This window comes from Nocardia amamiensis, from assembly GCF_015477605.1.
Taxonomy (GTDB): domain Bacteria; phylum Actinomycetota; class Actinomycetes; order Mycobacteriales; family Mycobacteriaceae; genus Nocardia; species Nocardia amamiensis_A.
The window spans coordinates 1-56,680 of record NZ_JADLQX010000005.1 but is presented as its reverse complement, the minus strand read 5'-3'; the positions used below and the strand labels follow the sequence as shown (position 1 = coordinate 56,680).

Here is a 56,680-nt window from a genome sequence, read left to right as displayed (position 1 = left end):
ATGGCGTTGGAGCTGACCGAGGTGATGTCGGTAGCGCCCGCCAAGATCAGCGCGGGCAGGTCGAGCTCGGGAGCGATGTCTTCGGCGGACGGCGCAGTCGGCGCGGGGAACAGGGCCGCAACGGTGGCGACCGTGCGCTGGCCTGCGGCTATGACGGCCGCGCCGGCGCCCATGCCGTGTCCGGCCAGGGCGACACGCTCGGGATGCACACTGATCTCGCCGTCGCCGAGCCGCACGCCGGTGCAGATGTCGAGCGTGGTGAGCAAATCGGCGGCCAGTCCCAGATGTGACGGAATCGGCCCGCGCTCGGTGTCCGGGGCGGCGGTCACGATTCCCCAGGAAGCGAGGTGCTCGAGCAGGCTGCGGTAGTGTCCCGCGCCGGTCAGCCAGCCGTGGCCGAAGGCGACGGCCGGGAGATTGCGCCCCGACTCGGGCGTGAACACCACCCCCGGCTGGCCCGCGATGGCCAGGTTGCCGCGCAGCACACGGTGCGGGCCCCGGCTGGTCAGGGTGCTCAGTAGCGATTTCACAGACGCCGACACGACGTGAACGTTATCCGATAAGTAGTGTGGTGAGCCATGTGCGGAATCGTGGGGTACGTCGGATACCGAGACGCGCTCGGCGTCGTCGTTGACGCGTTGCGCCGCATGGAATATCGCGGCTACGACTCCGCGGGCGTGGCGATCCTGGACGGCGCGGGCACCCTGGCGGTGGAACGCAAGGCCGGTCGGCTGGCCAATTTGGAGGCCGAGCTGTCCGAAAACGGGATCGACCGTTTCGCGGGCACCACCGGCATCGGGCACACCCGCTGGGCCACGCACGGCGCGCCGACCGACCGCAACGCGCACCCGCATCGCGACCACAGCGGCAAGGTGGCCGTGGTGCACAACGGCATCATCGAGAACTTCGCTCCGCTGCGTCGTGAGCTGGAAGACGCCGGGGTCGAGTTGAACAGCGACACCGACACCGAGGTCGCGGTGCATCTGGTGGCCAGGGCGTATGCCGATGGCCCGACCGCCGGTGACTTCGCCGCCAGCGCGCTGGCCGTGCTGCGCCGCCTGGAGGGTGCGTTCACCCTGGTCTTCACGCATGCCGACCATCCGGACATGATTGTGGCCGCGCGGCGCTCGACCCCGCTGGTGGTCGGCGTTGGCAAGGGCGAGATGTTCATCGCCTCGGATGTCACGGCGTTCATCGAGCACACCCGCGAGGCGGTCGAGCTCGGTCAGGACCAAGCCGTGGTGATCACCCTGGACAGCTACCGGGTGACCGACTTCGCGGGCGAGGACGCCGGTTCGCGCACCCGCCCGTTCACGATCGACTGGGATCTGGCCGCGGCCGAGAAGGGCGGCCACGACTACTTCATGCTCAAGGAGATCGAGGAGCAGCCCGCCGCCGTCGCGGACACGCTGATGGGGCATTTCAGCACCGATCAGGATGGCGGCGGCCGGATCGTGCTGGACGAGCAGCGCTTGGCCGACCAAGAGTTGCGCGATTTCGACAAGGTTTTCGTCGTCGCGTGCGGCAGCGCCTACCACTCCGGTCTGCTGGCCAAATACGCCATCGAGCACTGGACCCGGCTGCCCGTCGAGGTCGAGCTGGCCAGCGAGTTCCGCTACCGCGATCCTGTTCTGGACCGCTCCACGCTGGTGGTGGCGATCTCCCAATCCGGTGAGACCGCCGACACGCTGGAGGCGGTGCGCCACGCCAAGGAGCAGAAGGCGCGCGTCCTCGCGATCTGCAACACCAACGGCGCGCAGATCCCCCGGGAGTCCGACGCGGTGCTCTACACCAGGGCCGGGCCGGAGATCGGCGTCGCCTCCACCAAGGCATTCCTGGCTCAGGTGACCGCGAATTACCTGGTCGGGCTTGCTTTGGCGCAGGCACGCGGCACCAAGTACCCGGACGAGGTCGCGCGCGAGTTCGCCGAACTCGAGGCGATGCCGCGGCTGGTGGAGCGGGTGCTGCAGACGGCGCCACAAGTACGGACCATCGCACGCGAACTCGCGCAGGTGCCGACCGTGCTGTTCCTGGGCCGTCACGTCGGGTACCCGGTGGCGCTGGAGGGCGCGCTCAAGCTCAAGGAGCTGGCCTACATGCACGCCGAGGGTTTCGCGGCGGGCGAGCTCAAGCACGGTCCGATCGCGCTGATCGAGGACGGGCTCCCGGTGATCGTGGTGATGCCGTCCCCGAAGGGCCGGGCGGTGCTGCACTCGAAGCTGCTGAGCAATATCCGGGAGATCCAGGCCCGCGGCGCGCGCACCATCGTGATCGCCGAGGAGGGCGACGACACGGTCCGGCCATTCGCCGACGATCTCATCGAGATCCCCAGCGCGCCGACCCTGTTCCAGCCGCTGCTGTCCACGATCCCGCTGCAGATCTTCGCGGCTGAGGTGGCGCAGGCCCGGGGCTACGACGTCGACAAGCCCCGCAACCTGGCGAAATCCGTCACCGTGGAATAGGCCGGCAGCCGCGCACCGTGGGTGCGCGGCTGCCGTTCGTCCTGGCGAAACGCGGCTCGCTGTCCCGATGGCGATGCGGTTCCTATGCGTGGACCGAGACCAGAGGTTCGTCCGCGAAAGATATTTACAGGCGACAACAATAATTGCGTACGCGTTATAATTGCAAGCGCGGGCTATTGTGATGCCTGGCTATCCTGGAGGCAGGATCCCCCGATGCCGAAGGAACGCCATGACCGCGGATGCCGCCTTGACCGGCCTGGCCGATGGTTGGTACGCACTATCGCTGCTGCACGATCGGATCGAGGCGCACATCGAAAGGGCCCTGCAGTCCGGCCACGACCTGAGTGTTCGCGAGTATTCGCTGTTGCTGGTCCTGAGCCGTCAGCACGACGGGCCTGGTGGCCACCTGCGCATGCACCAGGTCGCCGACGCTGTCGTGTTGAGTCAGAGCGCCACCACCCGCCTGGTTTCCCGGCTCGAAGACCGCGGCCTGTTACAGCGCTATCTGTGCCCCGACGATCGCCGCGGCATCTACACCGACGTGACCCCGGCGGGTCTCGACCTTCTCGAACAGGCCCGCCCCACGCACGACGACGCCCTCGCCGGCGCCCTCGGCCAAGCCGCCGCCGACCCGGAACTCGCTCCGCTCGTCGCCGCCGTCGAAGCGCTGAACACCCGCGGCGCTCGCACCCGCGACTACCGCCCGGTGTGAAGCGCTGCGCTTGCCCTCCGCGGCGGCACGACGGGCACAGACCCGCACGTCGGCCTCCTGGTGAACCCGCTCAGCTCGGCACTGCGATGCGAGCACACGGAAGACCGCTTCGGCGGGCCTCGCGCTCCGATCCGCGCTACTCGACGGTGACCGACCCGCGCATCTCGGGATGCAGCGAGCAGAGGTATCGGTACGTCCCCGGGTTGGTGAAGGTGTAGCTCCACTCGCCCTTGTCGAGGATGGGGCTGTTGATGCCCATCGCCTTGTCGCCGATGCCCTGCACGGAGTGCGGGACCTTGTCGTCGAATTTCCAGGTGACCGTGTCGCCGACCTCGACGGTGACCTCGGCGGGAGAGAATTTCATATCGTCGACCGCGACGGTGGCGGCGGCCGGCTTGCGCTCGCCGGTCTGCTGTGCGGTGGTGGTCGCCGGGCGGGCCGGTCGCTTCGTAGTCGTGGCGGCCGAGCCGGATTCGCCGCTGCCGCCGCATCCGGTCAGCAGCAGCGCACCGGTCATGGCGACTCCCGTGACCACCTGGATGGTCCTTGTGCGGCGGCGGGCACTTGGCATGATGGCCAAGCGTAGTAGGCCACACCGACGGAGGGAGCGGCGATGTCCACGCAGCGGGGCTATTTCACCGTCGACGAGGTGCGTGCGGCGGAGGCCGAGCTGTTCACCCGGGTGCCGGAGGGGGTGCCGATGCGTCGCGCGGCGCACGGCCTGGCCACGGTGGTCGCGGGCGAGCTGCGGGAGCGCACCGGCGGTGTCGCGGGCCGAGCGGTGACCTTGCTGGTCGGGTCCGGCGACAACGGCGGGGACGCGCTCTGGGCCGGTGCGCAGTTGCGCCGCCGCGGTGTCGCGGTGACCGCGGTGCTGTTGAATCCGGAACGCGCGCACGCGAAAGGGCTTGCCGCGCTGCGCAAGGCGGGCGGGCGGGTCGCCGGCCAGGTCGGCGACCCGGACCTGGTGATCGACGGCATCGTCGGCATCTCCGGTCATGGCGCGCTGCGTCCACGCGCGGCGGAAATCGTTGCCGCGCTGGATGCGCCGATCGTCGCCGCCGACCTGCCCAGCGGCGTCGATCCCGATACCGGTGCGATCGAAGGGCCCGCCGTCCGCGCGGATGTCACGGTCGCCTTCGGCGCCTACAAACCGGTGCACGCCCTCGCCGCGGCGCAATGCGGCCGAATCGAGTTGGTTCCCATCGGTTTACGCCTCCCTGAACCGAACCTCGCCGCGCTGGAGCCCGTCTCGATCGGCGCCGCGTGGCCGGTTCCCGGCCCGGCCGACGACAAGTACACGCAAGGCGTCACCGGCGTGTGCGCGGGCAGCGCGACCTATCCGGGTGCCGCGGTGCTGTGCGCCGGCGCCGCCGTCGCCGCGACCTCGGGCATGGTGCGGTATGCCGGAACCGGAGCGACCGAGGTGCTGAACCATTTTCCGGAAGTGATCGCCACGCAGACGGTCGCCGCCGCCGGACGTGTCCAGTCCTGGGTCTTCGGTCCCGGCGCGGGCACCGACGCCGACGCCAGGAAGCGCCTCACCGAGATCCTGTCCACGGATCTTCCGGTCGTCGTCGACGCCGACGGACTGACCTTGCTCGCCTCCGAACCGTGGCTGGTGCGCGACCGCGCCGCTGCGACCGTCCTGACCCCGCACGCCGGTGAGTTCGCCCGCCTCACCGGCCGCGAGGTCGGCGCGGACCGGGTGGCCGCCGTCCGCGAGCTCGCCGACTCCTGGCAGGTCACCGTGCTGTTGAAGGGCCGAGCCACGCTGGTCGCCGCACCGGACCGCCCCGCCCTGGTCAACGACGCGGGCGGTTCCTGGGCCGCGACCGCCGGTGCGGGCGACGTGCTCTCGGGCATCATCGGCGCGCTGCTCGCGGCGGGCCGCGACCCCGCCTGGTCCGCCGCCGCGGCCGCGCGCGTGCACGCCCTGGCCGCGAACCTCGCCGCCCTCGACGCCGCCCCGGCCGGAGCCCCCATCTCGGCGAGCCTGCTCTCGGCCCACGTCCGCCCCGCGATCGGCGTCCTGCGCCGTCTCGCCCATCCGTTCTGAGGTGGTAGGGCGCCAGTGCGCTCGGGTCGATGACGCTGCCGAGTCGATGGCCGACGCGAAGCTCTTTCGGCGACGAGTCGTTGGTAGTGGTGCCCATCCTGCTGTCGGTCCGCCATCGAGGTTGTGCTCGTACACCCTCTTGACCTGGCCGCGCTCGGACCGTCGAGGCGGGCGCGAACCGGCGTGCCAGGTGCCGCGTCAGGCGTGCTGCCGTAATCGATGCGTCTTGTCGCGCGGGGTCGGGCGGGTCAACCGGCTGCGACCAGAACCTCGCGCGCCAATAGACTCGACCAAAACCGACCGCAGCTCCCGCGCCACCCAACTGGTACGCCGGAAGGCCCGGAGCGGCGGGGAGCCGGAATACGCGGAGAGGCGGACAGCACTGCCGTGAGTGCGCAAGTGGAAACGGTCATCGATCTGGACGCGATTGCCCACAACGTGCGGATCCTGCGGGAACACGCAGGGGACGCGGGGGTGATGGCGGTGGTGAAGGCCGACGGCTACAACCACGGCGCGGTCGAGGTGGCCAGGACGGCATTGGCGGCGGGAGCGGCCGAGCTGGGTGTCACGACGGTGGCCGAGGCGGTGCAGCTGCGCGCGGCGGGGATCACCGCGCCCGTCCTGTGCTGGCTCAACAACGCGGACGCGGACTTCGCGGCAGCGGTCGAGGCCGATGTCGAGATCGGTGTCTCCTCGCCGGCTCATCTGCGCGCGGTCGAGGCCGCGGCCCGCAAGACCGGACGCACCGCGACGGTCAGCGTGAAGGTGGACACCGGCCTCAACCGCAACGGCGTGTTGCCGATCGAATACCCGCAGGTCCTGACGCCGCTGCGCGCTCTGGTCGACGAGCAGGCAGTGCGGTTCCGCGCGATCTTCTCGCATCTGGCGCACGCCGACGAACCGGAACACCCCAACAACGACGTGCAACGCGCCCGCTTCCTGGAAGCGATCGCCGCGGCCAAGGAGCACGGCCTCGAACCCGAGCTGGTGCACATCGCCAACTCGGCCGCCACGTTGACCCGCCCCGATCTGGCCTTCGACCTGGTCCGGCCCGGGATCGCCGTGTACGGCCTGTCCCCGATACCCGGTGACGACTTCGGCCTGCGTCCGGCGATGACGTTCCAGGCCAGGGTCGCGCTGGTCAAGCGGGTCTCGGCGGGGGAGGGCGTCTCGTATGGACACCAGTGGATCGCACCGCACGACACCACCGTCGCGCTGATTCCCGCGGGCTATGCCGACGGCGTGTTCCGCCCTTTGAGCGGCCGGTTCGACGTCTGGCTCGGCGGTGCTCGGCGCCGGAACGTCGGCCGGGTGTGCATGGACCAATTCGTCGTCGATCTCGGTGACAACGCGGCGGGCGTCCAGGAAGGCGACACCGCGATCCTCTTCGGCACCCAACCGCATGCCCAGGACTGGGCGGACCTACTCGGCACCATTCACTACGAAGTGGTGTGCTCGCCGCGCGGCCGGGTCACCCGGCGTTACGTCGGCGGCGCTCGATGAGCCGGTTCCGGGTCACCCCGTTGCGTGGCGGGCTGGCCACCGTCGGTGTGGTCGGCGCGCTGGCGGGAGCGCACGCGCTGCGTCGTGCCGGCGCGCGTGTGCTGTGGCCGGCACGGGGCGACGACTACCGCGACGAGAACTTCGAGCTGATCGACGCGGACCGCGCGGGCACGGTGCTCGCCGACGACGGAGTGCCCTTGGCCACCCGGACCTGCGGCCCCGACGACGCGCCGGTGACGGTGATCTTCCTGCACGGCTTCTGCAACAGCATGCAGTCCTTCCACTTCCAGCGCCGCGACTTGGAAAAGCTTTGGGGCGCACAGGTCCGCATGGTGTTCTTCGATCTGCGCGGGCACGGCCGCTCCGGAACGCCGAGCACCGCGAGCTGCACCGTCGCCCAGCTCGGCCGCGATCTCGCCGCCGTGCTGACGGCCACAACGCCGACCGGACCGGTGGTTCTGGTCGGGCATTCGCTCGGCGGAATGGCAATCCTCGCGGCGGCGGCGCGCTTTCCGGAGTTGTTCGCGGCCAGGGTGATCGGGATCGCGCTGCTCTCGACGACCGCGGCGGAGGTCACCGCGACCGGCATCGGCCAGCTGCTGCGCAACCCCGCGATCGACGGGTTCCGGCTGGCGGTGCACGCCTCGCCCGCCCTGGTACAGGCGGGCCGCGTCACCGCGCGCCACGTGATCACGCCGATTCTGCACGTCAGCTCGTTCCACGGCCCGGTGAGCCCGACCCTGTCGCGCTTCACCACGCTGATGATCGATCGGACGCCGATGGAAACCATCGTGAAGTTCCTCCATGCCATCGAACTGCACGACGAGTCGGCGGCGTTGCCCGCCTTGGCCGACACACCGGCCTTGGTGCTCGGCGGCGGCCACGATCTGGTGATCCCGTTCCGCAATTCCCGGGCGCTGGCCGCGGCATTGCCCGGCAGCGAGCTGATCCGGCTGGAGGGCGCCGCGCACATGCCGCACCTGCAGTACCCGGACATCGTCAATGCCGCGCTGGACCGGTTGCTGGTGCGCGCGGGCGCCATCGACCCGATGCTGGGCGACGCCTCGGAGGTGGCCGGTGGCTGAACCGGGGCAACGGGTCCTGCCCACCGTCGCCGACACCGAAGCCCTCGGCCGCGAACTGGCCGCGGACCTGCGCGCCGGTGACCTGGTGGTGCTGGACGGCCCGCTCGGCGCGGGCAAGACCGCGATGACCCGCGGCATCGCCGAAGGGCTCGGCGTGCAGGGCCGGGTCAGCTCGCCGACGTTCATCATCGCCCGTCAGCACCCGGCCGGGCACCGCGCGGGCGCGCCCGCGGTGCCCATGGTGCACGTGGACGCCTATCGGCTCGGCGGCGACCTGGACGAGCTCGACGCCCTGGACCTGGACACCGATCTGCATCAGGCGGTGGTCGTGGTGGAGTGGGGCCGCGGGGTGGTGGAGCATCTCACCGAGCGGCATCTGCGGGTGCTGTTGTCGCGCGAGCCGGATTCGGATGTGCGCACCGCGATCTGGGAATGGGTGGGTTAGCTACCAGGTAGCTCGCATCGGTGGCGCCTACCACCCGGTATCGTTAGGCCAATCATGCTTGTACTCGCCGTCGACACCGCGACACCCGCCGTTACAGCGGGACTCGTGGACCTGGATCAGGGCGCCGACGCGACCGGCCCCGTCCAGGCGCGCACCATCGCCTCCCGGGTGCGGGTCGACCCCCGCGCCCATGCCGAGGTACTCACCCCGCAAATTCTCGAATGCCTCACCGAGGCAGGCCGTTCCAGGACCGATATCGCCGCGATCGTGGTCGGCGTCGGTCCGGGCCCGTTCACCGGCCTGCGCGTGGGCATGGCGACGGCGGCCGCGTTCGGTGACGCGCTGGGCATCCCGGTGTATGGCGTGTGCAGCCTCGACGCGATCGCGGCGGACGCCGCGGTGGAGCTTCCGCCGACCGGCGAGCTGCTCGTGGTGACCGACGCGCGTCGGCGGGAGGTGTACTGGGCGCGATATCGAGAAGGCGCGCGCGTCGCCGGGCCTGAGGTATGCAAGCCGGCCGATCTGGACGCGGGACCGGCCACGGCCGTCGCCGGATCCGCTTCGCACGTCGACTTCTTCGATCTTCCCGTGCTGCCGGCCGAGACACCCTCGCCCGCAGGATTGGTGCGCGTCGCCGCGGCCGAGTTGCTCGCCCGGACCGTTCCGGAGCCGCTTGTTCCGCTGTACCTGCGCAGGCCGGACGCCGTCGAGAACGCCTATCGCAAGCTCGACCGGACGGGGGCGTGACAACGGTGGCTGTCCGGATCGAACCGATGGTGCCCGCCGACATCGCGCGCTGCGTCGAGCTCGAGCAATTGCTGTTCCCGGAAGACGACCCGTGGGCCGCGGTGGCGTTCCAGTCCGAGCTGGCGGGGCCGCACAATCGCTACATCACCGCGCGCGACGACGACGGGCGAATGGTGGGCTACGCGGGCATCGCCCTGCTGGGTGATGCCGAACACCCCGAGGCCGAGGTGCACACCATCGGCGTCGACCCGCACTGCCATCGCGCGGGCATCGGCACGCTGCTGCTGGAGGCGTTGCTCGCCGAGGCAGGCAGGCGCGGCGGACCGGTGTTCCTCGAGGTCCGCACCGACAACGCGCCCGCGATCGCGCTCTACGCCAAGCACGGATTTCACATCATCGGACTGCGCAAGAACTACTACCACCCCAGCGGCGCCGACGCGTACACGATGCGCCGCCCCGCGCTGACCAGCGCGGAGCGGGAGTGGCGTACACCGGATGAGGTGCTGTCGTGATCATCATGGGAATCGAAAGCTCCTGCGACGAAACCGGTGTCGGCATCGTCCGCAGGAATGCCGACGGCACCTGCGAACTGCTCGCCGACGAGGTCGCCTCCAGCGTCGACCAGCACGCCCGCTTCGGCGGCGTCGTCCCCGAGATCGCCTCGCGCGCACACCTGGAGGCGATCGTGCCCGCGATGCGCCGCGCACTGTCGGCCGCGGGTATCGCCAAGCCGGACGCGCTGGCCGTGACGATCGGGCCGGGCCTGGCCGGTGCGCTGCTGGTGGGCGTCGCGGCGGCGAAAGCGTATGCGGCGGCGTGGGATGTGCCGTTCTACGCACTCAACCATCTCGGCGGGCACGTCGCGGTGGACACCTTGGAGCACGGGCCGATGCCGCCGTGCGTCGCGCTGCTGGTCTCCGGCGGGCACACCCATCTGCTGCACGTCACGGATCTGGCCGAGCCGATCGTCGAGCTGGGCAGCACGGTCGACGACGCGGCGGGGGAGGCGTTCGACAAGGTGGCGCGCCTGCTCGGGCTGGGCTTTCCCGGTGGTCCCGCGCTGGATGCCGCTGCGGCGAACGGTGATCCGCACGCCATCGCGTTCCCCCGGGGCATGACCGGACCGCGTGACCCGCGTTACGACTTCTCCTTCTCCGGCCTCAAGACCGCGGTGGCCCGCTACGTGGAGGCGGCGCAGCGCGATGGCATCGCCGCCGACGATCTGCCCATCCCCGATATCGCGGCGTCGTTCCAGGAGTCGGTCGCGGACGTGCTCACCATGAAGGCGGTGCGCGCCGCCGAGGACGTCGGCGTCGGCACCCTCGTGCTCGGCGGCGGCGCGACGGCCAACTCGCGGATCCGCTCGATGGCCGAGGAGCGCTGCGCCGCGGCGGGTTTGACCCTGCGCGTGCCCAAGCCCCGGCTGTGCACGGACAACGGCGTGATGATCGCGGCGCTCGGCGCACACGTGATCGCAGGCGGCGCGGCGCCGTCGCCGCTGACGGTCGCCACCGACCCGGGTCTGCCGGTGTCGGTCAGCCTCGTGGGCTGAGCTGAGACGGAACCTTGAAACCTCCAGCAGAGCGTGCATGTGGTCTGCGGCCGAGTCGGTCCGACACCGGCGAGTCGACGCAACTACCGAAAGTCCCGCGTCACCAGACTGGTACGGCCGGAAGACCCGGAGGAACTCAGTTCGGGGTGGTGAGCAGTTCCGGGACGAACTCGGTGTCGGCCGCCGACCCGGAGTTCGCTCGTGGAAGGAGCGGTAGGCGCGAGCGCGCCGGCGCTTGGGCCGGTCCCGAACCCGTGTCGGGCACGGCGGCGCCGACCGGCGTGTCCCCGCTCCCGCTCGGCTCCGCATCGGTCGAAGCGCCCAGGGGCGCATTGCGGTTCCCGAGCATCGGGCCGAGCAGTTCCGGGAACGGGATCGGCGGGAGGTTCGGGTCGGGGCGCAGCGTGGGCTGAGTCGGTGTGATCGACGGGATCCCAGTGCCGCCTGCCCCGGCCGTGGTGGTCGGCGCGATGCTGCCGGTGGGCCGAACGGTGCTGTGCGGGTCGCCGCCATTGCCGGGCGGCGGGGCGGGCACCGGCGTCGGCAGGTGGGAGGCGCTGCTCGTGGTCCCCGCGGGAGAAACCTCGTCGTCCGAGGTCGGCGCGAACGTCTTCACGCCGTAGCCGACGATCAGGCCGACGACCACGATCGCGCCGGCGAGGGTGCCGAACACCTTGGTGAATGTCCCTGCGGGCGCGTCGCCGCCGAGGCCGCCGACCGGGAACACCGACGGCTGCACCGAATCCGCGACCAGCGCAGCGCCTTTCGCGGTCACCGCCTCCGGGTCGGGCACGGTGAACACCGGCACGTCCAGCACGGCGGTCAACCTGTCGAGCACCGCGGGAATGTTCGCGCCGCCGCCGATCACCGCGACCGCCTCTGGTGGCCGCGGCGCGCGAGTGAAGGCGGCGGTGACGAACACGGTCAGGTCGCGCAGCAGGTCGGCGATCAACTCTTCGAAGTCGGCCCTGGTCAGCTTCAGCGGGCGGCCGGCGACATGGTCGATGGTGACCGCGGGCGCGATGGACAGGTGCTCCTTGGCCGCGCGGCCGCGGTTGGTCAGCATGCCGCGGTTCGGGCGGGTGCCGCGCCGGGCGAAGTGCAGGTCGACCAGATGGTGGTAGATCAGGTCGTCGATGACCTTGCCGCTGACGGCTGTGGTGCGATCGGAGCGCAGCAGGGAGCCGTCGGTGAGGTCGGCGACGGTGACGGTGAGCCCGGACGCGCCCAGATCGACGATGGCTACCGTGTCGTACCGGTCGAGCAGACCCGTGTACCGCAGATAGGTCAACGCGGCGGTGCCCTCCGGGATCAACCGCAGATCACGCTGTTTTCCAGTGGCCGAGCGGATGACCTGCGCCTGCTCCTTGGTGCGGTAGGCGACCGCGACGCTGGTGGGCGGGCGCCTGGTCACGGACTCGAAATCGCATGGCGCACCGGCGAAGCGCCCACCGACCGGCGGGACCATGTCGCGCGGCGGCTGAGTGGTCGGCAGCTGGGTGGTCATCAGCTCGATCGAGGACGCCACCAGGTCACCGAGGTCGGAATGGGCCGCGTCGGCGGAGACGACGCGGTAGTCGAAGCGCTGCGCGCCGTTGGGCGCGGTGACGACCAGCGCCGAGCACACGACCTCGGTCCCGGCCGAGATACCGAGGGATGTTCGCATGTTCACCTCCCTTCGAGCGGATGGTCGTGGTGTGGCCGACCATCTCGAATGAACTGCCGGACCGCGGGGTGGATGACGCGCGATCCGGACCGGGAATGGAACCGGCCCTTGTCCGGGTGAGGTCGCGAGGACCGGCCATGGATCACGTGGGTTGCTCTCTGGTGAAGCTGATGATGCGACGATGGTGCTGCGACGCTGCGGTTTTCCGCGCCGCCGTGGTATTCCTGCATGGCCTCGACGTCGCCGATTGGTGACGAACGACAAGGCCCGACAGCGACCGTCGTCCATAGTGTCACATTCCGTTATCCGAACGTTACTGTTTTCCCGAACTGATCGCCAAGCAGCGAGCGCCATCCGGCGCGCCGTGCGACGTTGGCACCGCCCAGCCTTGAGCGCTGGCACTCTCATGTATAGAGTGCTAGTCGGCACTGTGTGTAGTGCTTGTGCCAGCAGCTTGACTACTGAGCAGGGGTCCCGGCACCCGCGACGACGGGGCTATGCCCAGGGTCAGCACCGTGACCGAACCGATGAGTCCGGGACAACAGTTCCGGGCGACCGACATCCCCTGAAAGTGGAGGGCTCAACGTGGCGAGCGTGAACATCAAGCCGCTCGAGGACAAGATCCTCGTCCAGGCCAACGAGGCCGAGACGACGACGGCCTCCGGCCTGGTCATCCCCGACACGGCGAAGGAGAAGCCGCAGGAGGGCACCGTCATCGCCGTCGGCGAGGGACGCGTCACCGACAAGGGCGACCGCATCCCGGTCGACGTCAAGGAGGGTGACACCGTCATCTACAGCAAGTACGGCGGCACCGAGATCAAGTACCAGGGCGAGGAGTACCTCATCCTGTCGGCGCGCGACGTGCTGGCCGTCGTCACCAAGTAGCCGTCAGGCACGCATGCGTTCCGCCCCGGTGTCTCCCGTGACCCGGGGCGGAGTGCGTTGCTAGCGCCTTCGGCGTATTGCCCGGCGTGGTTTCGACAGACCACCCGCAGCGCCGCGAACCCAAGGAGCAAAAACACATGGCAAAGCAGATCGAGTTCGACGAGAAGGCTCGTCGGGCTCTGGAGCGCGGTGTCGACAAGCTCGCCGACGCGGTGAAGGTCACCCTCGGCCCGCGCGGGCGCCACGTGGTACTCGCGAAGGCCTTCGGCGGCCCGACCGTGACCAACGACGGCGTCACCATCGCGCGCGACATCGAGCTGGAGGACCCGTTCGAGAACCTCGGCGCGCAACTGGTCAAGAGCGTCGCCACCAAGACCAACGACGTCGCGGGCGACGGCACCACCACCGCGACCGTGCTGGCCCAGGCGCTGGTCCGCGCCGGCCTGAAGAACGTTGCCGCCGGGGCGAATCCGATCGCGGTCGGCTCCGGCATCGCCAAGGCCGCCGACGCGGTCTCCGAGGCGCTGCTCGCGCTGGCCACCCCGGTCTCCGGCGAGCAGGCGATCGCGCAGGTCGCCACCGTCTCCTCGCGCGACGAGGAGATCGGCGAGATGGTCGGCAAGGCGCTGACCACGGTCGGCAAGGACGGCGTCGTCACCGTCGAGGAGTCCTCCACGCTGCAGACCGAACTCGTCGTCACCGAGGGCGTGCAGTTCGACAAGGGCTACCTCTCGCCGTACTTCGTCACCGATGCCGACAGCCAGCAGGCCGTCCTCGAGGACGTGTTCGTCCTGCTGCACCGCGAGAAGATCAGCTCGCTGCCGGACTTCCTCCCGCTGCTGGAGAAGATCGCCGAGAGCGGCAAGCCCGTGCTGATCATCGCCGAGGACGTCGAGGGCGAGGCGCTGTCCACCCTGGTGGTCAACGCGATCCGCAAGACGATCAAGGCGGTCGCGGTGAAGGCGCCGTTCTTCGGTGACCGCCGCAAGGCGTTCCTCGACGACCTCGCCGTGGTCACCGCCGGCACCGTGGTGAACCCCGACCTGGGCATCTCCCTGCGCGAGGCGGGCATCGACGTGCTCGGCAAGGCGCGTCGCGTGGTCGTCACCAAAGACGACACCACCATCATCGATGGCGCCGGTTCCGCGGCGGACATCGAGGCCCGCGTCGCGCAGCTGCGTCGCGAGATCGAGGCCACCGATTCCGACTGGGATCGCGAGAAGCTCGAGGAGCGGCTGGCCAAGCTGGCCGGTGGCGTCGCGGTGATCAAGGTCGGCGCGGCCACCGAGACCGCGCTCAAGGAGCGCAAGTACCGCGTCGAGGACGCGGTGAGCGCCGCCAAGGCGGCCGTCGAAGAGGGCATCGTGCCCGGTGGCGGCACCGCTCTGGTGCAGGCGAGCGGCAAGCTCGCCGAGCTGCGCGACGCGTTGTCCGGTGACGAGGCCGTCGGCGTCGAGGTGGTGCGCACCGCGCTGCAGGCGCCGCTGTACTGGATCGCCACCAACGCGGGCCTGGACGGCGCCGTGGTGGTCAGCAAGGTGGCCGAGGGCAAGGAGGGCTTCAATGCCGCCACCCTCAGCTACGGCGACCTGCTCACCGACGGCGTCGTCGACCCGGTGAAGGTGACCCGCTCGGCCGTCGTGAACGCGGCGTCGGTCGCGCGCATGGTGCTCACCACCGAGAGTGCCGTGGTCGACAAGCCTGCCGAGGAGCAGAACAACCACGGCCACCACGGCCACGCGCACTGAGCGGCAACCGCTCTGGCAAAACCAGCAGACAAGGCCCCCTGGACCGTGCGGTTCGGGGGGCCTTGTCCGTGCACACGACGACCTGACGTCCGCGACTATCGGGGTATTCCGAAGCTCGACACGCTGTCTGGCGCGGAACCGGACGTCGATCCTGGGCGGTTCGACTGCTACGGGCGGCGCGCGCGGAGCGGAAGTCTTGGCGGGGGCCGGGTTCAGCTGGCGACCGGTGGCTGCTGCGCGGCGATGGCCGCGAGTAAGCGAGCACGCAGCGACGGCGGCGGGGTGACCGCCGCGGCTGTGGCGAAAGTGGAAAGAGCTCTTTTGGTATCCTTCGCCTGCTCGGCGAACTCCGCGCGTAGCACGGGATCCTCGCTGTCGAGCAGTTCCTGGACTTCCTGATGGTCTTCGTCGTCGATCGATCCGAGCGCGACGGCGTGCGCGAGATCGATCTGGCGTTCGTTCATCTCACGTCACCCCCAAACTTCTTTTCAGTCGTGTCAATCCGTCCCGAATCCGGGACTTCACAGTAGGTAACCCTACGTCGAGGTAGGTGGCCACCTCCGCATAGGTTCGCCCGCCGTAGTAGGCGAGCGAGATGGCTTCCCGCTGGGTCTCGGTCAGGGTGGCGAGACCGGCCAGGACGGCCTGTTGCTCGAACCTGCGCTCGACCTCTTCGGTGACCTCGTCGAATTCGTTGCCGAGAACCCGGATCCCATAGGCGACTTCGCGTTGGGTGTGGGCCTGTTCGGCGCGGACCCGGTCGACGGCGCGCCGGTGCGCGAGCGTCATCAACCACGTGACCGCCGAGCCCTTCGCCGGGTCGAAACTCGCGGCCATCCGCCAGATCTGCAGATAGACCTCCTGCGTGGTCTCCTCCGCGTATCCCGGATCATGCAGCACCCGCAACACCAGACCGAAGACGCGCGCACACGTCCGGTCGTACAACTCGGCGAATGCTTCCTGGTCGGCGTGGCCGCATCGATGCAAAAGGGCGGCGAGCTCGATACTTTCGGCTGCGCGTGCCGTAACCGCAGAATCCACCGAAGGTGGGAAGGCTTCTCTTCGGAACGAGTCGCCCTCTGCGGCTGGCGGCCGCGTTGTCACAACGCTCCATTCTGTGTCATCGGTCACTACCGTAGCGCGTCGCTATGGCCTCCCTTCCGGTGGGGTCCCCGCCACTGACCGTAGGCCGAAGAGTTGGCGAAAAACTGCGACACGCCGGACATCTCGGAAGGAAAACACGCCATGACCCGCTGTGCCCGACCGGCGGCACTTCCGGGGCCACCTTTGTGGTCGTGCAAGTTATCGCTCTACTGGCCCGGCGCTCGCACCGCCGAGCGTGCCCGCGATATGCCGGACCCACAGCCGCACGGTCCTGGACCGTACGCCACGGCGGCCGGCTGATCGATGGTGACCGATCGGAACCCACGCGCCGATCCCCGCGCTGAACCGATCACCGTGTTGCGTGCGCGGCTCGGCCGGGAGTTGTTGCAGTGGCCCGCTGTTTGCTAGGCATTCGACGCCCGGCGGCGTGCGGATGGGAGACGATTCGGCTCAGACGGCCATGCGGCGGCGGCTGCGCCGCGCGTGCATCTCGCGCTCGGTCTCCGACATGCCGCCCCAGATGCCGTAGGGCTCGCTGACTTTCAGCGCGTGCGTGCGGCACTGCATGAGCACCGGGCAGGTACGGCAGATTTCCTTGGCGCGCATCTCGCGCGCGGTGCGGGCTCGGCCACGCTCGCCATCGGGATGGAAGAACACCGCGGAATCCTGTCCGCGGCATGCCCCTCTCATCTGCCAATCCCAGACATCGGCGTTAGGTCCCGGAAGGTGGGTCGGCATGGGCATGGTGAACTCCTCGTGGTGCGAGCTCGTCAGCATTGTCGAGCAGTTGTTCTGCAACAGTTGTGGGCCACTGGCGCCGTGTCGGCTGGGGTGCCCCGGGGGCTCGCCCTTCGCGGTCGCTGCAATTTCGCGCGGCGCCGTCCGTGGCGATGAGCTACGTTAGGTCCAGCCGCGAAATTCCGTCAATAGTTCGGCGCAGCAGTTTTCCGAATCTCGCGCTGCCACATTTAACCTCCGGACTGTTTACTTTTCGCGTTGGTTCCGGCGATACTGTTCGGTTGGCCGGTGGCCCGTGGCTTCCCTATGCGCCGGGCAAAGCCGCGTTTGCCCAGGTAGAGCCCATTTCGCTGACCGAGCGGCGCCGCGAGGGCCGGCGCCGGCCGTATGGCGGCGAGCACCCCTGCCCGCTGCGGCGTCCGCGCCGTGCGGATCGGAGATGGCGGAAACGGGGCGGACAGGTTAATTACACGAAACACGCATGAATTCCCGGGGTGGGCGCTCGGCGATTGCCGGACCGAGATTTACCTAATGGCAACATGACTTCGGCGACGAAATGCCGAGAGGTTGCCAGCGGGCTGCTGTCGATCTTTCCCCGGGCCGGGCCCGGTTCGGGCAGGAGATAGAGTGCGCGCGTGTTCGCGCCCGTTCCGCTCGAAGATCCTCATCTCACCGTCCTCGCCGAGGCCGCCTTCGGAGCCGATCCCGGCCGTTCCGCCACGGAGTTGCCGCCCGCTTCGGATGCGCTCGGCTGCTGGTATCGCGCGGTGGTTCTCGGTGGCCAGGGACGCTACGCCGCGGCCAGGGCCGAGTTGCGCAGAGTATGCAACCACAGCGCCGACCCGGTGCTCCTCTCACTGGCGGGAAGCACGGAAGGTTCATTTCTGCGTCAACTCGGCCGGCACGATCGCGCCTCGGCTTCGGACGGGCGGGCCGCCGCGCTGGTCCTCGCGACCGATGCCGCGGCCGAAGCCGCCGCGACCGGGAGCGCCATCGGCGCCTACTACCGTCCCAACCGCGCCGATGCGATCTGTGACGCCCTCACCGGACTCGCCGCCGACGCGCTCGGCACCGGACGGCCTGCGCTCGCCGACCGGCTGCTGCGGCGCAGTGCGGCGGCGGCGCGCCTGCACCGGACCAGTTGGCGTCCGGCGATCCGGCTGCACTGGGTGTCCGCGGAAACGGCTTTGGCGGCAGGCGATTCCGGGTCCGCGACCGAGCACGCGGCGGCCGCGCTGGAATTGGCCGAGCGCGCGCCCTCGGTGCGGCATCAGGTCAAGTCACGCCTGCTGGTCGCCGCCGCCGCGGCGGGCGACACGCGCGAGCGATCGGTCGCGTTGAGCGAGGAAGTGGCCGAACAGTGTCGCGTGCACGACCTGCTCCCGCTGCGGTGGGCCTGCGCCATGCTGCGTGCCGGACTGGGGGTCGAAGGCGCGGCGGCGGAGGCGGACGAGTGCGCCGCGATCGTCGGTCGCCGCGGCGGGGTGCTGCGTCCGCTCGGCGGCTGGTAGCCGATCACGGAGAACACCGTGTTGCCAAGTTCCCGCCAACGGGTCGCTATTGTTAGATCCGTTCCGCCCCTTCGGTGGAAGCACAGGTCGTCACCGGACCGTGCCACTTGTAACGCCAGGAATATCTCTGACGATGACGCACACGGGCGAAGAGTTGGACCTCGCCGTCGCTGCCGCTGCGCAGGGCGACAGATCCGCTTTAGCTCAAGTACTCGGGATGATCCGTCCGCTGGTGGTGCGCTACTGCCGTGCGCGGATCGGAGCCGCGGAGCGTGGGCAGCTCTCCGCGGACGACGTTGCGCAGGAGGTTTGCCTGGCTGTGATGACCGCCTTGCCCAGGTATCAAGACCAGGGCAGGCCCTTCATGGCCTTCGTGTACGGGATCGCCTCGCACAAGGTCGCCGACGCGCATCGCAATGCCGCCCGTAACAAGGCGGAGGCGATGGCCGAAGTACCAGATGTCATATCCACCGACCAGGGACCGGAACAACGAGCTCTCGAATCCGAGACGAGCAGGCAGATGAACCGTCTGCTCGCGACGCTTCCTGAGAAGCATCGGGAGATCTTGATCCTGCGCTTGGTCATGGGTTTGTCAGCGGAAGAAACCGCAGTCGCCGTGGGCAGTACGGCGGGTGCGATACGGGTCGCCCAACACAGGGCACTCGCGAAACTCAAGTCACAAGTGGCGAGGGCAGGTGAAATGTATGGCTAGGGATGGCGAGCGCGGTCGGGGTGACTGGAAGGCGCGGCTTGGATCGCGGAACAGCGGTCCCTACGCCGAGGCGTCCGGTGACACCGGCCCGGTCGACATTGCCGCGGTACGCCGCGACGATGCTCTGATCGACGCCATCGCCAGCGATGGTCCGGTGCACACCGACAGCGCCGAGGAGTATCAGCTCGCGACGCTGCTCGCGGATTGGCGCGCGGAACTCACCGCCGCGCCGATGCCAGCGGAGCCGGATCTGGATGCGATCGTCGCCGCGGTCAACCAGGAGATCGGCGCGCGGCAGGCTCGCATCGGGGCACACGCGGGTGGCCGGTTACGGCTGCTTCGTCCGATCATGGGCACCGCGGCGGCACTGGCCCTGGTCATCGGGGGCATGACGGCATTCTCGTACAACGCTGAACCGGGCGATCCGCTGTGGCGGGTCAAGGAGGTCGTGTTCAGTGAACAGGCCCAGACCACCGTGGTGCAGCGGGCCGACAACGACCTGAGTCAGGCATCGGCGCTGGTCGCGCAGAACCCGACGCAGGCAAAGGAGCGTCTGGAGCGGGCCAGGGAGACTGCCGAGCAGGTCAGCGATCCGCAGAAGCGCAGTGAGTTGATGACCGAGTGGCAGCGCCTGCTGGAGGAGTTGCGCAAGGTGAACGGCGATCTGGCCGATCAGCTCGAGTCGACGGCACCGAAGACCACCGACCCGCGCGCCACTCAGGGCAACACGGCCACCACGCGGCCCAATCCGGCGACCGGCGACCCCGGCACCACGATCCTGCAGCAGCCGGCCGAGCAGTCCGGCAGGCCGACGCAATCGGCGGACGCGACCGCGCCGAACGGCGGTGGCGCACCTACCACCGTCCCGCCGGTCACTACCCCGCCGCCTGCGGCGACCACGCCGCCGCAGGCCACCGTGGAACCCACCACGCCGGCCCAGCAGCCGCCGACCGCGCCGACCACGGACGTGCGGCCGCCTACCGCGGAACCCACGGGGGACACCGGGGGGCCTCCCACGGCGCCGCAGCAGCCTCCCACGCGGATACAGACACAGACGCCGGGCAACTACACGCCACCGACTGTCGTCGTGCCTGGCGTCCCCATCAGCCCGGGTTCGTTCACCCCCGGTCGCTGAACAGAAGCATCCTGGAAAAAGACATGAACCGATCGCCATCCGGCGGTCGGCTTTCTGTCTATTGGGCTGTCGGCGCGTGGGTTTACCGACGACGCGCCATAGGCCTGACACCGTGACCGTGTGCGTCGAAAATCACAGTGGCAAGCGTCGAATACGCGAGCCTGCAATGGGCCGCGTTCCTCTGCGGGAGGGCGGTCTCAGCTGTCGAATCCGTCGAACCCGTCGCCGTGGAAGGCCTCGTTCATCGAGGCGTCCGCGTAGCCACGGCAGTAGTCCCACGTGACATACGCCTCCGGCGTCGGGTCGTAGGCGGGCTCGTGCGGGCGGACCGTGCCGTCGACCAGCAGCTGCAGCAGGTTGGCGCGCAACATGTCCCAGTCGTGGTAGTGGTCCTGCCTGCAGTCTTCGCAGCTGACCACGAGTCCGCGGATACCGCGGTGGGCCAGCAGTGCCTCGTACACCGCGAGGTCGGCGAGATCCTCCTCGACCGCAAGGCGCTCGTGGGGATCCAGCGGTTCGCCGGGCTCGATGGCATCGAGCGCGGCGGACGGGTCGGAGGGGTCTCCGGCGAATGGATCCGGCGGCAAGCCAGGTGGTAGATGGTCGCGCACATCCCCACGGTACGCAGAACAGGGCCGTCTGCGCCAGCGATGCGGCCTGCCAGTTTCGGTGGTGGCCTCACTTCGTCGGCGAGTTCACCGGACCGATACCATGGAGCAAGGCTATGGCGGGTCCCGACAGCACCGCCGCCGAACGCCACCGTCCATCCCATCAGCCGTCCCGACGCCGGTTCGTCCGGTGCCGGTCGCTATCGACGTCCAGGAGGGGTCGATCCGAATGAGTAATCCCGTATCGGGCGAACGAATCGCAGTCCGCCCTCCTACGGGTGGCGACGATCCGAACAAGATCGCCATGCTCGGCCTCACGTTCGACGATGTGCTGCTGCTGCCCGCCGCGTCCGATCTCATCCCCAGCTCCGTGGCGACTTCCAGCCTGTTGACCAGGGAGATCCGGCTGCGCACCCCGCTGGTCAGCTCGGCCATGGACACCGTGACCGAGGCGCGGATGGCCATCGCCATGGCCCGCGCGGGCGGCATGGGCGTGTTGCACCGCAACCTTTCGACAGCCGACCAGGCATCCCAGGTGGAGACGGTCAAGCGGTCCGAGGCAGGCATGGTCACCGACCCGGTCACCTGCCGCCCGACCGACACCCTGGCCGAGGTCGACGCGATGTGCGCCAGGTTCCGCATCTCCGGGCTTCCGGTGGTGGACGAGACCGGCGCGCTTGTGGGCATCATCACCAATCGCGACATGCGTTTCGAGGTGGACCAGGACCGCCGCGTCGCCGACGTGATGACCAAGGCCCCGCTGATCACCGCGCAGGAGGGTGTGACCGCCGAGGCCGCGCTCGGCCTGCTGCGCAGGCACAAGGTGGAGAAGCTTCCGATCGTCGACGGCAACGGACGGCTGCGCGGCCTCATCACCGTCAAGGACTTCGTCAAGACCGATCAGTACCCGAACGCCACCAAGGACCGCGACGGTCGCCTGCTGGTCGGCGCCGCGGTCGGCGTCGGCGAGGATGCCTGGTCGCGTGCCATGACGCTCGCCGACGCGGGTGTCGACGTGCTCGTGGTGGACACCGCGCACGGCCATCAGGCGCAGGTGCTGCAGATGGTGACCAAGGTCAAGGCCGAGGTCGGCGACCGGATCCAGGTGGTCGGCGGCAACGTGGCCACCCGGGCGGGTGCGGCGGCGCTGGTCGAGGCGGGCGCGGACGCGGTCAAGGTCGGTGTCGGCCCCGGCTCCATCTGCACCACCCGCGTCGTCGCCGGTGTCGGCGCGCCGCAGATCACCGCGATCCTGGAAGCTGTTGCGGCGTGCAAGCCCGCGGGTGTCCCGGTGATCGCCGATGGCGGCATCCAGTTCTCCGGCGACATCGCCAAGGCCATCGCCGCGGGCGCGTCCACCGTGATGCTGGGCTCGCTGCTGGCAGGCACCGCCGAATCGCCGGGTGAACTGATCCTGGTCGGCGGCAAGCAGTTCAAGAGCTACCGCGGTATGGGCTCGCTGGGCGCCATGCAGGGTCGTGGGCAGGCCAAGTCGTTCTCCAAGGACCGCTACTTCCAGGACGACGTGCTCGCCGAGGACAAGCTGGTGCCGGAGGGCATCGAGGGCCGGGTGCCGTTCCGCGGGCCGGTCAACCAGGTCATCCACCAGTTGGTCGGTGGGCTGCGCGCCGCCATGGGCTACACCGGTTCGCAGTCGATCGCGGATCTGCAGGAGGCGCAGTTCGTGCAGATCACCGCGGCGGGACTCAAGGAGAGCCACCCGCACGACATCACCATGACCGTCGAGGCCCCTAACTACACCGGCCGTGGCTAGACCGGCCACGTTCATGTACAAGACCAACCGGTCCGTGCATGATTGAGCTTGTTCACCGAGCTATGGGCGGTGAACAAGCCGTGCGGTAGGTCGGCGCGGCGCGACCTGCGCTGTCCACCTGCCGCTGGTCAAGGACTGGAGGCGCGAGTCTTACGAACGCCGCAGGTGCTGGCAGACGAACACAGGCCGATGCAGGCCTCCCAGCCCTGTCGGGTGCGAGTCTTACGAGCACCGTTCGCGGCCCCGTCTCGGGTCCGGTCGACCGAAGCGCATGCGACGTAGTCGCGAGTCTCGGTCGCTCGGACCCGAGACTTCCCGGGGCCGCGAACACGCAGTGCCGCAGGCACTGCAAATCAGACAGAGCGCTGCAAAACGAACACTGTAAGGAGATTTCGCGTGCGCGACATGGTGGAGATCGGCATGGGCCGGACCGCCCGGCGTACCTATGAGCTGGACGACGTCGACATCGTCCCCTCGCGCCGGACCCGCTCGTCGAAGCAGGTGTCGCTGTCCTGGCAGCTGGACGCCTACCGCTTCGAGATCCCGTGCCTCGCGCATCCGACCGACGCGCTGGTGTCGCCGGAGTTCGCCATCGAGCTCGGCCGCCTCGGCGGGCTCGGCGTGATCAACGGCGAGGGCCTGTGGGCGCGGCACGCGGACGTCTCCGCGAAGATCGACCAGTTGCTCGAACTCGTCGGCAAGGGCGGCTACGAGCGCGCCGTGGCGTTGCTCCAGGAATTGCACGCCGCGCCGATGCAGCCGGATCTGCTCGCCGCCGCGGTCGCGCAGGTCCGCGCGGCCGGTGTCACGGTCGCGGTGCGGGTGAGCCCGCAGAACGCGCGCACCCTCACTCCGGCGCTGCTGCAGGCGGGCATCGACCTGCTGGTGGTGCACGGCACGATCATCTCCGCCGAGCATGTCGGCGACGGTGAACCGCTGAACCTCAAGACGTTCATCGCCGAGCTGGACGTCCCGGTGGTCGCGGGCGGCGTGAGCGACCACCGCACCGCGCTGCACCTGATGCGCACCGGCGCGGCAGGCGTGATCGTCGGCTACGGCTCCTACCCCGGTGCGACCACCACCGGCGAGGTGCTCGGCATCGGTGTGCCGATGGCGACCGCGATCGCGGATGCCGCCGCCGCCCGCCGCGACTACCTGGACGAGACCGGCGGCCGCTACGTGCACGTCATCGCCGACGGCGACATCGCGACCTCCGGCCAGCTGGCCAAGGCGATCGCCTGCGGGGCGGATGCCGCGATGCTCGGCGTGCCGCTCGCCGCGGCCGCGGAGGCGCCGGGCCGTGGCTGGTACTGGCCGTCGGCAGCCGCGCATCCTTCGGTGCCGCGCGGTTCGCTGCTGCACGTGGACGATCCGTGGGACCTCGGCGGCGAGCCGGAGGGAGGCAGCGTGCGCCCGAGCCTGGAGCGCGTGCTCTACGGTCCGTCGGACGATCCGTTCGGGTCGCTGAATCTCGTTGGCGGTCTGCGGCGTTCGATGGCCAAGGCCGGTTACTCGGATCTGAAGGAGTTCCAGAAAGTCGGTCTCAGCGTTCGCGCCTGACGAATCGGCTCAGCGGACCCGCGTTGGTTTGGTCCTGCGCGGCTTCGTCCTGGTGCGCAGGAATTGCTGGATCGCGTGGTTGACCGGCTCCGGATGGGTCATCGTCACCGCCAGTCGCGCGTTCGCGATCTCGACGAAGATCGCGCCGGACAGGCCGCGCGCCAATTGCCGGGCGCGCTCGCGGTCCAAGCCGCTGTCGGTGGGGTGAATCACCAAGGCGGGACAGGCGATTTCGCGGAGCCGGTCCAGTACCGAATCCCGGCTGAGCAGGCAGCCCGCGGCGGCCTCGATGCGGCGCCGGTCGCGCACCAGCCAGCGCTGGGTCCAGATCGTGCGGTACCACTCGTCGTCGCCGATCAGCCAGGAGGCCAGCTGACGCGCGGCCCGTTCGCGGGAGCCGTCGTCATACCACTGTTCGAGGAATTGCTGGGTGGCGGTGGACTGCTCGGGCGTTGGACCGTGCGCTTCGGTGCTGATCAGGATCAGCGCGGAGACCCGTTCCGGCGCGATCAGCGCGGTGCGCAGTGCGGTGAAGCCGCCCTGCGCGGTGCCGCCGACCACGGCCTGTTCGGCGCCGAGATGATCCAGCACGGTCAGCGCGTCCCGCGCGGCGGTCCAGTAGGTGAACGGTAGGCCCTCGTCCCTGGTGCGGCCGTGACCGCGTGCGTCCCAGGACACGATCCGGAATTCCGGTGCGAGCGCGGCCATTTGGGCGGCGAACATGGTGCGGTCCATGAAGAACTCGTGCGCCAGCAGTACCACCGGGCCGTCCCCGCCGCTGTCCTCGTAGTGGATGTCGGCATCGATCGCGCGGGCGAAGGGCACGAGCAGAAGGATAACCAGCGGGACGGGGGCGCGCGGGAGGATTCGGTCGGCCGACTCGGTCGTGTGCGCGGACGCTGTGCCGATGATTCGCCCGTTTCGCCGCTCACTAAACTGTGTGGGTGGCACAAACCCAGAGACCGGTCCTCGTCGTCGACTTCGGAGCCCAGTACGCGCAGTTGATCGCACGGCGGGTCCGCGAGTCGAGCGTGTTCTCCGAGGTGGTTCCGCACACCACGACGGTGGAGGAGATCGCCGAGAAGCAACCCCTCGCGGTGATCCTCTCCGGCGGCCCGGCCAGCGTGTACACCGACGGCGCGCCGCAGCTGGACCCACGGCTGTTCGAGCTGGGACTGCCGGTCTTCGGTATCTGCTACGGCTTCCAGGCGATGGCGCAGGCGCTGGGCGGCACGGTCGCGCACACCGGCACCCGCGAATACGGCCGCACCGAACTCAACATCGACGGCGGTTTGCTGCACGGCGGCCTGCCCACCATCCAGCCGGTATGGATGAGTCATGGCGACGCGGTCACCGACGCGCCGGAGGGCTTCGAGGTCACCGGCACCACCGCGGGCGCCCCGGTCGCCGCGTTCGAGGACCGCGCGCGCCGGCTGGCCGGTGTCCAGTACCACCCGGAGGTACTGCACTCGCCGCACGGCCAGCAGGTGCTGAGCCGGTTCCTGCACGAGCTCGCGGGCATTCCGTCGACGTGGACCCCGGCGAACATCGCCGAATCGCTGATCGCCTCGGTGCGTGAGCAGGTCGGCGACGGCCACGCGATCTGCGGGCTCTCCGGCGGGGTGGACAGCGCGGTCGCCGCCGCATTGGTGCAGCGTGCCATCGGTGACCGGCTGACCTGCGTCTTCGTCGACCACGGCCTGCTGAGGGCGGGGGAGCGCGAGCAGGTGCAGCAGGATTTCGTCGCCGCGACCGGCGCCAAGCTGGTGACCGTCGACGCGGTGGACAAGTTCCTCGGCGAGTTGAAGGGCGTCACCGATCCCGAGGAGAAGCGCAAGATCATCGGACGGGAGTTCATCCGGTCCTTCGAGGACGCGGTGGGCGAGGTGGTGCTCGAACACGGCGACGCGGACGGCGCGACGCCGAAGGTCGAGTTCCTGGTGCAGGGCACGCTGTACCCGGACGTCGTGGAGTCCGGCGGCGGCAGCGGCACGGCAAACATCAAGAGTCATCACAATGTCGGCGGGCTGCCCGACGACCTGGAGTTCGAACTGGTCGAGCCGCTGCGGCTGCTGTTCAAGGACGAGGTTCGCGCGGTGGGCCGTGAGCTCGGCCTGCCGGAGCAAATCGTCGCCCGGCAGCCGTTCCCCGGTCCGGGTCTCGCCATCCGGATCGTCGGTGAGGTCACCGCGGACCGCCTGGATACGCTGCGCCGAGCCGACGCCATCGCGCGTGAGGAGCTCACCGCGGCGGGTCTGGACAATCAGATCTGGCAGTGCCCCGTCGTGTTGCTGGCGGATGTCCGCAGCGTCGGCGTGCAGGGCGACGGCCGCACCTACGGCCACCCCATCGTGCTGCGCCCGGTTTCCAGCGAGGACGCGATGACCGCCGACTGGACCCGTTTGCCCTACGAGGTGCTCGAACGAATCTCTACCCGAATCACCAACGAGGTGCCCGAAGTCAACCGCGTGGTCCTCGACGTCACCAGCAAGCCGCCGGGCACCATCGAGTGGGAGTGACTCCGAGTCCTCGGTTTCTCGATCGGCCCTGCACACCCACTGTCGCGCGGGCGGTGTGAGCGGGTCAGCGCGGCCGGTGCCACGTGGCGCTGTGCAGGACCAAGTGGCCCAAGAGTGTTCCGTTCGTAGTGGAGAGGTGCGGCCTGCCGCGTGGGTCCGGTGGCGTGGGTCTGGCGGTGGGCTCGGCCTGAGCGGCGTTCTCGTCGGGCTTCATGGGTGCTCCTGCGTCCTTGTCGACGGGCCATTCGTAGCGGCTGGCTGATCACGATCGTTTACGCGGGGAGATCACCAGCACGATGCCGATGACGATCGCGGCGAGCACCACGATCCAACCGATCGGGAGCATGCTGGCCGCGGGCCAGGACGCGGGACCGATGAAGCCACACACGCTCACCGCGAGAGCCAACAGTCCGGCGACGAGCAGCGAGGCGGCCGGGCCGCGGCGGGACTCGGTGGTGTTGTTCTTGTCGGTCTCAGCCACGGCGCACCTCCACGCTTCCGAACCGGATATCGACGTTCAGATCGAGCACCGGCGCGCCGGACGGGTTCGGGCCGCTGATGCCTTCGTCGCAGATTGCTTCGGCCATGGACGCCGTGCAGTGGGTGCGGACGGTCAGGTCGGCGGGCAGCAGCACGCGGACTTCGGCCATGTGGGCGTCGATGTCCACGGCGCGGTTCTCGGTGAGTTTCAGCGAACGCAAGTCCAGGGTGCCGGAGCCCATGTTCACCTTGTACTGCGGCGCGAGATCGGCGACGGAGGCCGGCGCCCACGTGTGGTCGCCCATCGCGCCGCGGTCGAACTCGATCGGGCCGACGGCGGAGGCGAGCAGCACGAATCCGGCGAGCGGCGCGGTGAGCACCAGCAGGCCGTAGCCGCGCCGCAGGAACGCGCCGAGCACCAGGCCGAGACCGATCACCGCCAGCGCCGCCGCGCCGATCCGGCCCGGCGTCATCCACTCCACACCCGAGGCCGCCGCCGCGCCCGCCCCGGCCGCCGCCAAGATGGCCAAACCGATCACCACCGGGGTCAGCCGCGAGCGTGGACGCTTGACCGGTGCCGCCACCGCGGTACGGACGGGTGGGGGTTCCGGAAGATCCCAGGCCAGCGGCGCGACGCCGAGCGGATCCCAGGACGGAGGCATCGCGCCACCGGCGATCGCGGGGTGCGCCGCCGCCGGAAGGCTTGTCCGAGCAGCGGCAGCCGGTTCGGTTCGATGGCTGATGGATGATTCGGTGTGCTCGGCGGACTCGCTCGGTGCGGAACTGTCGCCCGTGGACGCGACCAGGTCGGCTCCGCTGGCCTCCGCGCTGCCGGATGAGTCCGGGCCGGTCTGCGCGGTCCCGGGTTTCGTGGGTCCGCCCTGGTCCGAAGGTCGGGTCGCGGCGGACTTGTCGAGCACTACGGTTTCCGCGTCGCCCTGCCGGTCGGCCACTCCTTTGTCCGGCAGAACCGTCTCGGCATCGCCATCCGAGGCTCGGACCGGCGTTTCCGGGACATACGAATCCGGGAGTTTGGTGTATGGCGTGTACATGGTGGTCGGCGGCACGTACATGTCGCCGACAGTCCTCGGCGCTCCCTGCGGGAAGACCGCGCCGGGATAGCCGGTGGCGGTGATCCCGCCGTCCGGGGCGAACCCGCCGAACGCTTCGGTGGTGCCCGGCGGCGGCGCCGGCGTGCGCAGGTGCAGCATCCACCAGCCCGCGAGCATCAGCCCGAGGCTGATCAGGCCGGAGCCGCCGAGGCCGACGCCGACCGGGCCCATCGTGCTGACCGCGATGGCCAGCGCCACGATCAACACGATGCTCTTGGTCTGCGACTGCGAGCTGTGTCCTTTGCCGACCAGCGACTCGGCCGCCGACGCCTGGTCGCCCGCCGCGCTCAGCAGCAGCCAGGCCAGCAGATAGAGCACGAGGCCGGCGCCGCCGAAGATCGTCGAGACCACGAGCGCGATGCGAACCAGCACCGGGTCGACGTCGTAGCGCCGGGCGAATCCCGCCGCGACGCCTGCGATCGGGCCCTGCCGCGGCAATCGCACAGGCCGCGTCTGCCACATCTGCTGGAGCTGATCGCCGAAGCTGGTTTTCGTCATGTTTCCCATGGTGAGCCCGACCCGTGCGTCGGCACATCGGGGGGAACCCTGAAAAAATATCGGGAACACTTTGGACCGATCAAACTGATTGAGCAAGCAGGCCTCAGCCCTGAACGACGCGATACCGCGGGTGGGATCAGGGTGATTCCCGATGGCTGGCCGTCCGGTGGTCGTGCCAGTATCGAAGACATGTACCCGTCTGTTCCCGCGTTCGACACTCGGGGGTTCGACGCTGCCCGCGGTCCCGCGCCCGCGTTGGTTCCCGGGCCGCCACAGGCGCGGATGGTGCGCCGCTCGGGCGGCCGGATCGTCGGCGGCGTGGCGGGTGGCCTGGCCGATCACCTCGGTGTCGACGTGTTCAAGGTGCGGATGGCGTTCGTGTTGCTGTCCGCGCTGGCGGGGGCGGGCATCGTCGCGTACGGGTTGCTGTGGATCTTCACGCCGGGTGGCTCGGACCAGGCGAAGCCCTCCGGCGCGGAACGGCGGCAGGCCATCGGGCTCGCGCTGCTCGGGCTCGGGCTCGCGGTGGCCGTGTCGTGGTTGTTCAGTGGCACGGCGGCCAAGGTGATCGCGCCGATCGTCGTGGTCGCGGTCGGTGCGGCGCTGGTGTGGCGGGAGTACGACGTCGACGGTCCGCGCTCGTTGCTCGGGCTGCCCGCGCGGCCGTCGGTGGTGACCTGGTCGCGCATCGTCGCCGGAGCGACGCTGATCGTGGTCGGCCTCGGTGTGGTGGTGCTGGCCAGGATCGATCTGAGTTCGCTCGGGTCGGCGCTGCTCGCCGTGGCGGTCACGCTGATCGGCGCGGGGGTGCTGACGGTTCCGCTGTGGCTGCGCATGATGCGCGCGCTGAACGCCGAGCGCTCCGCTCGCATCCGCAACGAGGAACGCGAGGAGATCGCCTCGCACTTGCACGATTCCGTGCTCCAGACGCTCGCCCTCATCCAGCGGCAGGCCGACGATCCGCAAGAGGTGGTGCGCCTGGCCCGCAGCCAGGAGCGGGAACTGCGCAAATGGCTGTTCGAGGATCCCGGTCCGGCCCAGTCGAGTCTGGCCGCGGCCCTGCGCACCATCGCGGGCGAGGTGGAGGACCAGCACGGAGTGAAGGTCGCGCCGGTGACCGTGGGAGACGTGTCGATGGACGTCGACGGCTCCGGGGCCGGTTTGCCCAAGGAACATTTCACCGCGCTGCTCGGCGCGAGCCGGGAAGCGCTGGTCAACGCCGCGAAGCATGCCGGTGTCCCGGAGATCGACCTGTTCGCCGAGACCGAGCCGCACCAGGTGAGCGTCTTCGTCCGCGACCGCGGCGACGGATTCGACCTGGCGTCCGTGCCCGAGGATCGCCGGGGGCTGGCCAAATCCATCCGCGGCCGGATCGAGCGCCGCGGCGGACAGGTGGAGATCCTGTCCGCCCCCGGCCGTGGCACGGAGGTGCGGATAACCATGCCCCGCAGCGATTCCGGCGGTCCGGGTTGCGATGCGAATACCACCGCCGCAACCGAGGATTCTCCGGTCGCGGCCATGGCCGAACCGGTGCCGATGCCAGAACAGCCGGTGCGCCCCGGAATGTGAGGAGGACGCACGAATGGCTAGGGTGGCAGGGCAAATCGGACAACTACCCGGAGAGGCGCGGGGAGCGGAGCACATGGGTAACTCATCGGGTGCGCCCAGCACCGAAGTGGTACCCACGCGGGTCTTCCTCGTCGATGATCACGCCGTTTTCCGGTCGGGGGTGCGCGCGGAGTTGAGCCGGGAGGCCGACATCGAGGTGGTCGGTGAGGCCGGTGGCGTGGCCGACGCGGTCACTGGGATCAATGCGGCGCGCCCGGACGTCGTCCTGCTCGACGTGCACATGCCCGACGGTGGCGGGGTCGCGGTGCTGTCCGGCATCGAGCCGGGGCCGGTGTGTCTGGCGCTGAGCGTGTCCGATGCGGCCGAGGACGTGATCGCGGTGATCCGGGCCGGAGCAAGAGGGTATGTGACCAAGACGATTTCGGGATCCGAACTGGCCGACGGCATTCGCCGGGTGGCGGGCGGCGACGCGGTGTTCAGTCCGCGGCTGGCCGGGTTCGTGCTGGACTCGTTCACCGGAAGATCCCCGGCGCCCGAGCCGCCACTGGACCCCGAACTGGACTCGCTGACCCCACGCGAACTGGAGGTGCTGCGCCTGCTCGCGCGCGGCTACACCTACCGGGAGATCGCCGAATCCCTGTTCATCTCGGTCAAGACGGTGGAGACCCACGCCTCCAACGTGCTGCGGAAAACCCAGCAATCCAACCGCAATGCCTTGACTCGCTGGGCACACCGCCGCCGTATCGACTGACCGCTCTTCGCCTCGCCCGTGCCGTCGTCGCGGGTGTAGATGGGCTACGCGGCTGCCTCGCCCCGGCGCGGGTCTATAGGCCGACTCCGTCCGGCTGTGTCTTTATGCGGCTGTCTCTACCCGAGCTCTGCCCGGCGTGGGGTGAGTAGACCGATTCCGTCGGCAGCACCTTACTTGCTGCCTGTGTCGCTCGGTCCTGCGTGCGGCCGAGCACCAGCCGATTGCGCCCGTTCGGTGTGCGAGGGACGTCAGAGGACGGCGACGATGATCGCGATGATGATGATCAGACCGATGAGCAGACCGACGGCGATGGCCAGGGGGGCGTTGCTCGGCTGAGGAGTTTTGGGCCGCTGAACCGGCGCGGCGGCGGTCGCCCCGGCGTGATTGCGGTGCGGGCGAGGCAGCGGCGTGGAGTGCGGGCTGCGGATGCCCGATGCCGAGTTGCGCGCGGCCCAAGCCGGGATGGTTCCGTCCTCGGTGCGGACGGGCGCGCCGATGATGTACGGCCCGGTGCCGGGACCGAAAGCGGCCGTGAGGATTTCGTCCCGCGCCTCGGCCATGGTCGGGCGACGCTGCGGAGCGGGCTCCATCATGTGCAGCAGGGCCTGGGTGAGCACGCCGCTGCGGCTCGGCGGGATGATCTGCGCCATGGCGGCGCGCTGCACGATGACGTCGCTGTCCTCGTGGAAACCGAACGGCGGCTGGCCCTCGATCGCGGTGTAGAGCGTGGCGCCGAGCGAGAACACGTCGCTGGCCTTGGTCGGCTCCGCGCCGCGGGCCACTTCCGGAGGCAAGTAGGAGGGGGTGCCGGTGATCACGCCGTCGGGTTCGTCGGACACCTCGCCCGCGCCACGGGAGATGCCGAAGTCGCTGAGTTTGGCCATGCCGACACCGGGACCGCGATCGGCGACAAGGATGTTGCCCGGCTTGATGTCCCGGTGCACGATGCCCACCGCGTGCGCGGCGGCGAGCGCGTCGGCGACCTGGGCGCCGATCTGCGCGACCTCGACCGGCGGCAGCGTGTCGACCAGCACGAGCGCCTTGGCGACGCTGCGCGAGGGTAGGTGCTCCATCACCAGCCAGGGTTCACCGGCCTCGAGCACCACGTCGTACACGGCGATCGCGTGATCGTGCGAGAGTTTCGCCGCGACCCGGCCCTCGTGCATGATCTGGTTGCGGACCGCGTTGGCCTCCGCATCGTCGAGTCCGGCTGTGGTGAGCACCTGCTTGATCGCGACGTCCCGGTCGAGCAGTCGGTCGTGTGCCAGCCAGACCGCGCCCATGCCGCCGCCACCCAGCTTCGACTGGAGACGGTAGCGGCCTGCGACGAGATATTGAGGGCCGACAGTGGGACGAGCGCGTTCGGTCACGGGTGCAGGGTAGCGGAAAATACGGCTAGCTGGCCTGATTCATGCCTGCGTGCGGGGAGGCATGGGGCACGATCGGGCGCGCTACCCGCACACTCGGAACTACGGGTGCTCCTTGTCGAAGCCTCCCCGCCTCTCCGGGGCCTCAGGCCGTACTAGTCGGCGAAATCGGTCGGTGCGCTCGCAGCGCGTGCCGACCGCAGGACCGGTTCTCCTCGAGCACGTCCGGCAACGGTTCGCGGCCACACCGGGCGCGGTTCTTGACGAAACCCGGGGGTCGGTTTCTACTAGGTCCGTATCGAACGTATATTCGAGACAGATCGATAGCTGAATCGGTGCTGCTGCTCGAACCGTGTGGGCTGTCCCCGCACGCTTCGCCTCGGGTCCATCGTGGAAGTAGGTGGTTGAGATGGGTTCGGATGCGATATCGCAGGAGGGGGGTGCGCTGCCGCGCGGCGGTGGGCGGGAGAGCCCTCCTTCGCTGGCTGAGCTGTGCAGACGCATAGCCGCGGTACCTGGGCGCGGTGACTCGGTCACGGCGCGGCACGGCCAGTGGGACGCCGGGCGGCGCACCGGGGCATTGCCGGTGCCCGCAGCGCTGGCGCCATTGTTGCCCGAGGGTGGCTTGGTCAAGGGATCTGTGGTGGCGTACTCGGGGGCGAGTTCGCTGCTGGCCGGGTTGCTCGCCGCGGTGACCGAGGACGGCGGGCATGCCGCGGTGGTCGGAATGCCCCGGCTCGGGTTGCTCGCCGCGGTGGAGATGGGGGCGCAGCTGCGGCGGCTGGCCGTGATCGCCGACCCCGGCCCCGACCCGGTGGAGGTGGCCGCGGTCCTGCTCGACGGGCTCGACCTGGTCGTGCTCGGGCTCGGCGGCGCCGCCGTTCCGCCTGCCCGCGGCAGGGTGATCGCGGCCCGCGCCCGGGCCAAAGGCGCCACCCTGGTGGTCGCCGACGGCCGCTGGCCGGGAGCGTCCCTCCACCTCGACGCCCGCATCGCGGGTTACGCCGGTCTCGGCCGCGGGCGCGGGCGACTACGGTCGCTCGGCTTGACGGTCGAGGTGCGCGGCAAGGCCGGACCGCCCCGGAACGGACGGCTGGATCTGTGCCCGAACGCGGGACGTGTCGAATGGGTACTGCGCGAAAAGGCCACCCGGCCGGTCGAAGTCATCGACACGCAGGAAGCGGTGTCGTGAGCGAGCGTCAGCGTCGCCTCGGCATTGGGCGAACGCGATCGGCCACGCCGATGGCCGGCGTCCGTGCCGATCTCCTGCTGCGGGATGGTCGTCCGGGCCGCTTCGTTCGTCGGCGCTGTGTGTCAGGCGGCTTCGCAAACTCGGTTGTCGTCGCAAGCCGTGGGGGCGATGCCGCCGCGGTGACCTCCCCCGGCGTTCCATGCGAAGAAGGTGCCGCACCGTGACTCGGCGGGGGTCGAAGCGGGTGCTGGCCCTGTGGTGTCCGGATTGGCCCGCGGTCGCCGCGGCGGCGATGGCGGGACTTCCCGCGACGCGGCCGGTGGCGGTGCTGTTCGCCAATCGGGTGGTGGCGTGTTCGGCGATCGCGCGAACCGAGGGGGTGCGCCGCGGGTCGCGGCGCAGGGAGGCGCAGGCGCGATGTCCGGAACTCTTTCTCGCGCAGGACGATCCGGATCGAGATGCGCGATTGTTCGAGCCGGTGGTCGCCGCGGTGGCCGCGACGATGCCCGGCGTGGAGGTGCTGCGACCCGGACTGCTCGTGCTCGGGGCGCGCGGCGCGGCACGGTTCTTCGGTTCCGAGGAGGCCGCGGCCGAGCGTCTGGTCGACGCCGTGGCCGTGGCCGGGGCGGAGGCACAGGTCGGGATCGCCGATGAGCTGTCCACGGCGGTGATCGCCGCCCGCCGTGCCACGATCGTGCCCGCGGGCGGGGGAGCGCGGTTCCTCGCGCCGCTGCCGGTGGGGGAACTCGCGATCGAGCCGAGCCTGGCCGCGCCCGAGCGCGCCGACCTGGTCGACCTGTTGCACCGCTTGGGTTTACGACGAATCGGTGATTTCGCCGCGCTCTCCTCCGCGGAGGTCGCCTCCCGGTTCGGCGCCGACGCGGTGCTCGCGCATCGCTGTGCCAGGGCCGAACCGGAGCGTCCACCGTCCGCCCGGCGGCCACCACCGGATCTGGTGGTGGAGTACCGCTGCGACCCGCCGATCGAACGGATCGATGCCGCCGCTTTCGCCGGCCGTCTGCTCGCCACCCGGCTGCACACCGCGCTCGCGGATGCCGGGCTGGCCTGTACAAGGCTGTCGGTGTACGCGGAAACCGCTGCGGAAGAGCGGCTTTCGCGAATCTGGCGGTGCGCCGAGCCGCTGACGGCGGAGGGCACGGCGGACCGGGTGCGCTGGCAGCTCGACGGTTGGCTCACCCGGCGGGACGGCGCGCGGCCCACCGCGCCGATCATCGTGCTGCGGCTGGAGCCCGTCGAGGTGGTCGCGGCGGGCGCGTTGCAACTCGGCTTGTGGGGCGGAGTCGGCGAGGAGGACGAGCGCGCCCGCCGCGCGCTGGTGCGGGTGCAGGGCCTGCTCGGCGGGGAAGCGGTGCGGGTGGGCGTGCTCAGCGGCGGCCGCGGACCCGCCGAGCGCATCACCCTGGTCCCGCTGGGCGACGAACTCGCCCCCGCGACCGACCCGGCACAACCCTGGCCGGGCCGGCTGCCCGAGCCCGCCCCCGCCGTGATCCTGCTGAATCGTCCGCTGGTGCGGTTGGAGACCGCCGACGGCGCTCTCGTCGAGGTCACCGATCGCGCCATGTTCGACGCCGACCCCGCATTGCTGCGCTGGGGAAGCAAGCAGTGGCGGCTGACCGGCTGGGCGGGGCCGTGGCCGGTGGACGAACGGTGGTGGGCGCCGGATTCGGACGACGCCGAATGCACCGCCCGCGCCCAGGTTCAGCTCGACGTCGCCCCAGCGGACAGCCGGGTGCTCCTGCTGGTCTACCACGACCGAACCTGGCGCGTCGAAGGGCTTTACGACTAGCTTCCTAGCCGAGCTCGGCTAGCTGGGGGACGGCCGGCGCCATGCCGTCGATCCAAGCAGCCGGCGAGCCGGTGGTCGGGATGACGATGACGGTGTGCACGCCGAGCTTGGCGTAATCCGCCATCTGCCGGACGAACTCGTCGCGGGTGTCCGGGTTCGGCCGCGGGTTGTTCGCGATGATCGTCTTGCGGATCTGGTCGTAGTCCCGGCCCACGTCGTCGCAATGCCGTCGCAAGACGTCGAGCTTGTGCTCGACATCCGCGGGTGCGGTACCGAACAGGTTGCAGGCGTCGCCGTATTGCGCGACCAGCCGCAGCGTTTTGCGCTCCCCGCCCCCGCCGATGAGCACCTTGGGCCGATTGATCGGCTGCGGCGAGCAGAGCGTCTCGGCCAGCTGGTAGTAACTGCCGTCGAACGCTCCGTTGTCGTGCGGGTCCCACATCTGCCTGCAGATGCGCAGCACCTCCTCCAGCCGCTCGAACCGCTCGGCCACCGGTGGGAACGGCACGCCGAGTCCGCGGTGCTCCCGTTCGAACCACGCGGCGCCGATGCCGAGCACCGCCCGGCCGCCCGACAGGACGTCGAGTGTGGTGACGATCTTGGCGAGCAGGCCCGGGTGCCGGTAGGTCACCCCGGTGACGAGCAGGCCGAGATCGATGCGGGAAGTGTGCGCGGCCAAGTAGCCGAGCGTGGTGTAGCCCTCGAGCATGTTCGCCTCGGCTGGCAGGCCTGTCTGTTCGATCTGGAAGTAGTGGTCCATGAACGACAACCAGGTGGCGCCGGACTCCTCCGCCGCCGCGCCTACTCTGGCCAGCTCACCGGCGATGGCGGTGGTCCCGCCGTCGATGTCGAACACGGGTAGGTGAAAACCGAGTTCCATGAAGCCATTCCCTTGCACTGGACAACCCGTACCAGCGCACACTAAGTGCTGGAGTGCACTCCAGGTCAAGCTCCCGCCGGGCGCGACCAGACCGTCGCCATGGTGAACGGATGTCCGCGCAGAGCAGCCCATTTCGGCTTGTGGGCCAGCCACGCGTCATCGATCAGCGCTTCGGCGATCTCGCTCAGGACCCAGCCCGCGGCCAGCCCCGCCGACAGATGGTCGCTGATCAGGTGCAGGTGCGTGTCGATCGCCACCGGCTCACCGGAGACGCCGGTGTAGTGCGTCGGCATTCCGGACACCATGATGAATTGCGGGTGGTAGCTCACCGATACGAATCGCGCGCCAGGTGCCGCGAGGCGCCACGCTTCGGCGTAGAACGGCGCCAATTCCGGCAGGTGCTCATCGATCAACGAGGCGATCACCAGGTCGTAGGCGCCGTCCGGCAGTCCGGTGGCCCGCACGTCCGCGTGGGTCAGCGTGGTGTGCGCTCCGCGTTCGGCGGCCAATGCCAGCATTCCCTGGCTCACATCGACCCCGTCGATATGCGCGATCCCACGTTCCCGCAGCCAGTTTCCGGTTCGACCGGAGCCGCAGCCCAGATCGGCCGCGCGGCGCACGGCGCCGAAGTCCAGCCGCAGTCGGCCCAGCAGCGCGAGATCCATTTCGTCGAGCACCGTCTGCTCGTAGGTCGGCGCCCATCCGTCGTACCCGGTGGCCACGTCGACGGTGCGATAGTTACGACGGTCGAAATCGGCGAAGGAGGGCATGCGGCGAGTATTCTCCCGAGTTCGCCCGCCGCGCCAGGCATTTACGTGGCGCTTCGAACAGATGGCGTACGACTTCGCGATATCCGAAACGCGCGCCTCGGCCAGCACTGCACCGCAGTCACTTCGAGTGATCCACGCAACACCGGAGGGGTCGCTGCATGACGACCAGTATTCTCGTTGGTCGTGGATCTGACGGTAGGCCAAGTGGCATTCGGAGACGTGCGGATCGCCTATCGGGATTCGGGCATCGGCGCGGTGAGCGACATTCCCGTGATGCTGGTGCACGGCATGGGCGGCGACGGACACACCTGGGACCGGTTCGCCCGTGTTCTGGTGCAATCCGGGCGCCGCGTGATCATGCCCGATCTCCGTGGTCACGGCCGTAGCTCGCATACCGATTCCTACCGGTTCGACGACTTCGGCGCCGACGTGCTGCGACTCTGCGACGAATTGGAACTGCCCGCGGTGGATCTGGTCGGGCATTCGCTCGGCGGCTACGCGGTGTCGTACGTCGCGCAGGAGCGGCCGGAGCTGGCGCGCAGGCTGGTCATCGAGGAATGCCCGCTTCCGTTGCAGTCCGGCGCCGAGGAACTGCGCCTGACCCGGCGCTTTCCCACCGTGCCCGAGCTGTGGCACGCCACCTCCAGTCTGGTCCGGCACCCGCGCGCGGTGCTCGCGTTCGACCGCTCCATGACGAAGACCGCGCTGGAACAGTTCCGCAAGCCGAACCCGGAGTGGTGGGACCGGCTCCCCGATATCACCGCGCCCACGCTGGTGCTGTGCGGAGGTCCCGGCGGCATGGTCGATCCGGCGAAGCTGGAGGTCATGCGGGGGAGCATCGCTGACTGCACGGTGGCCACGTTCACCTGCGGCCACAGCATCCACCGTGATCGTTACCGGGAGTTCGCGGCGGCCGTTCGGCCGTTCCTGGCGGGCTGAGCGTCCACCCGACCCCGGGATGCGCGGCGTCCGGATCCTAGAGTGAGGGAATGTCCGCGTACGACCGTCCGCTGTTTCCCGGCGAACATCCCTTCCGTGCCCGGCTGAGGGTCGACTCCCTCCTCAGCCGCGGATTCGTGTGGAAAAGTGCGGACGTAACCATCCCGGGCGCGCCGCGTCGGAAATCCGCACGTCATGCCGGATGCCGATGAGTGGCTTCGAGGGCATGCTCTGTTCGGCCGCAGCGGCGGTCGATGTTCCGCTGCCGGGTACCGCGACCCACGTCACCGGATGGCTGTGTGTCGAGCATCCTGGCGCCTGGGGCCGGGACGTGCTCGGGGACGAAGTGCTCGGCCCGGAGATCACCGCCGAGCTGGCGGCTCGCACCGCGGCGGCGCACGTGCGGCCGACGTTGATCCGCCGCCCGGGTCGCAGCGAATTCACCGGTGCCCGAACGGTTCTGCTGGCCGGCTCGGGCTGGGTGGAGCCATGGTGTGAGCGTCTCGAGATCACCGACCTGACCCAGCTGCTCGACCTCGACCTACAGCTGCTGAACGGTCCGCCGCCGGGAATCGGTGTGCCTGTGCACGATCCGATCGTCCTGGTGTGCGCACACGGCAAGCGCGACCAGTGCTGCGCACTCCTGGGCCGTCCCATCGCCGCGGACCTGGGTACGAGATATCCGGGCCAGGTCTGGGAGTGTTCGCACACCGGCGGACATCGGTTCGCGCCCGCGTTGGTGCTCTTGCCCCACGGTCTTACCTACGGTCGTCTCGACGCCGAGTCGGCCGCGGAGGTGGTCGAGACGGCCCGCCGTGGTGCGGTCGCGATGACCGGCTTGCGCGGCCGCAGCTGCTACCGGCCGGTCGAGCAGGTCGCTGAAATCGCCGTGCGCGAACGGATTTCCGCTCGCGCGGACGATCTGACCGTCGATTCCGAGCCCGCCTCCGCCGGAGCGGCCATCGCGGGCGCCGCGATCGTCACCCATCGCGACGGCCGTCGCTGGCGCGTCACCGTCCGCATCCAGCCTCTTGCTCCCCGGCAGGCCAGCTGCAATGCCGCACCCAAGGCGGTGACCGCCCTGATCGCGGACGACATCCGACCGCTCACTCCCTGACCATGCGGCGCCACGTCACCAGTGCGTGCCCGGTACCCAGCGGGCAGCACGCCGCAAGGCGGTGCCGGTGACGCGGCGAGCTGCCGACTGGGCCCGCGGTGCGGGGAGCGGGGCGGGCTCGTCCTGCTGCTCCTCGGGCCCCTCCTGCTGGCCCTTGGCGGCGGGGGAATCGGGCAGGGCGCGGTAGTAGCGGTGCAGGATGCGGTCGCGGAGCTTCGGGGTGAGCAGGGCGCCGTATTCGGCGATGGTGCCCAGCGGCACGTCGATGCGCTTGGGGCGTTCGGTCAGCGCGCGCACGATGGTGGCGGCCGCCCACTCGGGAGACTCGGCCGGCCCCTGGTCGCCGCTCGGAGCGATCATCGGCGTGCGTACCAGCGGCATGTGGATGGTGGTGAACGTGACACCGTCGGCCATCGTTTCGACCGCGGCCACCTCGGTGAACTTGTCCAGCGCCGCCTTGCTGGCCAGATACGCCGAGAACCGCGGCGTGGCCACCTGCACGCCCGCGCTGCTGATGTTGACGATGTGCCCGAACTTGCGTTCCCGCATCTGCGGCAGCAGGGCCAGCGTCAACCGCAGCGCGCCGAAGTAGTTGACCGCCATGGTGCGTTCGAAGTCGTGCAGCCGGTCGGTGGAGCGATGGATGGCGCGGCGGATGGAGCGTCCGGCGTTGTTCACCAGCATGTCGACGTGGCCGTGCTCGTCCAGCACGGTTTCGACCACCTGGTCGACGGAGTCGGAATCGGTCACGTCACAGGCGTATCCGTAGGCCGAGCCGCCCGCGGCCTTGATCTCGTCGACCACGGCGGCGAGTTCGTCGCCGCGGCGAGCGAGCAGGAACACCGTCGCACCCTTGCCCGCGACGGCCATGGCCGCCGCACGTCCGATGCCGGACGACGCGCCAGTGATGAGGACATGCCGTCCGGTGAGATCGCGGTCGCGGCGCCGGTGCCGGACCTGCGCGCGCAGGTCGGCGGTCTCTGCGTCGGTCATCACTGCTCCTTTGCAGGTCGGGACCGACATCAACTTACTCCGAAGTAAGTTAACTGCCAAGTGATCCCGGTCACGTTCGAGATCGACTGCTCGGTCCGCGCGTGCGGTCCGATCGCCCTGCTCGGGAATCCAACGCGCACGAGGGATTCGAGTGCGCGAAACGGTTCGAACAACGCTCGAAACGTTCGAACATATGTGCGATACTCGGCGGCATGTCGGACGATCGGATGGCGGAGGTGTTCGCCGCGGTGCGGCTCGGTGGCGTAGACCCGGAGGCGGGGCGGCGGGCGTTGGAAAAGCTCTGGAACGAACTAGGTGAACACGCGGAGGCGTTGCACCGCTGCGTGATCGCCCATCATCTCGCCGATCTCCAGGAGGAGGCCGCCGAGGCGCTGTACTGGGATCAGCGCGCGCTGGCCGCGGTGTTCGCGCCCGGCGTGCCGCTCGACGAAGGTCTGCGCGGCTTCCTTCCGTCGCTGTATCTGAATCTGGCCGACAGTCATCGCCGGGTCGGCGAGTTCGACGTGGCCAGGATGCAGCTGGCCATCGCTCGCGGGCATCTCGACGTCCTCGCCTCCGACGCCTACGGCGCGCTCATCCGGGAGCGTCTGCGCCGGATCGAAGAAGCTCTGTCCGCGGGTTCCATCGAACGTCTGCCAAGTCTCTGACCTGCCTGTACATCCCCATTGCTCGAATGTATGTTCGAGGAAAGGAGGTGAGGTCGTGGGCTGGGGCAACGGTCCGCCGAGCTGGGCGGAGATGGAACGGGTGCTGTCCGGACGGTCGAAGCCGGGCGCGGTGTACCCGGGCGACGGCGGCGACAGCCCCGCGTGGTCGCGCAAGCGCGCGGAGTACCGGCCCGAGCCGGTGCGGCGCGCCGACGAACCGTCGGTGCCGTACGCGGAGCTGCACGCGCATTCGGCCTACAGCTTCCTGGACGGGGCGAGCCATCCGGAGGAGCTGGTGGAGGAGGCGGTGCGGCTCGGCCTGGAGGCGATCGCGCTCACCGACCACGACGGCTTCTACGGCACCGTCCGCTTCGCCGAGGCCGCCAAGGAATGGGGGATGCCCACGGTCTTCGGTGCCGAATTGTCGCTCGGTGTGCCTGCCGAACCGCGCGTTCCCGGCACGGAACGCGGGCACGCCGCCGCCCCCGATTCGGCGCCGCGCACCGGTGCGCCGGACCCCGCCGGGCCGCACTTGCTGGTACTGGCCCGTGGTCAGGAGGGCTACCGCAGGCTCTCCCGGGAGATCGCCGCAGCGCACCTCGCCGCGGGGGAGAAGGGCATCCTGCGCTACGACTTGGACGCGCTCACCGACGCGTCGGATGGGCACTGGCACATCCTGACCGGCTGCCGAAAAGGACACCTCCGCCGAGCGCTCGAACTCGACTTGCGCATGGGCAGCACCCGTCTGGAGCACGCGGAGGCCGCGCTGCGCGAGTTGACCGACCGCTTCGGCGCCGACCGGGTGAGCGTGGAACTCACCCACCACGGCATCCCCGAGGACGACGAGCGCAACGCCCACCTCATCGCCCTCGCCGAGCGTCTGGGCCTACCGGTGCTCGCCACCACGGGCGCGCATTTCGCCGCGCCGAGCCAGCGCCGCCGCGCCATGGCGCTCGCGGCGATCCGGGCCAGGCAGAGCCTGGACGAGATCGCCGGCTGGCTGGCCCCCGCCGGCGGTGCGCACCTGCGGTCCGGGGCGGAGATGGCGCGATTGTTCGCCGACTGTCCGCAGGCGGTGGCGAACGCGGCGGCGCTGGCTCGGGAATGCGCCTTCGACCTGAAGCTGATCGCCCCGAAACTGCCGCCGTTCGACGTGCCCGCCGGCCACGACGAGCAGTCCTGGCTGCGCGAACTCACCATGACCGGCGCGGCGGAACGTTATGGAAATCCGCAGCAGAGCCCACAGGCGTATGAGCAGATCGAGCATGAACTCGCGGTGATCAATGCCTTGCGGTTCCCCGGCTACTTCCTGGTGGTGCACGACATCGTCAGCTTCTGCAAGGACAACGGCATCCTCTGCCAGGGGCGCGGTTCGGCGGCCAACTCCGCGGTCTGCTACGCGATCGGCATCACCAATGTCGACCCGGTGCGCAACCAGTTGCTGTTCGAGCGTTTTCTCTCCCCGGAGCGCGACGGCCCGCCGGATATCGACGTCGACATCGAATCCGACCGCCGCGAAGAGGCGATCCAGCACGTCTACCGCAAGTACGGCCGCGAGTACGCCGCGCAGGTGGCCAACGTGATCACCTATCGCGGCAAGTCCGCGGTGCGCGATGCCGCACGGGCGCTCGGGTTTTCACCGGGTCAGCAGGACGCGTGGAGCAAGCAGGTGAGCCGCTGGACCGGCGTCGGCGCCGAGACGAACACCGACATCCCCGCCGAAGTGCTCGAGCTGGCCGCCGATATCGAGGGGTTGCCGCGGCATCTCGGCATCCATTCCGGCGGCATGGTGATCTGCGACCGGCCGATCGCCGACGTCTGCCCGGTGGAGTGGGCGCGGATGCCCGGCCGCAGCGTCTTGCAGTGGGACAAGGATGATTGCGCCGCCATCGACCTGGTGAAGTTCGACCTGCTCGGCCTGGGCATGCTCTCCGCGCTGCACTACATGATCGACCTGGTGCGCGAGTACAAAGGCGAGACCGTCCAGTTGCACGAACTCGATCTGGCCGAGCCCGAGGTCTACCAGATGCTGTCGCGCGCGGATTCGGTGGGCGTTTTCCAGGTCGAGTCACGGGCGCAGATGGCCACGCTGCCCCGGCTGAGACCGCGCAGCTTCTATGACCTCGTGGTCGAGGTGGCGCTGATCCGTCCAGGTCCCATCCAGGGCGGCTCGGTGCATCCCTACATCCGCAGGCGCAACGGGGCCGAGGACGTCGTCTACGACCATCCAGCACTGAAGAACGCGCTGGAACGCACGCTCGGTGTGCCGCTGTTCCAGGAGCAGCTCATGCAGGTGGCCGTCGACGTCGCCGGATTCACCGCCGTCGAGGCCGATCAGCTGCGCCGCGCGATGGGTTCCAAACGATCCCCGGAACGCATGGAGCGGCTCAGGGAACGGCTCTACCGGGGCATGCGCGAGCGGCACGGCATCACCGGCGAGGTCGCCGACCGGATCTACGAGAAGCTCTACGCGTTCGCGAATTTCGGTTTCCCGGAAAGTCATTCGCAGAGTTTCGCTTCGATCGTGTTCTACTCGGCCTGGTTCAAGCTGCACCATCCCGCCGCGTTCTCGGCGGGCTTGCTGCGCGCCCAGCCGATGGGCTTCTACTCCCCGCAGTCGCTGGTCGCCGACGCGCGCAGGCACGGCGTCGCGGTGCACGGTCCCGATGTCAACGCCAGCCGGGCCGAGCCCACCCTGGAGGCGAAGGGCACCGAGGTGCGCCTCGGTCTGGCCGCGGTCCGCCAGATCGGCGACGACCTCGCCGAACGCATCGTCGCCGCCAGGGGCGAGCGACCCTACACCTCTTTCCTCGATCTGACCGGGCGGGTGGAACTCACTGTCGCCCAAGCGGAATCACTCGCCACCGCGGGTGCGCTCGGCAGTCTGGGCGTCACCCGCCGCGAAGCATTGTGGGCAGCGGGCGCCGCCGCGGGCGAGCGTCCGGACCGTCTGCCCGGGACCGGCGCGGCCACCACCGCGCCCGCCCTGCCCGGGATGAGCGACCTGGAAATGGCCGCCGCCGACGTGTGGGCAACGGGTGTCTCGCCAGGCAGCTATCCGACCCAGTTCCTGCGCCCGCGGCTGGACGCCCTCGGCGTCATCCCGGCTTCCGGTCTGCTCGACGTGCCCGACGGCTCGCGCGTTCTGGTGGGCGGCGCGGTGACGCACCGGCAGCGTCCCGCCACCGCGGAGGGCGTCACGTTCCTGAACCTGGAGGACGAAACCGGCATGGTGAACATCGTCTGCTCGGTAGGGCTGTGGAGTCGTTACCGCCGCCTCGCCCAAGGCGCGACGGCCCTGCTCATCCGGGGCCGGGTGCAGAATGCCGAGGGCGCGGTGAGCGTCGTCGCCGAACACTTGCAACGCCTGGATCTGCGGATGGGCTCCAAGTCGCGCGACTTCCGTTGAGCCGCGGCCTAACCGGCTACTGTGCCAGGCATGAGGAAGCTTGCTGTGCTGTGTGTCGGCGTGCTGGGGTTGACTTTGCTCGCCGGCTGCGGTGACGACGACGAAGCGGCGCCCGGCCTGGACCGATCGTCCTCGATAGCCACCGGGCCCGCCCCTGCGGTGGTGCCTCCCGGGTTCCGCGAGCAGGCGCCGCCGAAGCGGGACAACTCGGGCGGCGAACCGATGACCCTGCGCAAAGAAGTCGTCACCGGCAGTGTCGAGATCACCGCCGACGCACCGATCGCCGCGGCGGGCTCGATCGTCGATCGGGTGCGCGAGGCGGGCGGACGGGTCGACAGCCGCACCGAACAGCCCGGCACCGACGACTCCGAGCCGAGCGCGACGCTCGTCGTCCGGCTGCCCGCCGACAAGACCGACGCGTTCATCGCGGGACTCGGCGGCGTCGGCCGGGTCACCCGGGTCAGCACCAACCGCGACGACGTCACCATGCAGTGGGAGGACCTGGACGCCAGGATCAAGGCATTGCAGGCTTCGGTCGACCGGCTGCGCGCGCTCATCGCGGGCGCCACCACCACCTCCGACCTGCTCGCCGCCGAGCAGGCGCTCGCCGGCCGCCAAGGCGAGCTGGACAGTCTCACCGCGCAGAAGCGGCGGCTGGACGACCAGGTGGCCTTGTCCACGCTGACCATCGACATCACCACCGACGAGAAGAAGTCCGACGACGACGCCGACAGCTTCTGGGACGGCATCGTCGCCGGCTGGAACTCGCTGGTGGACTGGTTGCGGGACGCGGTCGTGTTCAGCGGCAAGGCGATTCCGTGGCTCGGCTTCCTCGCGGTGCTGGCCGCCCTGCTGTGGGCCGTCGTGCGGCTGGTGCGGCGCGGGAAGAAAGCGCCGAGTGGGGAAGAATCGGCACCGGACTCGACCAGCGCCGCCCCTTCGGAAGGTGCGGAAACCAGCCCAGGAGAGCAGGGTGCCGACAGTAGTAAGGGCGACGATCAAGCCGAACAGTCGTAAAGGTCCCCTGGTGGAAACCCTCGACGACGGCAGCCTGCAACTGTACGTGCGGGCCCCCGCCGTCGAGGGCAAAGCCAACAAGGCGGCCATCGAACTCCTCGCCGAGCACTATCGCGTGCCCAAGTCCGCCGTCCGCCTCGCGGCCGGGGCCACCTCGCGCTTCAAACGCTTCGAAATCGACATCTGAAGCGGCGAACTCGGGGAATCAGTACTCCAGTTCGGCCCAGGGAATGTAGATGGGGAAGGGGAAGTCGATCTCGACGCCGTTCGGGTTGTCGTGGGTCCATTCGCCGACCACGAGGTAGTTGGCCGCGCGGAGCGGATGAACTCCATCCGGCAGTTGTGCGTGCCCGGTCTCGAGCGCGTACGCGCGAACGATGGCGATGGTGCTCTCCTCGTGGTCGAGCCTGACCTCCCAGTACCAGGGAATTCCGGCGCTCGCGTAGCGGCTCTTCTTCGTCTCGATATCGCTCTGAGTGTTGGACGGGGACAGGACCTCGCCGACCAGCAGGACATCGGCGGCGCGGACATCCTGATAGGGGGACTCGAGGCAGCGGAATACCAGGAAGTCCGGTGTCAGGAAGTCCGACTTGCCGGTGCGACCCAGGAATACGCTGGTTTCGAAGTCGACCCGCCAGCAGTGTTCCGGCTCGTCCGACATTGACTTTCGTGCACAGCGTTCTATCGAATTCGTCAGGCGGCGTGTGAAGGTCTGGTGTTCGCTAGGGCCGCGCCGTACCCAGACCACACGCCCGTTCCACAACTCGATCTGCTCCGCGATCTCCTCGGGGAGTCGCTCCAACTCCTCCCTGGTCATGTACTCCGGGAGATCCGGCCGCTCAGCGCGTGGAATGGGCATGCCGCTATGGTAAGTTGCGCGATCCACGGCTCACCCCGCCTCCGGGGATCCGAGTTCGAAGCCAGCTTTCTGGACCACGACGGCCGCGGCAGAAAGGTTGCGCAGCATTTCGGAACTTCGCACAGCCCTGTGAGCGTCCGAGGCCTACTCGACGAAGGGACGGTTCGCGGTCTAGACCCCGCCGGGGAATCCGAGTTGGCGCCAGGCCTCGTACACCGTGACCGCCGCCGCGTTGGAGAGGTTCATCGAGCGGCGACCGGGGAGCATCGGGATGCGCAGCCGGTCGGTGATGTGCGGGTCCGACAGTACGTCCTCCGGCAGGCCGGTGGGTTCGGTTCCGAACAGCAACACGTCGTTCTCGCGGTACGCCACGTCGGTGAACCGGGTGGTGGCCTGCGTGGTGAACGCGTAGACCCGCTCCGGGCATAACGCCTCCCACGCCGCCGCCAGATTCGCGTGCACCGTCACCGACGCCAGATCGTGGTAGTCCAACCCGGCCCTGCGCAACTTCGGCTCGGACAGATCGAACCCCAGCGGCTCGATCAGATGCAGATGACACCCCGTCCCCGCGGCCAACCGGATCGCATTACCGGTATTCGGCGGAATGCACGGCTCGTGGAACATCAGATGGAACACGGGTGTCAGTCAATCAGGTGCTGCTACCGCTAAGCCGCCGGGTCCACCAGCGAATCCTCAGCCGAAGCTGCCCGTGCTCGGCTTGCCGATCACGTCGACGACGATGACGTCCGTCATCATCGTGTAGCCGTCACGGGGATCGCCGCTGGGGCGATCCCAGGCGCATGCGCCGCGCACGCGCATCTGTCCGGCGGGGAGGCTTCCATTGCCGAGCGAGGTTTGGACCATCTTGCCGTCCGCGACGGCGAAGGACGTGGGGTTGTTGCCACCGAATATCTGCCCGGTATCGTCGTTGTACACCCAGCACACACCCTCGCTGTTCGGATTGTGGAACTTCGCCGACACGGTTCCAGGAACCGAGAAGACCTCCTCGATCACCGGTGGCGAGAGTGGAGGTGTCGCGGCAGCGGTTGCGCCGGAGCCGAGCGCGATCGCCACAGCCGGAAGGGTGGTGGCGGCGAGAAGCGAAAGCTGTCGATTGATCATGGTCGAGATGATGTCAGTACCTCCGGCGCGACCATATTTCCAGCGGAGGCAATAGACCTGAACCACAACAGCTTTCGAACCGGAAACAAAATCGGACCGCCCGGTGGGTCGCGAGAAGATCAAGGCAGCGCGGGGCTCCGCCGCCTGCGGGCGACGAGCGTGCGAGCGGCCTGATCTCCTGGTGCCGCGCGGGTCTGCAAGAATCGGGGCGTGACCGATGCCGACACGCCTTCCGTGGAGCAGCGAGGTGGGCGCCGCAGTTCGGGGGCGGAGTTCTTGCGCTGCCATCTGCCGATGGTGGTCGTCGCGCTGGTGATCGTGGTGGCGGTGGTGTTCGTCGCGTCGGATCGGTGGCGGCGCGGGGCTTTCTTCTTCGGTGGGGCCACGTTGCTGGCCGCGGCGTTCCGGCTGTGCCTGCCGACCGCGCGGGTCGGTCTGCTCGCGGTGCGCAGCAAGCCTTTCGACGTGGGCGCGCTGACACTGTTCGGCTCGAGCATCGTCTTCCTCGCGGCCACCATCAATCTCGGCTAGGCGTACCTCCGCCTTCGCTCCGGCCGTGCGCGTTCTGCGTACCTCCGTACCTTCGCTCCGGCCGTGCGCGTTCTGCGTACCTCGGTGCCTTCGCTCCGGCCGTGCGCGGGCCGAGGGCCTGCGACTTCGCTCTGGCCGTGCGCGGGGTGAGGACGGACTGCTTCCGGCAGCGCCCATCAGAAGCAGTGACTACGGTCAGCGCGAAACGCTCTGCCGCAGCGGCCTGTTCACCGTTCGCGTCGCACGCCCGCCCGGGCGAGGCGCATGGTCTCGGTCAGCAGCTTCGACACCGCCGCCGCCTCGGTGAGGAAGCCGTCGTGCCCGTCGCGGGAATTCACGACCTCCAGGCGGTCGCAGCCGGGCAGCAGATCGGCGAGCTCCTGCTGGGTCCGCAGCGGGTACAGGCGGTCGGAGTCGACGCCGCCGACCACGCACGGCACCGGCGTCGCCGCGAGCGCCGCCTCGATGCCGCCGCGGCCGCGGCCGACGTCGTGGCGGTTCATCGCCTCGGTCAGCAGCACGTAGGTGGCCGGATCGAAGCGTTTGCACAGCTTGTCGGCCTGGTGGTCCAGGTAGCTCTGCACCGCGTAGCGGCCGCCGTTCCACGGGTCCTCGTCGCCCTGCGGCTTGTTCTCGAACCGGTGGTCGAGCTCGAACTCGGTGCGGTAGGTCAGGTGCGCGATGCGCCGGGCGATGGCCATGCCCGCCATCGGGGCGCGGCCGGTGCCGTGGTAGTCGCCGCCCTGCCAGTCGGGGTCGGCCTTGATCGCCGCGATCTGCGTGGTCTGAGTGCCGATCTGGTCGGCGGTGGCGCGCGCGCCGACCGCGAGCACCAGTGCGGCGGCGACCCGCTCCGGCGCGCCCACCATCCACTCCAGCACGCGCATGCCGCCCATCGACCCGCCGACAACGGCGGCGAGCCGGTCGATGCGGAGCAGGTCGAGCAGCGCGGCTTCCGCGGTCACTTGATCGCGGATCGAGATCTCCGGAAACCGTGCGCCCCAAGGTTTTCCGTCCGGCGCCGAGCTGGAGGGCCCGGTGCTGCCCTTGCAGCCGCCGAGCACGTTCGTCGCGATCACGCACCATTCGTCGGTGTCCAGTGGCGCGCCCGGCCCCACCATGCCGTCCCACCAGCCGGGCAGCGTATGGAGGGCATCCGGCTTGCCGACGACATGCGAGTCGCCGGTGAGGGCATGTTCGACCAACACGACGTTGTCCAGGTCCGGGGAGAGTTCACCCCAGCGCTGCACCGCGAGGCGCACGTCCGGAATGACCGCGCCATTCTCCAGCCGGAGGTCCCCGATGGGGATGATGCCGAGGTCCCCGTCCGGGGGCGGCAGGGTGACAGTGGACGGGCGGACGCTCGATTCGGTATCCACGGTCACGTCGCAGCCGCCGCGAAACCGGCGCACAGATCGGCGCGAATGTCCTCGAGCCCCGCCGCGAGGCGGGTCGGTTGGGAAGTAATTTCGTAGGCCGGCTGCACCGGCATGAGCTGAGGATGCGTCGCCGACGCGGGGTGAATCACGAGAGAACGCACATCGCCGATGGTAGCCACGCGGGCGTACCGGGCCGATCCGGCGGCGAACGTCGTGCTCACCGGTTTCGTCCCGCCCATGGGCCAGGGCGCGGACGGCAGGCCCGCGATCGGTGCGCCGGTGCCGCCCTGGAAGCCCTCGTGGACCTGCGGGGTCGCGAAGGACCACTGCGCCGGTGCGTTCTCGGCCACGCACGCGGTCGATTCACTCATGGTTTGCTCCAAACGAGGTGTTCGCCGGTACAGCAGGGGTTAACGGTGTGACCAACAGCACATACCGGCGACCTCCTGATGCGCGCTTGCTCCCGGATCTCGGGAGCCAGGTCATCACCCGGAGCACCCCACCGCTGCTGGAGGGTTGCCGACCAGCGAGCCGGGGCTTGGCGCTGGTGCTCATGACCTGCCGGGCATCATAACCGGCGCGCGGTCAGCGGTCGAAATCCCTCGTCGAATTCACTGGTCAGCACCGTTCGGTGGCACACAGCAGGTGCGCATGAACTCGTCGAAGGTCTCGGTGAACGCTTCGCGTCCGGCCCGGGACGCGGTCGCGACGTCCGCATCGTCGAACAGTTCGCCGGTGCACTCCATGCCGACGGTGCCGATCAGTTGCCAGGTTCCGAGGATGAGTCGCACGGCGCGGGCGTCCGGCGCGGTGCCGAGGCGCTCGGCGAGCACGGCCGCGATGGCGGTGTTCTTCTCGTCCGCGTGCTCGAGGCTGCGTGCGCTGACCGAAGGGCTGCTGCGCAGGATTCGCCGCATCTGCTGGTATCGCCGGAACGAGATCGGGCTGGTGTCGCCCACTTCGGCGGCCTGATCGACCACCTGCAGGAAGGCCTCGCGCAACGCTGCCAGTTCGTTGCCGGTGCGGGGTAGATCGCGCAGCGTCTCGGCGACTGCGATCCCGAAGTCCTGCACGGGACCCAGGATGATGGCTTCTTTGCTGTCGAAATAGCGATTGATAGTGCGCGGCGAGACGTCCGCGACGTTGGCGATCTGCTCGATCGTGGTCGCGTCGAAGCCCTGCGTGTCGCACAGATCGAGCGCGACCTCGATGATGCGCAGCCTGGTCTGCTGCTTCTTGCGTTCGCGCAGTCCTGGGGTTGCTGGGGGGCTGCCCGCCGCTGCGCTCGCGCCCATCGGCGCCGATGACTCGAGCATTTCATCATGCTAACGCAACTCGTGGACTTCTTGTCCGGAACCGTCAAATGTCTGAGTGCGACATTTTTCTCTTGACGACAAATGTCGCTCGATGACACGATGGTCCGGCACATCGACGACCGAGGAGATGACAGTGACGGAAACTGCGACGGCGGTGGACGCGTCAGCGAGAAAGGCCGGTTCAGCGCGCTGGCTTGCGCTGGCGGTGATCGCGGCGGCCCAGCTCATGGTGGTACTGGACGCCACCATCGTGACCATTTCGCTGCCGTTCGCGCAGCGCGATCTCGACATCAGCGACGGCAACCGGCAATGGATGCTCACGGCCTACACGCTGATCTTCGGCGGCCTCCTGCTGCTGGGCGGCCGGCTGGCCGACTATCTCGGGCGACGCCGGATCTTCATCATCGGCCTGATCGGCTTCGCCGGAGCCTCGGCCCTGGCCGGTCTCGCCCAGAACGGCGCGGAACTGTTCGCCGGGCGCGCGTTGCAGGGCGCGTTCGCCGCGCTGCTCGCGCCCGCCGCGCTCTCCCTGCTGTCGGTGACCTTCACCGAGCCGGGTGAGCGGGCCACCGCCTTCGGCGTGTTCGCGGGCATTTCCGCGGGCGGCGCCGCGCTGGGCCTGATCGCGGGCGGCGCGCTCACCGAGTACGCGTCGTGGCGCTGGTGCCTGCTGGTCAACACGCCCATCGCGTTGCTCGCGCTGGTCGGCGCACTGGCCTGGGTGGTGAAGGACGTGCCGGCGCCGCGCACCGGAGGTTATGACGTGCCCGGTGCCGTCACGGTGACGCTCGGCCTGATCGCCATCGTGTACGGATTCAGCCGCGCCGCAGACGACGGCTGGCTCGCCGCCAGCACCCTGGCGCTGCTGATCGCGGGCCTGGTCCTGCTCGTCGCCTTCGTAGCGATCGAACGGCGTTCGTCGAACCCGCTGCTACCGCTGCACATTCCCGGTGAGATCAACCGCGGTGGCGCGTTCCTGGCCGCGCTGCTCATCCCGATCGCCATGTTCGCGATGTTCCTGTTCCTGAGCTACTACTTCCAGATCACGCTGGGCTACTCCGCCCTGAAGGCGGGCTTCGCGTTCCTGCCCTTCCCGGCGGGTATCGCGATCTCCGCGGGCGTCACCAGCGCTCTGCTGCCGAAGGTCGGCCCGCGTCCGCTGATGGTGGCCGGTGCGGTGCTCGGCGTCATCGGCCTGCTTCTGCTGGCGCAGCTGAGCTTGGGCGACAGCTTCGTCGCCGGCGTGCTGCCCGCTGAGGTGCTCATCGCGCTCGGCATGGGCCCGCTGTTCGTCGGCATGCAGACCGTCGCGCTGCACCAGGTCGAGGAAGAGGACTCGGGCGTGGCCTCGGCGCTGCTGAACGCGGCGCAGCAGGTCGGCGGCGCGGTCGGCACGGCGCTGCTGACCACCATCTCGGTGCAGGTCGCCAAGACCTTCGCGCAGGACAATCCGACCATCGACAACCTGGCCGCCCGCGCCGCGATCCACAGCTACGACGTGGCCTTCTATGTCGGCGCCGGGTTCTTCCTCGCGGCCATTCCGATCATCGCGCTGATGATCCGGGACCGGCCGGAGAATCTGATCGAAGGCTCCGAGGACGGCGCCCGGATTCCGGTCGCGGTCTGATCCTGGCAAGAGGGGTCCGTGCACGGCTTCGGCTGTGCGCGGACCTCGTCGTTTCCGGGGGCGGCCGGTTGCCGCGCCGGAACGGAAGGCGGATCATTGGCCACGGCGGTTCCGTGGGCGCTCGCCGCTCAGCGGAGGCGCCGCCGATCTACCGATCGGTAACTGACGTGGTGCGCCTCACTCCGGGGGCTGCCCATGCGGTGAGGACTTCGGCAGCAGTACGCTTGTCTTGTTTGCACCACAAGTCTCGCGGACAACGCGGGACCGTATACGTTGTCTGTTGGAACAGCTGGGGTCCGCTCACAAGCGTGTTCGCCTGGCCGTGCAATGAGGGCACCATCCTAGGAGGACACGAAGATCCATGTCCAAGATCAAGGTTGAAGGCACCGTCGTAGAACTCGACGGCGACGAGATGACCCGGATCATCTGGCAGTTCATCAAGGACAAGCTGATCCACCCCTATCTCGATGTGAACCTGGAGTACTACGACCTCGGCATCGAGTACCGGGACAAGACAGACGACCAGGTCACCATCGACGCCGCGAACGCCATCAAGCAGCACGGCGTCGGCGTGAAGTGCGCCACCATCACGCCGGACGAGGCGCGGGTCAAGGAATTCGGCCTGAAGAAGATGTGGCGCTCGCCCAACGGCACCATCCGTAACATCCTGGGTGGCACCATCTTCCGTGCGCCGATCATCATCTCGAACGTCCCGCGCCTGGTGCCCGGCTGGACCAAGCCGATCATCATCGGCCGTCACGCCTTCGGCGACCAGTACCGCGCCACCGACTTCAAGGTGTTCCAGGGCGGCACCGTCACCCTCACCTTCACCCCGGACGACGGCAGCGAGCCGATCGTGCACGAGGTCGTGAAGATGCCCGAGGACGGCGGCGTGGTCATGGGCATGTACAACTTCCGCAAGTCCATCGAGGATTTCGCGCGGGCGTCGTTCAACTACGGCCTGCAGCAGAACTACCCGGTGTACATGTCGACGAAGAACACCATCCTGAAGGCCTACGACGGCATGTTCAAGGACACCTTCCAGGACATCTTCGACGCCGAGTTCAAGAGCCAGTTCGACGCCGCGGGCCTGACCTACGAGCACCGCCTCATCGACGACATGGTCGCCTCCTCCATGAAGTGGGAGGGCGGCTACGTCTGGGCCTGCAAGAACTACGACGGCGACGTACAGTCCGACACCGTGGCCCAGGGCTTCGGTTCGCTCGGCCTGATGACCTCGGTGCTGCTCACCCCGGACGGCCAGACCTGTGAGGCGGAGGCCGCGCACGGCACGGTCACCCGGCACTACCGCCAGCACCAGCAGGGCAAGCCGACCTCGACCAACCCGATCGCGTCGATCTTCGCCTGGACCCGTGGCCTCGAGCACCGCGGCAAGCTGGACAACACCCCTGAGGTCATCGGCTTCGCGCAGACCTTGGAGGACGTAGTCATCAAGACCGTCGAGGGCGGCCAGATGACCAAGGACCTCGCCCTGCTCGTCGGCGGGGACCAGGGCTACCTGACCACCGAGGAGTTCCTCGGCGCGCTGGACGCCAACCTGGCTCGCGCGTTGCGCTGAGCCGACCCGGCGCCGATCCGTCGCGGCGCCGAGCTGCCGGGCCGAGCTAGCTGTTCGGCCGACTCCGGCGCTGGGGTGTCTCCCAGCGCCGGGCTGACACAATCGGGCACCCGCCCCACCTTCTGGTGGAACGGGTGCCCGGACTGTTTCCGCGATCAGTTCGCACCGGCTTCGGCTCGCTGAGCAGACCACGTGGCGCAGGTGTGCTTGCCGCTCTGTTTCGCGCCGACTTCGGCGCGGTCGCCCAGGCCGCGGACAGCCCGCTGCAGCTCGCCCTGCCCGCCCGGCTCCAGCGCGGCCTTGAGGCGCGCCGCAGGCCGAAGGATGCCGGCCGCCTGGTCCTCGCCGATCAGCTCGCGGGGACTGCCGCCTGGTCGAGCAGCCCTGCGACGGCACGAGTGAAGCTGGCCGTTCCGTTGCCGCGTTCGACCTCGGCCTCGAGCAGCCGCAGCAGGGGATCGAGCAGATCGGTCGCGACGCCCTGCTTGCGGCTTGCGGTCAGGATGTTGGCCAAGCCCGCACGGTTCACCGCCAGGTCGGAGAAGTTGACCGGGAACTCGCGTGAGTCGATCTCCGCGGCGAGCACCGGCAGCATGTCCAGCAGCGAGCGGAACCATGGCACGAGGAAGCCGTCGGTGAACTCGCCCGCGGTGAAATTCTCGCTGCCCACCATCGCGACGGCCTGGAAGAACCCGGCGAACATGCCGTACATGCCCGCGAGCACCGCCATGTCGTGCAATCCCGCCAGGCCCGCGTCCACGCCGAGATACTTCGCGTTCCCGAGTTCGGCGATGGTGGCGGCGTGCTCGGCCTGCGCGGTAGGGGAGCCGCTGTACATCAGTAGCGTGTCGGGTGTGCCGAGAGTCTGCGGGACGCCCAGGATCGCGCCGTCCAGGAAATGGCCGTCCCGTGCCTCGATCGCGGCGACCAGCTCGCGCGCCTCGTCCGGACGGCCGGTCGCGACATTCAAGACAGTGCGGCCGTCCAGTCCACCGGGTACCGGCTCGAGCAGGGCGGCTGCCGCTTCGGTGTCGGCCAACGCCACCACGACGAGCCTTCCCGCCGCGATCGCCTCCGCGGGCGACGCCGCTCGCGTCGCGCCGAGTTCTTCGAGTCCGATGCCTTTGTCCGCGGACCGGTTCCACGCGGTGGTCGGGTGGCCGTTGCGCAGGAAGATCTCGGCGATCGCCGCGCCGATGCGCCCCAAGCCGAGCACGGTCACCGGTGTCCGGTTGTCGTTCATGAATTCCTCCGTCGATGCGTGAAGTTCAGGGGGGCGCCCGCAGATCAGTTTCGGTGGCGGAACCGGGTAACGGTGAGTGGCAGGACTGACCACAATCGAACGTTTCCTGCCATACTCGGACTATGGCCGGTCGAACCGTCGCAATGGCAATCGCTCCTGGCGCCCTGCATCCTTGGGATCTCTACGAGCTGGGCGTGGTGGTTTCGATCTTCGGCACACCGCAGCCTGATCTGGCCGATCCCTGGTACGACCTGCGGGTGTGCTCGGTGACCTCCGAGCCGCAGACGCAACCGATGGGCTTCGGAGCGTCCCTCCGCCCGCAATACGGGCTGGCCGAACTGCTGGAGGCCGACACGGTGATCGTCCCGTCCGTCGCGCAGGACTGCGTCACCGCCGAACGCGAATTGCCCGGCGAACTCTTGGACGCCCTGCTCGAAGCCCATCGTCGCGGAGCCCGCATGGTCGCCCTGTGCGATGGAACCTTCGCCCTTGCCGCAGCCGGAATACTGAACGGCCGCCGGGTCACCGCGCATTGGGAGCACGCGCCGCTGCTGGCTAAGCGCTATCCGGGCATCGAGGTGGACGACTCGGTGCTGTACGTCGACGACGAGGACATCCTCACCAGCGCGGGCATGACCGCCGCCCTCGACCTTTGCCTGCACCTGGTCCGCCGCGATCTCGGCGCCGCCGTCGCGAACCGGTTGGCGCGCCGCATGGTGATCCCGCCGCACCGCTCCGGCGGGCAAGCGCAATTCGTCGACCTGACCGTGCCCGCCCGCGCCGAAGACGACCTCGGCCCCGTGCTGCAATGGGCCATCGCCCACCTCGACGAACCCCTGACCGTCGAAACCCTCGCCGCGAAGGCGAACATGAGCCAGCGCACCTTCCACCGCCGCCTGCAACGCTCCACCGGCGCGACCCCGATGCAATGGCTCCTCGGCCAACGCCTCGCCCACGCCCAATCCCTGCTGGAATCCACCGATTACGGCATCGAGCGGATCAGCCGAATGTCCGGCCTCGGCACCGCCACCACCCTCCGCCGCCACTTCGCGGACGTAATCGGCGTTACTCCAGCGGAATACCGCCGCACTTTCCAACAGCGAGTCGTATGACGGGGGTGACTGCTGTAACTCAGCGGGGCAGTAGAGTTCGTCTCGTTCGGTTCAAGCGCTGCGCCGGTTCGAGCACGTTGGTCCCGCCCAGTGGGGTCGAGGGCTCTAGGAGATCTCGCCCGAGCGCCAGCATGGTGGCCGGTGTGAAACCTCGTCTCCTGCGGGCGCTTTTAGCCTATGCCTTGGATTTCCGTATCGCAGAGATCCTCTTGACCAAGAAGCCCGCCCTTTACCATCCGTGACGTCACCAGCGAGTCGGGAGTGGCATACTGCGCCCTGTATATCGTTGGGTCGAAATCCATCAAGTTCAAGTGTGCGTAGATCACCTTGCCGCCGCGTGTGAATACTTCCAGTCGTATATGTGGGTCAGAGGTCAACCCATACCAGTCTGCACCGCGTGTACCCAGCGCGGAATTGAGTTCCTCTTGTGAGGTTTCGGGTGGAAAGCTGTACCAGCGGTCCCAGTTTTCTACTGGAATTCCTGACTCCGCGATGGGATCGGCCACACGCGGGGTTCCCGGTCCACTGCAGAGGCGTTGGAATGCGGCAGCTACAGACGGGGGTTCCGGTTGGACATCGATGCGGTCACCAAAAAATGGAAGGTTGCACGCCGACGACAATGTAAGCACGATGGCCACGCCTGCAGCGCGGAGCCACCGCCCGTTGGGTGTTGTTGTGATGTGCACGAGTCTGGCCTGTCCCCGGTGAATGAGACCACCTCGAACTAGAGTCCCGTTGGCCCCGGTGAGGGGCCGGAAGGGGACACTGAGAACCATGGCTGGACGGAAACGGCATTCCGCGGAAGAGATCGTGCGGAA

53 protein-coding genes and 1 riboswitch (1 of these 54 cut by a window edge) are annotated in these 56,680 nt (G+C 69.1%); of the genes, 31 read left to right on the top strand and 22 right to left on the bottom strand.

Going from position 1 to position 56,680, the window contains the following annotated elements:
* On the bottom strand, positions 1-542 hold the 5' portion of the coding sequence (locus IU459_RS08450) for an alpha/beta hydrolase (protein WP_195128930.1). Its footprint begins 316 nt before the window's first position; only the first 542 of its 858 coding nucleotides appear in the window; its start codon is at positions 540-542; the stop codon falls past the left edge of the window.
* A gap of 36 nt (positions 543-578) precedes the next feature.
* Between IU459_RS08450 and glmS the strand changes: the two genes are divergently transcribed.
* Together glmS and IU459_RS08440 are read left to right on the top strand one after the other, a co-directional pair.
* Positions 579-2,462: a glutamine--fructose-6-phosphate transaminase (isomerizing) gene (glmS, locus tag IU459_RS08445; RefSeq protein ID WP_195128929.1), complete on the top strand. Its 1,884-nt coding sequence runs from the start codon at positions 579-581 to the stop codon at positions 2,460-2,462.
* A 229-nt stretch (positions 2,463-2,691) separates the two neighbouring features.
* Positions 2,692-3,174, top strand: coding sequence for a MarR family winged helix-turn-helix transcriptional regulator (locus tag IU459_RS08440; protein WP_195128928.1), 483 nt, complete (start codon positions 2,692-2,694; stop codon positions 3,172-3,174).
* 136 nt (positions 3,175-3,310) lie between these two features.
* On the opposite strand, the gene IU459_RS08435 is transcribed toward IU459_RS08440, so the two are convergent.
* Positions 3,311-3,745 carry a cupredoxin domain-containing protein gene (locus IU459_RS08435; protein WP_195128927.1) on the bottom strand — a complete coding sequence of 145 codons (435 nt, stop codon included), beginning with the start codon at positions 3,743-3,745 and terminating at the stop codon, positions 3,311-3,313.
* A gap of 42 nt (positions 3,746-3,787) precedes the next feature.
* Between IU459_RS08435 and IU459_RS08430 the strand changes: the two genes are divergently transcribed.
* From IU459_RS08430 to tsaD, 7 genes are all read left to right on the top strand, one after another.
* Positions 3,788-5,233, top strand: a complete 1,446-nt coding sequence (locus IU459_RS08430) for an NAD(P)H-hydrate dehydratase (protein WP_195128926.1) — start codon at positions 3,788-3,790, stop codon at positions 5,231-5,233.
* A 360-nt stretch (positions 5,234-5,593) separates the two neighbouring features.
* Entirely contained in the window at positions 5,594-6,736 is a 1,143-nt protein-coding gene (gene alr, locus IU459_RS08425) for an alanine racemase (protein WP_195129090.1), read from the top strand.
* Positions 6,733-7,821: an alpha/beta fold hydrolase gene (locus IU459_RS08420; RefSeq protein WP_195128925.1), complete on the top strand. Its 1,089-nt coding sequence runs from the start codon at positions 6,733-6,735 to the stop codon at positions 7,819-7,821. Before alr ends, IU459_RS08420 begins: the two co-directional genes overlap by 4 nt.
* A complete protein-coding gene (gene tsaE, locus IU459_RS08415; protein ID WP_324198797.1) occupies positions 7,814-8,266 on the top strand; it encodes a tRNA (adenosine(37)-N6)-threonylcarbamoyltransferase complex ATPase subunit type 1 TsaE in 453 nt (150 codons plus the stop codon). Before IU459_RS08420 ends, tsaE begins: the two co-directional genes overlap by 8 nt.
* Before the next feature lie 54 nt (positions 8,267-8,320).
* Positions 8,321-9,013: a tRNA (adenosine(37)-N6)-threonylcarbamoyltransferase complex dimerization subunit type 1 TsaB gene (tsaB, locus tag IU459_RS08410; RefSeq protein WP_195128923.1), complete on the top strand. Its 693-nt coding sequence runs from the start codon at positions 8,321-8,323 to the stop codon at positions 9,011-9,013.
* A 5-nt stretch (positions 9,014-9,018) separates the two neighbouring features.
* Positions 9,019-9,525 carry a ribosomal protein S18-alanine N-acetyltransferase gene (gene rimI / locus IU459_RS08405; RefSeq protein WP_195129089.1) on the top strand — a complete coding sequence of 169 codons (507 nt, stop codon included), beginning with the start codon at positions 9,019-9,021 and terminating at the stop codon, positions 9,523-9,525.
* The gene (gene tsaD, locus IU459_RS08400; RefSeq protein WP_195128922.1) at positions 9,522-10,565 is read left to right on the top strand and encodes a tRNA (adenosine(37)-N6)-threonylcarbamoyltransferase complex transferase subunit TsaD; all 1,044 of its coding nucleotides are present in this window, start codon (positions 9,522-9,524) and stop codon (positions 10,563-10,565) included. The genes rimI and tsaD overlap by 4 nt, the downstream gene beginning before the upstream one ends.
* A gap of 136 nt (positions 10,566-10,701) precedes the next feature.
* Here the strand turns inward: tsaD and IU459_RS08395 are convergent, their stop codons facing one another.
* Positions 10,702-12,231: an Hsp70 family protein gene (locus tag IU459_RS08395; RefSeq protein ID WP_195128921.1), complete on the bottom strand. Its 1,530-nt coding sequence runs from the start codon at positions 12,229-12,231 to the stop codon at positions 10,702-10,704.
* 585 nt (positions 12,232-12,816) lie between these two features.
* Between IU459_RS08395 and groES the strand changes: the two genes are divergently transcribed.
* Both groES and groL read left to right on the top strand, forming a co-directional pair.
* Entirely contained in the window at positions 12,817-13,116 is a 300-nt protein-coding gene (gene groES, locus IU459_RS08390) for a co-chaperone GroES (protein WP_014981824.1), read from the top strand.
* Between the two features lie 137 nt (positions 13,117-13,253).
* The gene (groL, locus tag IU459_RS08385; RefSeq protein WP_195128920.1) at positions 13,254-14,864 is read left to right on the top strand and encodes a chaperonin GroEL; all 1,611 of its coding nucleotides are present in this window, start codon (positions 13,254-13,256) and stop codon (positions 14,862-14,864) included.
* A 212-nt stretch (positions 14,865-15,076) separates the two neighbouring features.
* Here the strand turns inward: groL and IU459_RS08380 are convergent, their stop codons facing one another.
* The 3 genes from IU459_RS08380 to IU459_RS08370 all read right to left on the bottom strand — a co-directional run bounded on the left by IU459_RS08380 (position 15,077) and on the right by IU459_RS08370 (position 16,712).
* Entirely contained in the window at positions 15,077-15,328 is a 252-nt protein-coding gene (locus tag IU459_RS08380; protein WP_195128919.1) for an RskA family anti-sigma factor, read from the bottom strand.
* A gap of 1 nt (position 15,329) precedes the next feature.
* Positions 15,330-15,905 carry a sigma-70 family RNA polymerase sigma factor gene (locus IU459_RS08375; RefSeq protein WP_040774592.1) on the bottom strand — a complete coding sequence of 192 codons (576 nt, stop codon included), beginning with the start codon at positions 15,903-15,905 and terminating at the stop codon, positions 15,330-15,332.
* 513 nt (positions 15,906-16,418) lie between these two features.
* Positions 16,419-16,712 carry a WhiB family transcriptional regulator gene (locus IU459_RS08370; RefSeq protein WP_195128918.1) on the bottom strand — a complete coding sequence of 98 codons (294 nt, stop codon included), beginning with the start codon at positions 16,710-16,712 and terminating at the stop codon, positions 16,419-16,421.
* A gap of 629 nt (positions 16,713-17,341) precedes the next feature.
* On the opposite strand from IU459_RS08370, the gene IU459_RS08365 reads away from it, so the two are divergent.
* The 3 genes from IU459_RS08365 (at position 17,342) to IU459_RS08355 (ending at position 20,064) form a co-directional block, all read left to right on the top strand.
* Positions 17,342-18,217, top strand: a complete 876-nt coding sequence (locus tag IU459_RS08365; RefSeq protein ID WP_195128917.1) for a hypothetical protein — start codon at positions 17,342-17,344, stop codon at positions 18,215-18,217.
* A gap of 133 nt (positions 18,218-18,350) precedes the next feature.
* Positions 18,351-18,929, top strand: coding sequence for a sigma-70 family RNA polymerase sigma factor (locus IU459_RS08360; protein ID WP_195128916.1), 579 nt, complete (start codon positions 18,351-18,353; stop codon positions 18,927-18,929).
* Complete coding sequence (locus IU459_RS08355) at positions 18,922-20,064, top strand: anti-sigma-D factor RsdA (RefSeq protein ID WP_195128915.1); 1,143 nt, start codon at positions 18,922-18,924, stop codon at positions 20,062-20,064. Before IU459_RS08360 ends, IU459_RS08355 begins: the two co-directional genes overlap by 8 nt.
* Before the next feature lie 197 nt (positions 20,065-20,261).
* On the opposite strand, the gene IU459_RS08350 is transcribed toward IU459_RS08355, so the two are convergent.
* Entirely contained in the window at positions 20,262-20,675 is a 414-nt protein-coding gene (locus tag IU459_RS08350) for a DUF5319 domain-containing protein (RefSeq protein ID WP_011207424.1), read from the bottom strand.
* Between the two features lie 226 nt (positions 20,676-20,901).
* Here IU459_RS08350 and guaB point away from each other — a divergent pair, with 226 nt between their 5' ends.
* Both guaB and IU459_RS08340 read left to right on the top strand, forming a co-directional pair.
* Entirely contained in the window at positions 20,902-22,446 is a 1,545-nt protein-coding gene (guaB, locus tag IU459_RS08345; RefSeq protein ID WP_195128914.1) for an IMP dehydrogenase, read from the top strand.
* A 396-nt stretch (positions 22,447-22,842) separates the two neighbouring features.
* Positions 22,843-24,006 carry a GuaB3 family IMP dehydrogenase-related protein gene (locus IU459_RS08340; protein ID WP_195128913.1) on the top strand — a complete coding sequence of 388 codons (1,164 nt, stop codon included), beginning with the start codon at positions 22,843-22,845 and terminating at the stop codon, positions 24,004-24,006.
* A 9-nt stretch (positions 24,007-24,015) separates the two neighbouring features.
* Here IU459_RS08340 and IU459_RS08335 read toward each other — a convergent pair whose 3' ends face one another.
* Positions 24,016-24,831: an alpha/beta fold hydrolase gene (locus IU459_RS08335; protein WP_195128912.1), complete on the bottom strand. Its 816-nt coding sequence runs from the start codon at positions 24,829-24,831 to the stop codon at positions 24,016-24,018.
* A 119-nt stretch (positions 24,832-24,950) separates the two neighbouring features.
* Here IU459_RS08335 and guaA point away from each other — a divergent pair, with 119 nt between their 5' ends.
* Positions 24,951-26,525 carry a glutamine-hydrolyzing GMP synthase gene (gene guaA, locus IU459_RS08330; RefSeq protein ID WP_195128911.1) on the top strand — a complete coding sequence of 525 codons (1,575 nt, stop codon included), beginning with the start codon at positions 24,951-24,953 and terminating at the stop codon, positions 26,523-26,525.
* A gap of 262 nt (positions 26,526-26,787) precedes the next feature.
* On the opposite strand, the gene IU459_RS08325 is transcribed toward guaA, so the two are convergent.
* Positions 26,788-27,006, bottom strand: coding sequence for a hypothetical protein (locus tag IU459_RS08325; protein WP_195128910.1), 219 nt, complete (start codon positions 27,004-27,006; stop codon positions 26,788-26,790).
* Positions 26,999-28,615: a PspC domain-containing protein gene (locus IU459_RS08320; protein ID WP_440446471.1), complete on the bottom strand. Its 1,617-nt coding sequence runs from the start codon at positions 28,613-28,615 to the stop codon at positions 26,999-27,001. Before IU459_RS08320 ends, IU459_RS08325 begins: the two co-directional genes overlap by 8 nt.
* Before the next feature lie 189 nt (positions 28,616-28,804).
* Between IU459_RS08320 and IU459_RS08315 the strand changes: the two genes are divergently transcribed.
* Complete coding sequence (locus tag IU459_RS08315) at positions 28,805-30,184, top strand: ATP-binding protein (RefSeq protein WP_195128908.1); 1,380 nt, start codon at positions 28,805-28,807, stop codon at positions 30,182-30,184.
* A 73-nt stretch (positions 30,185-30,257) separates the two neighbouring features.
* On the top strand, positions 30,258-30,935 hold the full coding sequence (locus IU459_RS08310) for a response regulator (RefSeq protein ID WP_195128907.1): 678 nt from the start codon (positions 30,258-30,260) through the stop codon (positions 30,933-30,935).
* A 248-nt stretch (positions 30,936-31,183) separates the two neighbouring features.
* Here the strand turns inward: IU459_RS08310 and IU459_RS08305 are convergent, their stop codons facing one another.
* A complete protein-coding gene (locus IU459_RS08305; RefSeq protein WP_195128906.1) occupies positions 31,184-32,305 on the bottom strand; it encodes a serine/threonine-protein kinase in 1,122 nt (373 codons plus the stop codon).
* A gap of 406 nt (positions 32,306-32,711) precedes the next feature.
* Between IU459_RS08305 and IU459_RS08300 the strand changes: the two genes are divergently transcribed.
* Positions 32,712-33,494, top strand: coding sequence for a hypothetical protein (locus IU459_RS08300; RefSeq protein ID WP_228837609.1), 783 nt, complete (start codon positions 32,712-32,714; stop codon positions 33,492-33,494).
* 199 nt (positions 33,495-33,693) lie between these two features.
* Positions 33,694-35,301 carry a Y-family DNA polymerase gene (locus IU459_RS08295; RefSeq protein ID WP_195128905.1) on the top strand — a complete coding sequence of 536 codons (1,608 nt, stop codon included), beginning with the start codon at positions 33,694-33,696 and terminating at the stop codon, positions 35,299-35,301.
* A gap of 4 nt (positions 35,302-35,305) precedes the next feature.
* Here IU459_RS08295 and IU459_RS08290 read toward each other — a convergent pair whose 3' ends face one another.
* Complete coding sequence (locus IU459_RS08290) at positions 35,306-36,181, bottom strand: LLM class F420-dependent oxidoreductase (RefSeq protein ID WP_195128904.1); 876 nt, start codon at positions 36,179-36,181, stop codon at positions 35,306-35,308.
* Positions 36,182-36,246: 65 nt separating this feature from the next.
* Positions 36,247-36,951, bottom strand: a complete 705-nt coding sequence (locus IU459_RS08285) for a class I SAM-dependent DNA methyltransferase (protein ID WP_195128903.1) — start codon at positions 36,949-36,951, stop codon at positions 36,247-36,249.
* A 183-nt stretch (positions 36,952-37,134) separates the two neighbouring features.
* On the opposite strand from IU459_RS08285, the gene IU459_RS08280 reads away from it, so the two are divergent.
* Entirely contained in the window at positions 37,135-37,890 is a 756-nt protein-coding gene (locus IU459_RS08280; RefSeq protein ID WP_324198796.1) for an alpha/beta fold hydrolase, read from the top strand.
* A 208-nt stretch (positions 37,891-38,098) separates the two neighbouring features.
* Positions 38,099-39,007, top strand: a complete 909-nt coding sequence (locus tag IU459_RS08275; RefSeq protein ID WP_228837608.1) for a sucrase ferredoxin — start codon at positions 38,099-38,101, stop codon at positions 39,005-39,007.
* A 15-nt stretch (positions 39,008-39,022) separates the two neighbouring features.
* Here IU459_RS08275 and IU459_RS08270 read toward each other — a convergent pair whose 3' ends face one another.
* Complete coding sequence (locus tag IU459_RS08270; RefSeq protein WP_195128902.1) at positions 39,023-40,000, bottom strand: SDR family NAD(P)-dependent oxidoreductase; 978 nt, start codon at positions 39,998-40,000, stop codon at positions 39,023-39,025.
* A gap of 212 nt (positions 40,001-40,212) precedes the next feature.
* Here IU459_RS08270 and IU459_RS08265 point away from each other — a divergent pair, with 212 nt between their 5' ends.
* The 4 genes from IU459_RS08265 to IU459_RS08250 are packed head-to-tail and all read left to right on the top strand — an operon-like array spanning position 40,213 to position 45,281.
* Positions 40,213-40,668, top strand: coding sequence for a hypothetical protein (locus IU459_RS08265; RefSeq protein ID WP_195128901.1), 456 nt, complete (start codon positions 40,213-40,215; stop codon positions 40,666-40,668).
* A 55-nt stretch (positions 40,669-40,723) separates the two neighbouring features.
* Positions 40,724-44,077, top strand: a complete 3,354-nt coding sequence (locus tag IU459_RS08260) for an error-prone DNA polymerase (protein ID WP_195128900.1) — start codon at positions 40,724-40,726, stop codon at positions 44,075-44,077.
* Between the two features lie 30 nt (positions 44,078-44,107).
* A complete protein-coding gene (locus IU459_RS08255; RefSeq protein WP_195128899.1) occupies positions 44,108-45,094 on the top strand; it encodes a DUF4349 domain-containing protein in 987 nt (328 codons plus the stop codon).
* Positions 45,051-45,281: a DUF167 domain-containing protein gene (locus tag IU459_RS08250; RefSeq protein WP_195128898.1), complete on the top strand. Its 231-nt coding sequence runs from the start codon at positions 45,051-45,053 to the stop codon at positions 45,279-45,281. The genes IU459_RS08255 and IU459_RS08250 overlap by 44 nt, the downstream gene beginning before the upstream one ends.
* Positions 45,282-45,299: 18 nt before the next feature.
* Here the strand turns inward: IU459_RS08250 and IU459_RS08245 are convergent, their stop codons facing one another.
* From IU459_RS08245 to IU459_RS08235, 3 genes are all read right to left on the bottom strand, one after another.
* Positions 45,300-45,953: a Uma2 family endonuclease gene (locus IU459_RS08245; protein ID WP_228837607.1), complete on the bottom strand. Its 654-nt coding sequence runs from the start codon at positions 45,951-45,953 to the stop codon at positions 45,300-45,302.
* Positions 45,954-46,124: 171 nt separating this feature from the next.
* The gene (locus IU459_RS08240; RefSeq protein ID WP_195128897.1) at positions 46,125-46,589 is read right to left on the bottom strand and encodes a tRNA (cytidine(34)-2'-O)-methyltransferase; all 465 of its coding nucleotides are present in this window, start codon (positions 46,587-46,589) and stop codon (positions 46,125-46,127) included.
* A 57-nt stretch (positions 46,590-46,646) separates the two neighbouring features.
* Entirely contained in the window at positions 46,647-47,198 is a 552-nt protein-coding gene (locus IU459_RS08235) for a hypothetical protein (RefSeq protein ID WP_195128896.1), read from the bottom strand.
* Between the two features lie 171 nt (positions 47,199-47,369).
* Here IU459_RS08235 and IU459_RS08230 point away from each other — a divergent pair, with 171 nt between their 5' ends.
* A complete protein-coding gene (locus IU459_RS08230; protein WP_195129084.1) occupies positions 47,370-47,606 on the top strand; it encodes a DUF3017 domain-containing protein in 237 nt (78 codons plus the stop codon).
* 227 nt (positions 47,607-47,833) lie between these two features.
* Here IU459_RS08230 and metX read toward each other — a convergent pair whose 3' ends face one another.
* The 3 genes from metX to IU459_RS08215 all read right to left on the bottom strand — a co-directional run bounded on the left by metX (position 47,834) and on the right by IU459_RS08215 (position 50,301).
* Entirely contained in the window at positions 47,834-48,991 is a 1,158-nt protein-coding gene (gene metX / locus IU459_RS08225) for a homoserine O-acetyltransferase MetX (RefSeq protein WP_195128895.1), read from the bottom strand.
* On the bottom strand, positions 48,988-49,356 hold the full coding sequence (locus IU459_RS39625; protein WP_195128894.1) for a PLP-dependent transferase: 369 nt from the start codon (positions 49,354-49,356) through the stop codon (positions 48,988-48,990). Before IU459_RS39625 ends, metX begins: the two co-directional genes overlap by 4 nt.
* A 77-nt stretch (positions 49,357-49,433) precedes the next feature.
* Positions 49,434-49,544, bottom strand: a riboswitch (SAM riboswitch).
* Between the two features lie 52 nt (positions 49,545-49,596).
* Positions 49,597-50,301, bottom strand: coding sequence for a TetR family transcriptional regulator (locus tag IU459_RS08215; RefSeq protein WP_195128893.1), 705 nt, complete (start codon positions 50,299-50,301; stop codon positions 49,597-49,599).
* Positions 50,302-50,428: 127 nt separating this feature from the next.
* Between IU459_RS08215 and IU459_RS08210 the strand changes: the two genes are divergently transcribed.
* Both IU459_RS08210 and IU459_RS08205 read left to right on the top strand, forming a co-directional pair.
* Positions 50,429-51,928: an MFS transporter gene (locus tag IU459_RS08210; RefSeq protein ID WP_195128892.1), complete on the top strand. Its 1,500-nt coding sequence runs from the start codon at positions 50,429-50,431 to the stop codon at positions 51,926-51,928.
* A 361-nt stretch (positions 51,929-52,289) separates the two neighbouring features.
* A complete protein-coding gene (locus IU459_RS08205) occupies positions 52,290-53,507 on the top strand; it encodes an NADP-dependent isocitrate dehydrogenase (RefSeq protein ID WP_195128891.1) in 1,218 nt (405 codons plus the stop codon).
* A 349-nt stretch (positions 53,508-53,856) separates the two neighbouring features.
* On the opposite strand, the gene IU459_RS08200 is transcribed toward IU459_RS08205, so the two are convergent.
* A complete protein-coding gene (locus IU459_RS08200) occupies positions 53,857-54,750 on the bottom strand; it encodes an NAD(P)-binding domain-containing protein (RefSeq protein WP_195128890.1) in 894 nt (297 codons plus the stop codon).
* 122 nt (positions 54,751-54,872) lie between these two features.
* Here IU459_RS08200 and IU459_RS08195 point away from each other — a divergent pair, with 122 nt between their 5' ends.
* The gene (locus IU459_RS08195; protein WP_195128889.1) at positions 54,873-55,862 is read left to right on the top strand and encodes a GlxA family transcriptional regulator; all 990 of its coding nucleotides are present in this window, start codon (positions 54,873-54,875) and stop codon (positions 55,860-55,862) included.
* Between the two features lie 170 nt (positions 55,863-56,032).
* Here IU459_RS08195 and IU459_RS08190 read toward each other — a convergent pair whose 3' ends face one another.
* Positions 56,033-56,368, bottom strand: a complete 336-nt coding sequence (locus tag IU459_RS08190) for a hypothetical protein (RefSeq protein WP_195128888.1) — start codon at positions 56,366-56,368, stop codon at positions 56,033-56,035.
* Positions 56,369-56,680: the final 312 nt, after the last annotated feature.

Excerpts from the sequence above, each read along its gene's own strand:
- IU459_RS08265 (WP_195128901.1), top strand. The coding sequence starts at position 40,213 with ATGTCGGACGATCGGATGGCGGAGGTGTTCGCCGCGGTGCGGCTCGGT.
- IU459_RS08255 (WP_195128899.1), top strand. The coding sequence starts at position 44,108 with ATGAGGAAGCTTGCTGTGCTGTGTGTCGGCGTGCTGGGGTTGACTTTG.
- tsaB (WP_195128923.1), top strand. The coding sequence starts at position 8,321 with ATGCTTGTACTCGCCGTCGACACCGCGACACCCGCCGTTACAGCGGGA.
- IU459_RS08210 (WP_195128892.1), top strand. The coding sequence starts at position 50,429 with ATGACAGTGACGGAAACTGCGACGGCGGTGGACGCGTCAGCGAGAAAG.
- IU459_RS08380 (WP_195128919.1), bottom strand. The coding sequence starts at position 15,328 with ATGAACGAACGCCAGATCGATCTCGCGCACGCCGTCGCGCTCGGATCG.
- IU459_RS08435 (WP_195128927.1), bottom strand. The coding sequence starts at position 3,745 with ATGCCAAGTGCCCGCCGCCGCACAAGGACCATCCAGGTGGTCACGGGA.
- IU459_RS08320 (WP_440446471.1), bottom strand. The coding sequence starts at position 28,615 with ATGACGAAAACCAGCTTCGGCGATCAGCTCCAGCAGATGTGGCAGACG.
- IU459_RS08310 (WP_195128907.1), top strand. The coding sequence starts at position 30,258 with ATGGGTAACTCATCGGGTGCGCCCAGCACCGAAGTGGTACCCACGCGG.
- IU459_RS08215 (WP_195128893.1), bottom strand. The coding sequence starts at position 50,301 with ATGCTCGAGTCATCGGCGCCGATGGGCGCGAGCGCAGCGGCGGGCAGC.
- IU459_RS08370 (WP_195128918.1), bottom strand. The coding sequence starts at position 16,712 with ATGCCCATGCCGACCCACCTTCCGGGACCTAACGCCGATGTCTGGGAT.
- IU459_RS08355 (WP_195128915.1), top strand. The coding sequence starts at position 18,922 with ATGGCTAGGGATGGCGAGCGCGGTCGGGGTGACTGGAAGGCGCGGCTT.
- IU459_RS08395 (WP_195128921.1), bottom strand. The coding sequence starts at position 12,231 with ATGCGAACATCCCTCGGTATCTCGGCCGGGACCGAGGTCGTGTGCTCG.
- IU459_RS08440 (WP_195128928.1), top strand. The coding sequence starts at position 2,692 with ATGACCGCGGATGCCGCCTTGACCGGCCTGGCCGATGGTTGGTACGCA.
- IU459_RS08230 (WP_195129084.1), top strand. The coding sequence starts at position 47,370 with ATGGTGGTCGTCGCGCTGGTGATCGTGGTGGCGGTGGTGTTCGTCGCG.
- IU459_RS39625 (WP_195128894.1), bottom strand. The coding sequence starts at position 49,356 with ATGAGTGAATCGACCGCGTGCGTGGCCGAGAACGCACCGGCGCAGTGG.
- IU459_RS08295 (WP_195128905.1), top strand. The coding sequence starts at position 33,694 with ATGCGAAGAAGGTGCCGCACCGTGACTCGGCGGGGGTCGAAGCGGGTG.
- IU459_RS08270 (WP_195128902.1), bottom strand. The coding sequence starts at position 40,000 with ATGACCGACGCAGAGACCGCCGACCTGCGCGCGCAGGTCCGGCACCGG.
- IU459_RS08300 (WP_228837609.1), top strand. The coding sequence starts at position 32,712 with ATGGGTTCGGATGCGATATCGCAGGAGGGGGGTGCGCTGCCGCGCGGC.
- IU459_RS08285 (WP_195128903.1), bottom strand. The coding sequence starts at position 36,951 with ATGCCCTCCTTCGCCGATTTCGACCGTCGTAACTATCGCACCGTCGAC.
- groL (WP_195128920.1), top strand. The coding sequence starts at position 13,254 with ATGGCAAAGCAGATCGAGTTCGACGAGAAGGCTCGTCGGGCTCTGGAG.
- IU459_RS08360 (WP_195128916.1), top strand. The coding sequence starts at position 18,351 with ATGACGCACACGGGCGAAGAGTTGGACCTCGCCGTCGCTGCCGCTGCG.
- IU459_RS08245 (WP_228837607.1), bottom strand. The coding sequence starts at position 45,953 with ATGCCCATTCCACGCGCTGAGCGGCCGGATCTCCCGGAGTACATGACC.
- IU459_RS08420 (WP_195128925.1), top strand. The coding sequence starts at position 6,733 with ATGAGCCGGTTCCGGGTCACCCCGTTGCGTGGCGGGCTGGCCACCGTC.
- IU459_RS08275 (WP_228837608.1), top strand. The coding sequence starts at position 38,099 with ATGAGTGGCTTCGAGGGCATGCTCTGTTCGGCCGCAGCGGCGGTCGAT.
- IU459_RS08200 (WP_195128890.1), bottom strand. The coding sequence starts at position 54,750 with ATGAACGACAACCGGACACCGGTGACCGTGCTCGGCTTGGGGCGCATC.
- IU459_RS08430 (WP_195128926.1), top strand. The coding sequence starts at position 3,788 with ATGTCCACGCAGCGGGGCTATTTCACCGTCGACGAGGTGCGTGCGGCG.
- IU459_RS08205 (WP_195128891.1), top strand. The coding sequence starts at position 52,290 with ATGTCCAAGATCAAGGTTGAAGGCACCGTCGTAGAACTCGACGGCGAC.
- glmS (WP_195128929.1), top strand. The coding sequence starts at position 579 with ATGTGCGGAATCGTGGGGTACGTCGGATACCGAGACGCGCTCGGCGTC.
- IU459_RS08290 (WP_195128904.1), bottom strand. The coding sequence starts at position 36,181 with ATGGAACTCGGTTTTCACCTACCCGTGTTCGACATCGACGGCGGGACC.
- IU459_RS08195 (WP_195128889.1), top strand. The coding sequence starts at position 54,873 with ATGGCCGGTCGAACCGTCGCAATGGCAATCGCTCCTGGCGCCCTGCAT.
- IU459_RS08315 (WP_195128908.1), top strand. The coding sequence starts at position 28,805 with ATGTACCCGTCTGTTCCCGCGTTCGACACTCGGGGGTTCGACGCTGCC.
- guaB (WP_195128914.1), top strand. The coding sequence starts at position 20,902 with ATGAGTAATCCCGTATCGGGCGAACGAATCGCAGTCCGCCCTCCTACG.